This is a genomic window from Shewanella sp. SP2S2-6 (assembly GCF_031931965.1).
Lineage (GTDB): Bacteria > Pseudomonadota > Gammaproteobacteria > Enterobacterales > Shewanellaceae > Shewanella > Shewanella baltica.
Map to the genome: position 1 here is coordinate 1 of NZ_JAUOEQ010000024.1, position 57,671 is coordinate 57,671.

Annotated in this window: 52 protein-coding genes, 3 tRNA genes and 1 pseudogene (1 of these 56 running past the window's edge); 21 read left to right on the plus strand and 35 right to left on the minus strand. The window is 45.5% G+C overall.

What is annotated here, in order from left to right; genetic code table 11:
* A partial coding sequence (locus tag Q4Q57_RS15400) for an SMP-30/gluconolactonase/LRE family protein (RefSeq protein WP_311891294.1) occupies window positions 1-842 on the plus strand: 842 nt, incomplete at its 5' end.
* Window positions 843-2,148: 1,306 nt separating this feature from the next.
* Here Q4Q57_RS15400 and Q4Q57_RS15405 read toward each other — a convergent pair.
* Both Q4Q57_RS15405 and Q4Q57_RS15410 read right to left on the minus strand, forming a co-directional pair.
* The gene (locus Q4Q57_RS15405) at window positions 2,149-2,334 is read right to left on the minus strand and encodes a hypothetical protein (RefSeq protein WP_311891295.1); all 186 of its coding nucleotides are present in this window, start codon (window positions 2,332-2,334) and stop codon (window positions 2,149-2,151) included.
* A 12-nt stretch (window positions 2,335-2,346) separates the two neighbouring features.
* The gene (locus Q4Q57_RS15410; protein ID WP_311891296.1) at window positions 2,347-2,553 is read right to left on the minus strand and encodes a hypothetical protein; all 207 of its coding nucleotides are present in this window, start codon (window positions 2,551-2,553) and stop codon (window positions 2,347-2,349) included.
* 438 nt (window positions 2,554-2,991) lie between these two features.
* Here Q4Q57_RS15410 and Q4Q57_RS15415 point away from each other — a divergent pair, with 438 nt between their 5' ends.
* Both Q4Q57_RS15415 and Q4Q57_RS15420 read left to right on the plus strand, forming a co-directional pair.
* On the plus strand, window positions 2,992-3,252 hold the full coding sequence (locus tag Q4Q57_RS15415; protein WP_311891297.1) for a hypothetical protein: 261 nt from the start codon (window positions 2,992-2,994) through the stop codon (window positions 3,250-3,252).
* Entirely contained in the window at window positions 3,249-3,812 is a 564-nt protein-coding gene (locus Q4Q57_RS15420) for a hypothetical protein (RefSeq protein ID WP_311891298.1), read from the plus strand. The genes Q4Q57_RS15415 and Q4Q57_RS15420 overlap by 4 nt, the downstream gene beginning before the upstream one ends.
* Before the next feature lie 208 nt (window positions 3,813-4,020).
* Here the strand turns inward: Q4Q57_RS15420 and Q4Q57_RS15425 are convergent.
* Together Q4Q57_RS15425 and punC are read right to left on the minus strand one after the other, a co-directional pair.
* Window positions 4,021-4,111 (minus strand) — tRNA-Ser (locus Q4Q57_RS15425).
* Between the two features lie 80 nt (window positions 4,112-4,191).
* The gene (gene punC / locus Q4Q57_RS15430) at window positions 4,192-5,463 is read right to left on the minus strand and encodes a purine nucleoside transporter PunC (RefSeq protein ID WP_311891299.1); all 1,272 of its coding nucleotides are present in this window, start codon (window positions 5,461-5,463) and stop codon (window positions 4,192-4,194) included.
* A gap of 115 nt (window positions 5,464-5,578) precedes the next feature.
* Here punC and punR point away from each other — a divergent pair, with 115 nt between their 5' ends.
* From punR to Q4Q57_RS15460, 6 genes are all read left to right on the plus strand, one after another.
* A complete protein-coding gene (punR, locus tag Q4Q57_RS15435) occupies window positions 5,579-6,481 on the plus strand; it encodes a DNA-binding transcriptional activator PunR (RefSeq protein ID WP_011846842.1) in 903 nt (300 codons plus the stop codon).
* Between the two features lie 422 nt (window positions 6,482-6,903).
* Complete coding sequence (locus tag Q4Q57_RS15440; protein WP_006081638.1) at window positions 6,904-7,563, plus strand: Bax inhibitor-1/YccA family protein; 660 nt, start codon at window positions 6,904-6,906, stop codon at window positions 7,561-7,563.
* Between the two features lie 69 nt (window positions 7,564-7,632).
* Complete coding sequence (gene tusD, locus Q4Q57_RS15445; protein ID WP_063882976.1) at window positions 7,633-8,022, plus strand: sulfurtransferase complex subunit TusD; 390 nt, start codon at window positions 7,633-7,635, stop codon at window positions 8,020-8,022.
* A 14-nt stretch (window positions 8,023-8,036) separates the two neighbouring features.
* Complete coding sequence (gene tusC / locus Q4Q57_RS15450) at window positions 8,037-8,393, plus strand: sulfurtransferase complex subunit TusC (RefSeq protein WP_063882974.1); 357 nt, start codon at window positions 8,037-8,039, stop codon at window positions 8,391-8,393.
* On the plus strand, window positions 8,393-8,674 hold the full coding sequence (gene tusB / locus Q4Q57_RS15455) for a sulfurtransferase complex subunit TusB (protein WP_006081641.1): 282 nt from the start codon (window positions 8,393-8,395) through the stop codon (window positions 8,672-8,674). Before tusC ends, tusB begins: the two co-directional genes overlap by 1 nt.
* On the plus strand, window positions 8,668-9,006 hold the full coding sequence (locus tag Q4Q57_RS15460) for a TusE/DsrC/DsvC family sulfur relay protein (protein ID WP_006081642.1): 339 nt from the start codon (window positions 8,668-8,670) through the stop codon (window positions 9,004-9,006). Before tusB ends, Q4Q57_RS15460 begins: the two co-directional genes overlap by 7 nt.
* Window positions 9,007-9,150: 144 nt before the next feature.
* Here Q4Q57_RS15460 and Q4Q57_RS15465 read toward each other — a convergent pair whose 3' ends face one another.
* From Q4Q57_RS15465 to lrp, 7 genes are all read right to left on the minus strand, one after another.
* Window positions 9,151-9,273 (minus strand): hypothetical protein, encoded by a 123-nt coding sequence (locus Q4Q57_RS15465; protein WP_006081643.1) that lies wholly within the window; start codon window positions 9,271-9,273, stop codon window positions 9,151-9,153.
* A gap of 19 nt (window positions 9,274-9,292) precedes the next feature.
* Window positions 9,293-10,579 carry a serine--tRNA ligase gene (gene serS, locus Q4Q57_RS15470; protein ID WP_311891300.1) on the minus strand — a complete coding sequence of 429 codons (1,287 nt, stop codon included), beginning with the start codon at window positions 10,577-10,579 and terminating at the stop codon, window positions 9,293-9,295.
* 18 nt (window positions 10,580-10,597) lie between these two features.
* Entirely contained in the window at window positions 10,598-10,972 is a 375-nt protein-coding gene (gene crcB / locus Q4Q57_RS15475) for a fluoride efflux transporter CrcB (RefSeq protein ID WP_006081645.1), read from the minus strand.
* A complete protein-coding gene (locus Q4Q57_RS15480) occupies window positions 10,965-12,296 on the minus strand; it encodes a replication-associated recombination protein A (protein WP_071939861.1) in 1,332 nt (443 codons plus the stop codon). Before Q4Q57_RS15480 ends, crcB begins: the two co-directional genes overlap by 8 nt.
* A gap of 8 nt (window positions 12,297-12,304) precedes the next feature.
* Window positions 12,305-12,931: an outer membrane lipoprotein chaperone LolA gene (gene lolA / locus Q4Q57_RS15485; protein ID WP_011846837.1), complete on the minus strand. Its 627-nt coding sequence runs from the start codon at window positions 12,929-12,931 to the stop codon at window positions 12,305-12,307.
* 56 nt (window positions 12,932-12,987) lie between these two features.
* Window positions 12,988-15,741 carry a DNA translocase FtsK 4TM domain-containing protein gene (locus Q4Q57_RS15490; protein WP_311891301.1) on the minus strand — a complete coding sequence of 918 codons (2,754 nt, stop codon included), beginning with the start codon at window positions 15,739-15,741 and terminating at the stop codon, window positions 12,988-12,990.
* Window positions 15,742-16,085: 344 nt separating this feature from the next.
* Entirely contained in the window at window positions 16,086-16,592 is a 507-nt protein-coding gene (gene lrp / locus Q4Q57_RS15495; RefSeq protein WP_006081649.1) for a leucine-responsive transcriptional regulator Lrp, read from the minus strand.
* 179 nt (window positions 16,593-16,771) lie between these two features.
* Here lrp and ald point away from each other — a divergent pair, with 179 nt between their 5' ends.
* Entirely contained in the window at window positions 16,772-17,887 is a 1,116-nt protein-coding gene (ald, locus tag Q4Q57_RS15500; RefSeq protein ID WP_006087493.1) for an alanine dehydrogenase, read from the plus strand.
* A gap of 340 nt (window positions 17,888-18,227) precedes the next feature.
* Window positions 18,228-19,181, plus strand: coding sequence for a thioredoxin-disulfide reductase (gene trxB / locus Q4Q57_RS15505; RefSeq protein ID WP_311891302.1), 954 nt, complete (start codon window positions 18,228-18,230; stop codon window positions 19,179-19,181).
* Between the two features lie 263 nt (window positions 19,182-19,444).
* Here the strand turns inward: trxB and rplT are convergent, their stop codons facing one another.
* The 4 genes from rplT to thrS form a co-directional block, all read right to left on the minus strand.
* A complete protein-coding gene (gene rplT / locus Q4Q57_RS15510) occupies window positions 19,445-19,801 on the minus strand; it encodes a 50S ribosomal protein L20 (protein WP_006081652.1) in 357 nt (118 codons plus the stop codon).
* A 16-nt stretch (window positions 19,802-19,817) separates the two neighbouring features.
* Window positions 19,818-20,012, minus strand: a complete 195-nt coding sequence (gene rpmI / locus Q4Q57_RS15515) for a 50S ribosomal protein L35 (RefSeq protein WP_106650517.1) — start codon at window positions 20,010-20,012, stop codon at window positions 19,818-19,820.
* An 84-nt stretch (window positions 20,013-20,096) separates the two neighbouring features.
* On the minus strand, window positions 20,097-20,639 hold the full coding sequence (gene infC, locus Q4Q57_RS15520) for a translation initiation factor IF-3 (protein ID WP_012089240.1): 543 nt from the start codon (window positions 20,637-20,639) through the stop codon (window positions 20,097-20,099).
* Between the two features lie 3 nt (window positions 20,640-20,642).
* Window positions 20,643-22,571, minus strand: a complete 1,929-nt coding sequence (gene thrS, locus Q4Q57_RS15525) for a threonine--tRNA ligase (RefSeq protein ID WP_011846833.1) — start codon at window positions 22,569-22,571, stop codon at window positions 20,643-20,645.
* 291 nt (window positions 22,572-22,862) lie between these two features.
* On the opposite strand from thrS, the gene Q4Q57_RS15530 reads away from it, so the two are divergent.
* On the plus strand, window positions 22,863-23,096 hold the full coding sequence (locus Q4Q57_RS15530) for a hypothetical protein (RefSeq protein WP_259574949.1): 234 nt from the start codon (window positions 22,863-22,865) through the stop codon (window positions 23,094-23,096).
* Window positions 23,097-23,411: 315 nt separating this feature from the next.
* Window positions 23,412-23,612 (plus strand): CPXCG motif-containing cysteine-rich protein, encoded by a 201-nt coding sequence (locus Q4Q57_RS15535; protein ID WP_006081657.1) that lies wholly within the window; start codon window positions 23,412-23,414, stop codon window positions 23,610-23,612.
* 33 nt (window positions 23,613-23,645) lie between these two features.
* Here Q4Q57_RS15535 and Q4Q57_RS15540 read toward each other — a convergent pair whose 3' ends face one another.
* Window positions 23,646-24,269: a riboflavin synthase subunit alpha gene (locus Q4Q57_RS15540; RefSeq protein ID WP_226058598.1), complete on the minus strand. Its 624-nt coding sequence runs from the start codon at window positions 24,267-24,269 to the stop codon at window positions 23,646-23,648.
* Window positions 24,270-24,302: 33 nt separating this feature from the next.
* Here Q4Q57_RS15540 and Q4Q57_RS15545 point away from each other — a divergent pair, with 33 nt between their 5' ends.
* From Q4Q57_RS15545 to Q4Q57_RS15560, 4 genes are all read left to right on the plus strand, one after another.
* Window positions 24,303-25,682 carry an MATE family efflux transporter gene (locus Q4Q57_RS15545; protein WP_311891303.1) on the plus strand — a complete coding sequence of 460 codons (1,380 nt, stop codon included), beginning with the start codon at window positions 24,303-24,305 and terminating at the stop codon, window positions 25,680-25,682.
* 254 nt (window positions 25,683-25,936) lie between these two features.
* A tRNA-Val gene (locus Q4Q57_RS15550) sits at window positions 25,937-26,013 on the plus strand.
* Window positions 26,014-26,051: 38 nt separating this feature from the next.
* Window positions 26,052-26,128 (plus strand) — tRNA-Val (locus Q4Q57_RS15555).
* Window positions 26,129-26,322: 194 nt separating this feature from the next.
* Window positions 26,323-27,273 carry a hypothetical protein gene (locus tag Q4Q57_RS15560; RefSeq protein ID WP_311891304.1) on the plus strand — a complete coding sequence of 317 codons (951 nt, stop codon included), beginning with the start codon at window positions 26,323-26,325 and terminating at the stop codon, window positions 27,271-27,273.
* 100 nt (window positions 27,274-27,373) lie between these two features.
* Here the strand turns inward: Q4Q57_RS15560 and Q4Q57_RS15565 are convergent, their stop codons facing one another.
* The 8 genes and pseudogenes from Q4Q57_RS15565 to Q4Q57_RS15600 form a co-directional block, all read right to left on the minus strand.
* On the minus strand, window positions 27,374-28,162 hold the full coding sequence (locus Q4Q57_RS15565; RefSeq protein WP_311891305.1) for a CLCA_X family protein: 789 nt from the start codon (window positions 28,160-28,162) through the stop codon (window positions 27,374-27,376).
* 279 nt (window positions 28,163-28,441) lie between these two features.
* Window positions 28,442-29,482 carry a diguanylate cyclase gene (locus tag Q4Q57_RS15570; RefSeq protein ID WP_311891306.1) on the minus strand — a complete coding sequence of 347 codons (1,041 nt, stop codon included), beginning with the start codon at window positions 29,480-29,482 and terminating at the stop codon, window positions 28,442-28,444.
* A gap of 187 nt (window positions 29,483-29,669) precedes the next feature.
* Window positions 29,670-31,589, minus strand: a complete 1,920-nt coding sequence (locus tag Q4Q57_RS15575; protein ID WP_311891307.1) for an ATP-binding protein — start codon at window positions 31,587-31,589, stop codon at window positions 29,670-29,672.
* Window positions 31,579-31,890 (minus strand): hypothetical protein, encoded by a 312-nt coding sequence (locus Q4Q57_RS15580; RefSeq protein WP_259581086.1) that lies wholly within the window; start codon window positions 31,888-31,890, stop codon window positions 31,579-31,581. Before Q4Q57_RS15580 ends, Q4Q57_RS15575 begins: the two co-directional genes overlap by 11 nt.
* Window positions 31,880-33,088: an EAL domain-containing response regulator gene (locus Q4Q57_RS15585; RefSeq protein ID WP_311891308.1), complete on the minus strand. Its 1,209-nt coding sequence runs from the start codon at window positions 33,086-33,088 to the stop codon at window positions 31,880-31,882. The genes Q4Q57_RS15580 and Q4Q57_RS15585 overlap by 11 nt, the downstream gene beginning before the upstream one ends.
* A pseudogene (locus tag Q4Q57_RS15590) lies at window positions 33,085-34,052 on the minus strand (helix-turn-helix transcriptional regulator). The gene Q4Q57_RS15585 and the pseudogene Q4Q57_RS15590 overlap by 4 nt, the downstream one beginning before the upstream one ends.
* A 541-nt stretch (window positions 34,053-34,593) precedes the next feature.
* Entirely contained in the window at window positions 34,594-35,661 is a 1,068-nt protein-coding gene (locus Q4Q57_RS15595; protein WP_311891309.1) for an AraC family transcriptional regulator ligand-binding domain-containing protein, read from the minus strand.
* Window positions 35,662-36,624, minus strand: coding sequence for a diguanylate cyclase domain-containing protein (locus Q4Q57_RS15600; protein WP_311891310.1), 963 nt, complete (start codon window positions 36,622-36,624; stop codon window positions 35,662-35,664).
* 573 nt (window positions 36,625-37,197) lie between these two features.
* Here Q4Q57_RS15600 and Q4Q57_RS15605 point away from each other — a divergent pair.
* Window positions 37,198-39,951 carry a TonB-dependent receptor gene (locus Q4Q57_RS15605; protein ID WP_311891311.1) on the plus strand — a complete coding sequence of 918 codons (2,754 nt, stop codon included), beginning with the start codon at window positions 37,198-37,200 and terminating at the stop codon, window positions 39,949-39,951.
* Window positions 39,952-40,090: 139 nt separating this feature from the next.
* Window positions 40,091-42,160: a phytase gene (locus Q4Q57_RS15610; RefSeq protein WP_311891312.1), complete on the plus strand. Its 2,070-nt coding sequence runs from the start codon at window positions 40,091-40,093 to the stop codon at window positions 42,158-42,160.
* 289 nt (window positions 42,161-42,449) lie between these two features.
* On the opposite strand, the gene Q4Q57_RS15615 is transcribed toward Q4Q57_RS15610, so the two are convergent.
* Window positions 42,450-43,046: a VF530 family DNA-binding protein gene (locus tag Q4Q57_RS15615; protein ID WP_311891313.1), complete on the minus strand. Its 597-nt coding sequence runs from the start codon at window positions 43,044-43,046 to the stop codon at window positions 42,450-42,452.
* Window positions 43,047-43,580: 534 nt separating this feature from the next.
* Here Q4Q57_RS15615 and Q4Q57_RS15620 point away from each other — a divergent pair.
* A complete protein-coding gene (locus Q4Q57_RS15620) occupies window positions 43,581-45,191 on the plus strand; it encodes an ABC-F family ATPase (protein WP_311891314.1) in 1,611 nt (536 codons plus the stop codon).
* Window positions 45,192-45,309: 118 nt separating this feature from the next.
* On the opposite strand, the gene Q4Q57_RS15625 is transcribed toward Q4Q57_RS15620, so the two are convergent.
* From Q4Q57_RS15625 to Q4Q57_RS15635, 3 genes are all read right to left on the minus strand, one after another.
* The gene (locus Q4Q57_RS15625) at window positions 45,310-46,206 is read right to left on the minus strand and encodes a nuclease-related domain-containing protein (RefSeq protein WP_011846814.1); all 897 of its coding nucleotides are present in this window, start codon (window positions 46,204-46,206) and stop codon (window positions 45,310-45,312) included.
* 67 nt (window positions 46,207-46,273) lie between these two features.
* Window positions 46,274-47,335, minus strand: a complete 1,062-nt coding sequence (locus Q4Q57_RS15630) for an HNH endonuclease (protein ID WP_311891315.1) — start codon at window positions 47,333-47,335, stop codon at window positions 46,274-46,276.
* Window positions 47,325-48,005 carry a class I SAM-dependent methyltransferase gene (locus Q4Q57_RS15635; protein WP_259581056.1) on the minus strand — a complete coding sequence of 227 codons (681 nt, stop codon included), beginning with the start codon at window positions 48,003-48,005 and terminating at the stop codon, window positions 47,325-47,327. Before Q4Q57_RS15635 ends, Q4Q57_RS15630 begins: the two co-directional genes overlap by 11 nt.
* A gap of 388 nt (window positions 48,006-48,393) precedes the next feature.
* Here Q4Q57_RS15635 and Q4Q57_RS15640 point away from each other — a divergent pair, with 388 nt between their 5' ends.
* Complete coding sequence (locus tag Q4Q57_RS15640) at window positions 48,394-50,028, plus strand: diguanylate cyclase (RefSeq protein ID WP_311891316.1); 1,635 nt, start codon at window positions 48,394-48,396, stop codon at window positions 50,026-50,028.
* A gap of 106 nt (window positions 50,029-50,134) precedes the next feature.
* On the opposite strand, the gene Q4Q57_RS15645 is transcribed toward Q4Q57_RS15640, so the two are convergent.
* The 7 genes in view from Q4Q57_RS15645 to Q4Q57_RS15675 are tightly spaced (at most 17 nt apart) and all read right to left on the minus strand, a layout consistent with a single transcriptional unit that may run on beyond the window.
* A complete protein-coding gene (locus Q4Q57_RS15645) occupies window positions 50,135-51,184 on the minus strand; it encodes a chemotaxis response regulator protein-glutamate methylesterase (RefSeq protein ID WP_311891317.1) in 1,050 nt (349 codons plus the stop codon).
* A 3-nt stretch (window positions 51,185-51,187) separates the two neighbouring features.
* Window positions 51,188-51,808 carry a chemoreceptor glutamine deamidase CheD gene (cheD, locus tag Q4Q57_RS15650; protein ID WP_311891318.1) on the minus strand — a complete coding sequence of 207 codons (621 nt, stop codon included), beginning with the start codon at window positions 51,806-51,808 and terminating at the stop codon, window positions 51,188-51,190.
* On the minus strand, window positions 51,795-52,640 hold the full coding sequence (locus Q4Q57_RS15655) for a CheR family methyltransferase (protein ID WP_311891319.1): 846 nt from the start codon (window positions 52,638-52,640) through the stop codon (window positions 51,795-51,797). The genes cheD and Q4Q57_RS15655 overlap by 14 nt, the downstream gene beginning before the upstream one ends.
* Window positions 52,641-54,635 carry a methyl-accepting chemotaxis protein gene (locus Q4Q57_RS15660; protein WP_311891320.1) on the minus strand — a complete coding sequence of 665 codons (1,995 nt, stop codon included), beginning with the start codon at window positions 54,633-54,635 and terminating at the stop codon, window positions 52,641-52,643. It lies immediately after the preceding gene.
* A 5-nt stretch (window positions 54,636-54,640) separates the two neighbouring features.
* Window positions 54,641-55,153: a chemotaxis protein CheW gene (locus Q4Q57_RS15665; RefSeq protein ID WP_006081686.1), complete on the minus strand. Its 513-nt coding sequence runs from the start codon at window positions 55,151-55,153 to the stop codon at window positions 54,641-54,643.
* Window positions 55,154-55,163: 10 nt separating this feature from the next.
* A complete protein-coding gene (locus Q4Q57_RS15670) occupies window positions 55,164-57,362 on the minus strand; it encodes a chemotaxis protein CheA (protein WP_311891321.1) in 2,199 nt (732 codons plus the stop codon).
* Between the two features lie 17 nt (window positions 57,363-57,379).
* On the minus strand, window positions 57,380-57,671 hold the 3' portion of the coding sequence (locus Q4Q57_RS15675) for a response regulator (protein ID WP_106650549.1). It continues 74 nt past the right edge of the window; only the last 292 of its 366 coding nucleotides appear in the window; its start codon lies beyond the right edge, outside the window; it ends in the stop codon at window positions 57,380-57,382.

Genomic DNA, 57,671 nt, shown 5'->3' on the forward strand with positions numbered 1-57,671 from the left:
AGGAGTGCTTTGGGATGATAAAACCCAATCCATTTGGTGGACTGATATTGAAGCTGCTGAGATATTCAATTACGACTCAAAGTCTTCGAACCATTGCCATGCCATACCGAGTAGGTTCATTTGGTCTGACGCAAAATGCAGAGCAACTGATTGTCGCGTTTGATCGTGGTATAGCTTTATACCATTTAAAAACTAGAGAAGTACAATGGCTTGCTACGCCAGAATCACACCTAACGAATAATAGATTTAACGACGGCCGAGTCGACAGGCAAGGGCGCTTCTGGGCCGGCACTATGGTCGAAAATGGCCCTTATCCAAGCAGTGATGCGGCACTTTACTGCGTAGCTCATCAAGGCCAATGCTTAAAAGTGTGCGAGAACATCAGCATTTCAAATGGACTCTGCTGGAGTCCAGATGGACTGACTATGTACCATGCCGACTCACCAACACATGAAATATTTCAATATGATTTTGAACCAAACACGGCATCAGTCAGCAATAAGCGTTCATTTGTCACAACAGAGAAAATGATTTTCCCTGATGGTTCTGGAGTCGATGCCGCTGGATATATTTGGAACGCCCAATGGGGTGGCGGCAAAGTGGTGCGTTATCGTCCCAACGGCCAAGTTGATCTTACTCTGACATTACCCGTCACCAATCCAACCAGTATTGCCATCGGTGGGCCAAACATGGACTGGCTCATCATCACCAGCGCAAAGCATTCCTTAAGTGCTGAACAATTATCAAATGAGTCCCAGGCAGGCGATGTATTTATTTATCAGTTAGTCGGCATATACGGACTGCAAAGTCATTTAGCCGAAATTTCCAAGATATTTACTTGAACGCCATCTTAGACAAGCAAATGCCAAATTGACGTTGGCAATATTGATACCAGTCAAAAAGAACGCGTTGCTACGTGAATAATAGAGGGCTTTGCCAGCCAACACTCTAAAGAATTCACGTAGCGACGCGTCACACAAGCCACTAAACTTCATTTTTCAAAACTTAAGTTGAGTAATTCCAGTTATTTAGGTGGTATTGATAACTTCAAGCAATGGATTGTTATACTTAGAACAAACCTTTACAGAGATTGATGGGAGAGGGCGGATAAGGGAGATAGTAGTAACGTAGTCATGACTCGATTTTATTTGAACTATGCAATTAAGACTTAGTCCAATTTTAGCAACTAATGAGGGAAGGCGTACCAAGATATAGCTCATCAATGTTTTATTGAGTATGAGATTTTTGGGGTCTAAAGAGTATAAAGTGGGCCATGCGCTGAGATTTACTAGCTTCGCAATTCGCAACAAGTTAGGGCAGTGTACCCTCGACATACACAGTTTTTGTTGTCCATCATGATTCAATCAGATGAATACAGTTTGTTATTATGTGCATAAGCTATTATTCAAGAAAAATACAGTTTTACGCTAATGCCGATAACGTCATTTATCGGCATTCTTGGAGACTCAGATAACACTATTAACCGTTCAATGAACTTATTATTTACTGACACATTTATACACAGGAACTCAGTTGCTCAGTTCATTTCTAAAGATTCCATGTATCAATCAGTGGATTTATAGCCGGTAAGACAAATGTATCACTTAGCCAGAGTTTAGGTCGCTTTAACATCCGCTTCGATAGAGTCATATCATATCTTCGAACTTGAAGGCATTCTGCATAAGTAAATCTGCTTTAAAGCTGTTACTGCGCGTTTTAAATGATTTCTTTCGCATATGGTTACACAAAATCTTTAAGCATTCACGTAGAGACGCGAAAATCCAATAGCTCAGTGACATCTTCGATATCAGACTTTAGATGAAAATTTCATTCTAATCGAATAAGAAACCGTCCGTAATTTTTATCTGAATATCCATTTGCTAATCCTAGCTAGTCAAACAGCAAAAAATATCAGTAGGTTAGCTTGCGGCCTAGATTCATGTTCATCATAAACGTAAATCTCAGTCTGCCGCGAAATCTCATTCTGAGTGGCCACGAACACACACACACGGGTGAAATATAATAAACATTAACCATATTTAACATAATATACATTGTGCGCAGCTTTGTGTGGAAGGGATTTGGGGGCCGATAAGTGTCGTTATCGGCATTAGCGTGTCATTTCTCCTCGGCATTCCTTGCTATGCCTTAGCGATGTCTAAATGGTTCTTCTGGCGTGACTCTTCGCAGTTCGCCTTGGCAATGTGGGCACTGGATAAATATCGAGTCAAAATCATCATACCACCAAGGCTTATTGCAGTTGTTACATTGCAGTTCGGACTTATCTTGGCGTTCAACCATACTGTAGCCGCCGTCATAAGGGATTATTTGCATGATGCTGTGTCCTTAAGTTGTTCTAGTGTGTCGTCCAATTCGCCCAGTTAATTGCAGTTGAGCGTCTTTAGGCGCTAAGCCTTTCAGTAAAAACTCGTTGATGGCCTGTATGTCGTTACGTAGCTGGATATTGTGTGGATTGGCCATCGTTCTTGGTGCCGATGTGATTAACGACGTTAAGCCAACGCGTTTCAGTTCAAGGCCGCCAAAGTTGTTCACTACGTTGGATCTTCGACTTGTAGCTTAATTTGGACAGTAAATGGTTCGCACAAGTTTTCCGTCTTTGGATGGTGTATCTGGTTTTACGGGCACTTTTAAATATTGGTCTTGTTCACTATACAGCACTGCAATGCGCCCTTACCTGCCGATTCGACCGTCGCTAAATCTATAACTCTTAATAAATGCTATAGACAACTTTCGTTGTTTCAAAATAGCGACAAATACGAAATTGGCGTTTTTGGTAGGCTTGGTATATCTGGTAATTGACATCAGACGGATGAGTGAGAATAATACGCGGCAGGTTGCAGAGAAGCCTGTCCGCAAAAGATGATATTACTCTGATAAATTAACAGCGTTGCGAATCGATTTCATATCGAACCCACAGCAATAAAATAAGTTTGGCTTAGCGGAATGCCAATAAACTTAGGAGAATTGTTTGTGAAACATGCAACAGCTAACACTTTAAAGCCCGCCAGTATCAATGTTGAACCTTCTGACATTGTGCCCTTGGCAGTCACCGAAACACCCTTCCACGGGAAATCTCACTCAAGCTCTCAGTCAACAGAGTCCTTAGGTACGCTAGCCATCCCTATTTGGTATTTTTTAGCTTATCTCGTGAGTTTATTGAGCATCAGTATTTGGCCTTTCATTCACGTGCCGCGAGCAAATCGAGTCAGTCATGGAGGTAATGCAAAATGAAGTTAGCCAATATGAAAGACTCAAGTGCCATCGCATTAAATGAAACTAAAATTCGCGCTAAAAAGCTGTTCAAAGCTTGTCATCAGGATGAGCCGTCAGCCAAGCAAAGAGTCACAACCTTAATAGCGAAGTTGGGTATCTTACACTCAGATCTCCAGTTAAAGCATTGCCAACAAGTGATTGCTCGTGAGCTAGGCTTTATCGATTTTTATCATTGCCAGCGAGTCCTGTCGGGTCAAGCCATACTCGGGGATGATTGGGGAAACTTATTCCACACTAAGCAATGCGAGACGCTACTTAATCATTGGTTTACTGGCTATTTAGCCGCGCGTGATTTTAATACGCAAGCTGAGAGTACATTGTTACTCCCCTACAAGAAGCAGTTTTTTGTGGTGGAGCGGCAGGATTACTGCAATGCGCTGAATTTGTCGATAACTTCGCAACAGGTGGATAACGCCAGCGAACCGACTATCCTGCGAGATCTGGTGAGCAGCTATGCTAATGCAGATTGGCATTCCTTTGCTCTTGCCATGGTCCAACACAAACTCCCCAAAGTGTAATGATGGCTGAGATTGTCAGTGCATCTTGAATGAGGCATCTTGAATGAGCGAATCTAGAGTTAAATGGTAAAGACTAGCAAGGTCATCAGTGCTGACGGCCTTGTTGGTGAAATAGGGTGGAGGCGCTGCGTTTCGAATCAGAAACTCAAGGCTAGAATCGCTAAAATGCAAAAAGCCGCTAATTGCTTAGCGGCTTTTTGACTTAATATGGCGGAGGAGCAGGGATTTGAACCCTGGGTGGGCTATAAACCCACGCCGGTTTTCAAGACCGGTGCATTAAACCACTCTGCCACCCCTCCGAACGAGGCGCATAATATAAGTAAGTCTGTTGACTGTAAAGCACTAACTCTCAATTATGCGCCAATTGTTGCTATTACACTCAATCCGCTGGATTTTGCTTCACATCGGACATTATGCCTACCCGTGCGGGATCTGGCTTAGTGAAATGTTTGGCAAAGTCGCCCCACTCTTGTTGACTCTTAAGTATATAGCCGGCCACCACTAAGATAGCGCAACATAGGATACCCCAGCCGATCGCTACTTCACCAAGACTTGCCCACATAGCGACTAAGCTAGATGCACCAAAGGCAATGCTGATCTGCAAGAAGTTCTGTAATCCTGCAGCCTTAGCGGCATTTTGACTAAACTGCTGTAGCGCGCTGTTAACGACTATTGGGTAAATGGCACCATTGGCCGCAGCTAAAATAGAGAAAGAAATAAGCAGTGGGAAAATCGTGCTCGCGGGATAAATCAGCGTGAACATGATGATCGAAATAACGCAGGTTGCGAAAATCGACAACAAGATATTCAGCGTTTGATGCCCGCCAATGCGTTTTATCAGCAACTTACTCGCATAACCACCGACAATAAACATAATGGTTTGCGGGATAAAGCTAAGGCCGATTTCAGTTGGCAGATAACCGTGCATCTCCATAACAATCGGCCATACGGTTAGATAAGCAAAGAAAGCACCTGAACAGGCGCCAAAGATCACGACGTTGCCTAAATAGCGGGTGTTTTTCAAAATTTGCCCATAAGATACCGCAGCATGTTCACTGTGCGTATGCTGACGCTTGCCTGGCACAAAATACAAGGTCATTAATATCAGTAGAAAAGCGATAACACACAAAGAGATAAAGATTGCACGCCAGCCTAATTCGTTCAGAATGTAAGCGCCAAGGATCGGTGCTAATGCAGGCGATAATGCAACCAGTGGCATAATGTTGCTGAAAATACCTTGGGCTTTATCGGCATCATATTGTTCAACCACAATCGCTTGCCAAATAACCCCTGCACTACAGGCGCCAATCGCTTGGAAGAAGCGCGCGGTATTGAGCATGAATATAGAATCACTGTTGGCAATAAACACGCTGGCAATGGCAAACACCACTAAACCAAAAATCAGTGCCCAACGTTTGCCGATTTTATTGACTAAGGGGCCATAAAGTAGCTGACCTAAGGCAAGACCCGCCAGGAAACAGGTCAGCGACATCGCCACCTGTGATGGGGTACTGTTAAGTGAGCCTTCAATTGCTTTGAAAGCAGGCAAATACATGTCAGTGGCAATAAAGCCGAGCATGCTCAACATGGCTAAATAGAATAGAAACATAAAGAACTTTATGTTTACAAAGGTGTTACTAGACGTTTTCATAAAATAATCGGGTCGGATTGACTAAAGCGTGCAGTCTAATGACTTGTTAAATCTATTGGAAACGTTTATTTTTGACTTGTGCTATCAATTATTTTCATCGGAATGGACGTCAGCTATGCTCTCAGAACAAGCGCTAGAACTCATTGATATTGTGGCTCGTGTAGGAAGTTTCACCGCAGCGGCGAATCGGCTGCATAAAGTGCCCTCTGCCGTGAGCTACGCGGTCAAGCAAATAGAAGAAGAACTCGGCGTCATTCTTTTCGAACGTCATCATCGCAGCGTAACCTTAACGCCTGCGGGTGAGCATTTTGTAAAGCAAGCTAGAACCTTGCTTACGCAGATGGACGAGATGAAGCGTGGCACGCAGCGCGTAGCAAACGGTTGGCAACCGACCTTGTCTATCGCGCTGGATAATATCGTCCGTGCCGATAGGATCAGCGTATTGATTGCTGACTTCTATCGTCATTTCCATGATATTGAATTGATTATTCGCATTGAGGTCTTTAACGGAGTTTGGGAAGCGCTCGCCACGGGCCGCAGTGACATTGCAATTGGTGCAACAACCGCAATTCCGGTCGGCGGCGTGTACCAATATAAAGACATGGGCGATATTGAGTGGGCTTTTTTAGTCAGCAAAAATCATCCATTGGCCAATATTGACCGTCCGCTAAGCGACGATGAGCTGCGCCCTTTCCCCTCTATTTGCCTAGAAGACACCTCTCGGGAAATTCCAAAACGTATGACTTGGCTGCTCGAAAATCAACGTCGCCTCGTTGTACCCGATTGGATCCGCGCCATTAACTGTTTCCGCGAAGGTTTAGGCGTTGGTTATATGCCAGTGCACTTAGCAAGTGTGTTTATTAAAGCGGGTGCGCTGGTTGAGAAACAGCTAGAAAATCCTAAGCAGACCAGCCCTTGCTGTCTCGCGTGGAATGCCGACAAGATGTCGCCTGCGCTCGCCTGGGTGCTGGAATATCTGGGCGATACTGAAAAATTGCATAAAGAGTGGCTGGCTTAAGCTTGGTTTAAACTCAATATGCTGATCTAGTCATTATACTTGGCATTGAAATTAGCATTGGACTTGTCTTTGAAATCGGCATTGAAATTAACATTGAACTTGAAATTTGCTGTAAGTGCACCTAAGTTCAGCAGGCCTATTTATCAAGCCAATTAAGTTTTAATCAAGCATTCATGTGCTTAGTGGATAAAGATACGGATGCAGCCATCTCAATCCTAAACGCTTAGCACTTAAGATTGATATGTGAGATGAGGCAAAATTTTTAAGATTAACAATTTGTTATTCATGGTTCTATGACTTTCACCCGTATCTCAGGTACGGTATCATGAATGCAGTTAAGTTCGTTTTAGGATTTTACGGGAACTTAGTGTGCTGTAAAAAATCAAAATGATCAGTTCGGAAATGTGTCAACGGAGATCAACATGACCCAAGAAACCTTATATTCGACAAGTGCGTCAACACTGGAAGTGAACAAACTTCTTAAAAACACTTATATGCTGTTGTCTATGACATTGGCCTTCTCTGCCCTGTGCGCTGGCTTGGCAATGGCATTAAATATCAGTCCATTACTCTCCATTGGCTTATCCATTGGTGGCCTAGTGCTATTGTTTGTAACCTTACGTAAAGCCGAATCTGCAGCGGGTATCTTCTGGGTATTTGCCTTTACTGGTATGGAAGGCGCGTCACTGGGCTACATGTTAAATCACTATGCAGGCATGGCAAACGGTCCACAGCTGATCATGCAAGCACTGGGGTTAACGTCAGTGATTTTCGTTGCCTTATCAGCCTATGCGGTGACCACGAAGAAAGATTTCTCTTTCCTACGTGGGTTCTTGTTCGCTGGCTTGATTGTGGTGATTGCCGCTGCCGTAATTAACATCTTTATGGGTAACAGCATTGCCTTTATGGCGATTAACGCCGGTATTGCATTATTGATGACAGGTTTTATCCTGTTTGATACTAGCCGTATTGTGAACGGTGGCGAGACGAACTACATTCGCGCAACTATCTCATTATACTTAGATTTCTTAAACCTCTTCATCGCGCTGTTGCACCTAATGGGCATAGGCAACGATGACTAATCCTAGTTAGCGATTTTTAGCTTAACTTGCGTTAGAATGGCCCTACTTTTAGGGCCATTTTTATTTTAAATGAGCAAATTTATTATCCAAGTGAACGGGCCCGCTTATGGCACGTCGGCGAGTGTTAGCGCCTTACGCTTTTCCCAAGCTGCACTTTTGGCTGGGCATCAGATTATCTGTGTGTTTTTTTATCAAGACGGCGTGTATAACTCCACAGATTTAAGCTTACCCGCCTCCGATGAAAACGATGTGATCAGTGACTGGAAACAGCTCGCGCAATCCCATCAGCTCCCGTTAGTCAATTGCGTTTCAGCAGCGCTGCGCCGTGGGATTGTGAGCAAGCAAGATGCCAGCGAGAATGGCCTAAGCCACTGGAATGTGGGCGAGTCATTTATCATGGGCGGTTTAGGCGAGCTTGTCACCGGCATTGAATCGGCCGATCGTTTGATCAGTTTTTAACTCTTAGGGTGACTATGAAAAAATTGTGTATCCTATTTCGCTGTTCGCCACACGGTACTGTTCGTGGCCGCGAAGGTTTAGATCTCGCCCTGCTGAGCGCCAGCTTTGAGCAAGAAGTGAGTTTAGTGTTTGTCGATGAAGGTGTGCTGCATTTGATTAAAGATCAACAGCCTGAGCTTATCGGCGCTAAAGATTACATCTCTACCTTTAAAGCACTGCCGCTGTACGATATCGAGTCGGTATTTGTCTGTAAGCAATCCTTAGCCGACTACGGCTTAAGCCATGGCTTACTGTCAGTTCCTGTTACTGTGGTCAACGATGAGGCCATCGCTGCCCATTTAAAACAGGTGGATGAGGTCTTAGTATTCTGATGATTTTACATCATATTCAAACATCTCCCAGCCGAGATAGTGCGTTGAAACTCTGCTTACGTTACGCCTGCAAGGAAGATGCGATTCTACTATCGAGCGATGGCGTGAACGCGTTACTGCTGCGTCAATGGGCAATGGCATTATCGCCCTTCAAGCTCATGGTCTTAAAAGACGATGTCGTCGCTCGAGGCCTATCTGAGCGTTTAAAGAACGTGACGCTTATCGATTACAATGAGTTTGTGGCTCAATCATTACTCCATGACAAGGTGATAACGTGGTAAATCCATTGCAATTTAATGGCGCAGAAATCGCCCGTGACCATCAAGGTTATTTAAAAGATCTCAACGATTGGCAACCGGATATGGCTTTACTATTGGCGGCAGAAGAGCAAATCGTGCTTACGCCCGCCCATTGGGAAGTGATTAATTTTGTTCGCGATTTTTATCTTGAATACAAAACGAGCCCTGCTATTCGCGTATTGGTCAAAGCTATTGGCCAAGCTTTAGGGCCAGACAAAGGCAATTCAAAGTACTTATATACCTTGTTCCCTATTGGCCCAGCAAAACAAGCTACCAAAATTGCGGGCCTGCCAAAGCCAGCTAAATGCATTTAATGGTATTGGGTTAAGTCATCACACTTAACTCGATATCGAACATAAGCGTCAAATGTGAGCATTGAACATCAATGTGGCACAAAAAGAAAGGCATGTTCCCTTGGGAAACATGCCTTTCTTTTTACTTGAACAAAGTTAATAGGGTTATTTGACGTTTTCTAACACAACCCAGACGGCTTTGCCTATGGTCGCCAACATCACAGCAAAAAATACAGCAATGACAGCGGTATAGGAAAGCCAACGGAGATAGCGCTGGCCTTTATCCATAGTATTATTTTGCGTTCCATTAGCCTATTTGAGTTAAGCCGCCCATGTAGGGACGCAGCACTTCTGGGATTGTGATACTGCCATCGGCATTTTGATAGTTTTCTAAAATAGCGACTAAGGTACGACCGACAGCTAAACCTGAACCGTTTAAGGTATGCAGTAACGCGGGCTTATTGTCTGCTTTCACGCGGTAACGTGCTTGCATACGACGGGCTTGGAAATCCTTCATGTTTGAACAAGAAGAAATCTCACGATAAGTGTTTTGTGCAGGTAACCAGACTTCGATGTCGTAGGTTTTGCTTGAGCCAAAGCCCATATCACCAGTACATAAAATCACAGTACGGTATGGCAGACCTAAACGTTGCAATACAGTTTCAGCGTGACCTGTTAGCGCTTCGAGCGCCGCCATTGAATCTTCCGGCTTAACGATTTGCACCATTTCTACTTTATCGAATTGATGCTGACGGATCAGACCACGGGTATCTTTGCCGTAGGAACCCGCTTCGCTGCGGAAACATGCGGTATGCGCGGTTAATTTAATCGGCAGCTCGTCTTCATCAACAATGCTATCGCGCACTAAGTTGGTTAATGGCACTTCGGCCGTTGGGATCAAGCTTAAGCCTTGGCCTTCTTCGGTGGCAGGCTTTGTGTGGAACAAGTCTTCACCAAACTTAGGCAGTTGACCTGTGCCCAGTAAGCTTGCCTCGTTAACCAGTAACGGCACATAGGCTTCGGTATAACCGTGCTCTGTGGTGTGCAAGTCCAGCATGAACTGACCAATGGCGCGGTTTAAGCGGGCAACTTGGCCTTTCATCACGATAAAACGTGAGCCAGTGATTTTCACTGCATTTTTAAAATCTAAACCGTTTAGGCTTTCGCCTAAATCGATATGATCTTTAATTGGGAAATCAAACGTGCGTGGCGTGCCCCAGCGGCGAACTTCAACGTTCTCCGTTTCATCGGCACCGATTGGCGCTGATTCGTCTGGTAGGTTGGGCATCGACATGGCAATGGCATTGACTTCTTCAAGCACGGCCGCCAGTTCAATCTTTCTGGCATCCAGCTGTGAACCTAAATCGCCCACTTGCGCCATGATCGCTTCAACATCTTCACCACGGGCTTTAGCTTGGCCAATGGATTTGGAGATGGCATTACGCGACGCTTGTAATTCTTCGGTAGCCACTTGCAGTGACTTACGCTTTTCTTCTAATTGAGTGAGGTGAGCTATGTCTAAAATAAAGCCACGGGTGGCCAGTCGCTCAGCGGTAACTTCTAATTCGTTGCGCAAAAATTTAGGATCTAACATGTGATATATTCTTAATAGTTAAATGCGAGAAAAAACCAGTTGCTGACCTAAGTACACCATGAATAAACATAGACTTAGATTCAACACCACATTCAAAGTCGCCTTCAGCCAATCCCCTTCTTGCAGCAGCAATAAGGTTTCATTAGAGAAAGTCGAAAACGTTGTCAAAGCGCCCAACAGGCCGATACCGATCAGCGCTTTGAGTTCTGGGCTGATATGACTCATTTGCCCCAGTGCGTAAATTACGCCCATTAAAAATGAACCGAGGACATTAACCAACAGTGTACCAAAAGGAAAACTGCTGCCAAATACTTGGATCATGAATATTGAAATAAGATAGCGAAAAACAGCCCCAATTGAACCACCTAGCGCCACAAGTAAGAGATTATTCATATCTTTTGTGCTCGCTGGCTTGATCTAACTGGGCTAATTGCGCCAACTTATCTTTGATTCGCTTCTCGAACCCTCGCTCAGTCGGAAAATAAAACTGCGCTGTTTGCAGGGATTCGGGGAAATAATTTTCACCACTGGCATAGGCATTGGCTTCATCGTGGGCATATCGATACCCTGCTCCCATGCCAATGTCTTTCATTAACTGAGTCGGTGCATTGCGTAAATGGTGCGGCACTTCGACTTGCCCAGTATCGCGAGCTAACTCACGCGCGGCCTTAAATGCGGTATAGACAGCGTTACTCTTAGGCGCGCTGGCAAGATAAACAATGGCTTGCGCTATTGCTCGCTCACCTTCGGCTGGGCCGACACGGTGAAAACAATCCCAAGCATTAAGCGCGATGGTCATCGCCGCAGGATCGGCATTGCCGACATCTTCAGAGGCAATCGCCAGTAAGCGTCTTGCGACATACAGCGGATCGCCGCCGCCTTCTAATATTCGACAAAACCAATACAGCGCCGCATCGGGTGCTGAGCCGCGAATTGATTTGTGGACGGCTGAGATTAAATCGTAAAACTGATCGCCGTTCTTATCGAATCCGGCAACTTGGTGCCCCGCCACTTGGATCAACATCTCAGTGGTAAAGGTGCCGCCATCGGCGAGCATATCGCTCATCAACTCAATAAGATTTAACGCTTTACGGGCATCACCATCACAAAGTTGCGCCAGTGTGGTGAGCACATCGGTTGGCATCACAAATTGGCGTTGGCCTAAGCCGCGCTCGGTATCGCTTAAGGCTTGAGTCACTATATGGGCAATCTCATCATGGCTTAAGCGCTTGATAAGATAAACCCGTGCCCGCGAGAGCAAGGCATTGTTGATTTCAAAGGATGGGTTTTCAGTGGTCGCACCGATAAAAATCACAGTGCCATCTTCAATAAATGGCAGAAAGGCATCCTGCTGGCTTTTATTGAATCGGTGGACTTCATCGACAAACAATAACGTGCGTTGACCACGGGATTCAGCCACGGCTTTCGCTTGCTCAATCGCCGCGCGAATATCTTTGACGCCAGAGGTGACCGCAGAGATGCGTTCAACGTGGGCATTTGAATAATGTGCTATTAATTCGGCTAAGGTCGTTTTACCTGTGCCCGGCGGCCCCCACAACATCATGGAATGGGCGCGTCCCGCTTCCAATGCTTTGCGTAGCGGCTGGCCTTCACCCAGTAAATGGGCTTGACCTATGTACTCGGCGATCGTTCTTGGCCGCATACGTGCGGCCAAGGGACGAAAGTCGGGGGCGAAATTAAAGGATAAACTGCTCACGCTATCGCCTAGTGCGCTGTTTTACGACGTTGATCATCAACATCGACATTGTCAGGCAGCACAAAGCTGAACAGCGCTTTGTCTTTATCAGTAATCGCTTGCTGATTGCTCAAATCAAATTGGCTCAAGTTACCTTTGTCATCGGCAACATTAAAGTTGGCTAACTGGGCATTTTTGAAACACACCTTGACGGACAATATGCCCGAATCAATCGCTTTAGGTTTGATCTCATAGCAGTCTTGTTGCTTGGTCACGGAATACTGTGACCAAGTGGCATCGTCGCGGTGGACTAACAAGGCAATAGGCGAAGCATTAATGGCCTCGGCAAAATCCATGATGACCACTTCTTCGGCGAAGGGATTGTAAATCCATAAATCTTTACCATCGGCGACAATTTGCGATTCATCGGGCTGAGTTAAATGCCAATAAAACTGATTTGGATAGGCCAATGCAAAGATACCAGAACCCGTCTGAATGACCTTTTTATTCACGTCAGTCACGGTTTGTTTGAAATCGGCTTTTAGTGAAGCAGTACCAATTAACTTGTCTCTTAACTGCTGCGCATCATCGGCAAACACAGCCGCGCTAAATAGTAAAGGTGAAGCTAACAACACAGCGCATAATCGTTTTTTCATTTTATTCCTTACCCTGTCAAACCCTTGGGTGTATCAAAGCCACGCCTCAGCGCGGCTTAATAATGTTTTGGTGCCGGCGGCGCTAAGACCTCACGGTTACCGTTGTGGCCTTGAGCCGAAACGATACCTTGGGCTTCCATCTGTTCGATAATGCGCGCTGCACGGTTATAACCGATCTTAAATTTACGCTGTACGCTTGAAATCGAGCCGCGACGAGTTTCGGTCACAAAGGCGACGGCTTCATCGTAGAGTGGATCATATTCTTCATCGGTTTCTGCGGTTTCACCCGGTAGTAAGACTTGCTCACCATCGCTGGCACCATTAAGAATTTCATCGATATATTGCGGTTTACCACGGGCGCACCAATCGGCAACAACGCGGTGAACTTCATGATCGTCAACAAAGGCGCCATGGACACGGTTTGGCACCGCAGTACCCGGTGGTAGGAATAACATATCCCCCATCCCGAGTAAGGTTTCAGCGCCCTGTTGATCTAAAATGGTGCGCGAATCGATACGCGATGACACTTGGAACGCCATACGTGTCGGAATGTTGGCTTTAATCAAGCCGGTAATCACATCCACTGACGGTCTTTGGGTTGCCAGGATCAAATGTATGCCTGCGGCACGGGCCTTTTGCGCGATACGGGCAATTAACTCTTCAACTTTCTTACCGACAATCATCATCATGTCAGCAAATTCGTCGACCACGACAACAATCGATGGCAGCTTATCTAATGCAGGCGCTTCAGGCTCCATGCTGTCGGATGACTTCCACATAGGATCTAAAATCACTTCGCCATTAGCTTTCGCTTCGGCAATTTTGGCGTTATAGCCCTTGATGTTACGCACGCCCATCATAGACATTAGCTTGTAGCGACGTTCCATCTCGCCCACACACCAACGCAGTGCATTGGCGGCTTCTTTCATATCGGTGACGACTTCACAGAGCAAATGCGGGATGCCTTCATAGACAGACAATTCCAACATCTTGGGATCGATCATGATAAAGCGCACATCTTCTGGGCCAGACTTATACAGTAAGCTGGTGATCATCACGTTTACGCCCACAGACTTACCAGAACCTGTGGTACCCGCAACTAATAAATGCGGCATTTTACCCAGGTCAACCACGACTGGGTCGCCGGCAATATCTTGACCTAACACCATAGTTAAGTTGGATTTACTGTCGGTAAAGGCGGCGCAATCTAACACATCGCGCATAAACACGGTTTCACGGAATTTATTCGGCAGTTCGAGTCCGACATAAGCCTTGCCTGGGATAACTTCAACCACGCGCACACTTTCAGCCAGCAGTGAACGGGCTAAATCCTTCGACAGATTAGAGATTTTTGACGCTTTAACGCCAGGCGCTAATTCTAATTCGAAGCGCGTGATCACAGGCCCTGGATATACCCCCACCACATTGGCGATAATGTTGAAATCGGCTAACTTCACTTCAACGAGACGAGCGACTTGATCTAACTCTTCTGGGCTGATCGGGTTTTTCTTACGATCTGGCACATCAAGCAAATTGATACTGGGTAACGGGTCCATTGGTTTTTTTGGCGCGGATTTATCTTCTTGTCCCGGTAACACCACAATGCCATCCACAATCTTCGCTTTTTGATCTTGCTTCTTACGCTGGGCTTGATTCACGGCGCCCGTTGAGGCTTTTGTATCAAAATCAATGACGTCATCATCGGTAAAACCTAAGCTTTCATCGTCATCTTCCGCCAAGGTTTGGCTGTTAAACACAGGCTCATTGTCGTCGTGATCGAATGAATGCGAATTGAAATCGGCTCTTTCTTGCTCATCATTTCTTGCATTTTGAGGTTCAGCTAACCAAGGTGGCGCTTCAAAATTGCCATGGGCGGCAAAATCATCATGATCGATTTGAGGTTCAACCCTTTGTGCATTTTTGCTTTTACTGCCATTCAAACTCAAAATTTTTGCGAGTGCCGATAGCTTGGTTTTTTGCGGCGCAGCTTCTTCAGTATTAATACTTTCGGTAATAAACCCTTCATCTGCGGCAGTAGACAAGGTTGGGGTTATTTCGGCTCTGCGACCAATATGACGTTCACGCACCTTTGGCGTTGCAACGACTGGCGGCTTCTCAAGCACGTATTGTGATTCACGGCGCTGTTTAAATTTATCGACCACAGACATAAAACCACGGGTATCTTCGGTTTCACGCTCACGCTTCATCGCTTGCGGTAATAATTTAAGTTTCTTATAAATCCAAATAGAGACTAAGCCGATTTTCTCGACCACGGTCAGCCAGCTGATCCCCGTCAACAGGGTAAAGCCAGAACCTAAGAAGCACAGCAGCAATAAGGTGGTGCCGAGTTTATTAAAATACGGCAGCATGGCTTGGCCGATCACATCGCCCGCCACTCCGCCTGCCGAAAACTCGTAGATGTTGTTAGCGTTCATACTCGCCAACGCAGAAAACCCAAGGATGATCAGCAAAAAACCAATCAATCTCAGGGCCACTGAAAAGTAATCAACTTCGAGCAAATGATGGGCGCGTTTGAACAGCAGCCAGCCGGTCGACGCGACAATGATTGGCATGATGTAAGCCGTGACGCCGAAGAAATATAACAGAATATCGGCTATCCAAGCCCCTACTGCTCCGGTCCAGTTTTTAATATCGCCTTGAAAATGCGACTGACTCCAACCAGGATCAGACGGACTAAAACTCGTCAATGCGAGTAAAATATAAGTGGCGAGGACACAACAAATGATGAGTCCGCCTTCCAGCAGACGTTGCAGGCCAGTGAGCGTGCGTACACTATTTCCTTGAGACAAACGACGTAATCCATAAAAAGTGAAAACAGGTGACCTAACGATACCAGAATCCCACTAAATGTGGAGCACATTAGCCTGTTTTTCTGTGCAGAATTGGCCATGATTGGCAAAAATTAACCTATTGGGGTGTTTAAGTGTGCTTTTGGAGAGGAATGAGTTATTACACAAACACTTCCGTTAACAACTCTGCTTAAAAATGCCACAAAAATAAGCCCCTAAGTTGGCGAACTTAAGGGCTCTAACAAGGTTAGTCGTCGTAGGTGTTAAACGGGATAGTTGTGCTGACTTGACCAATAAATAAGGGGCCTAAGCCCCTTATTGTAAAACCAAACAATCAGGGTAATTTAGATATCTGAGAGTAGATGATTTATCGCTACGCGACTGGTGTGTTTAACCTCTTCCATCACGACATAAGTCCGCGTGTCGGAAACAGAAGGTAATTTCAACAAGGTTTCACCTAACAAGCGACGATAAGCCGACATATCTGAAACACGAGTTTTCAGTAAGTAGTCAAAATCGCCTGAAACCAGATGACACTCTTGAATGTCGTCGAGTAACTGCACTGCACGGTTAAACTTATCAAACACTTCGGGAGTATCACGGCTTAAGGTGATTTCCACGAATACCAGTAGGGATGCACCCAGGAAATGAGGATTGACCAATGCGGTATAGCCATTGATATAACCTTGCTTTTCGAGTCGTTTCACTCTTTCTAAACACGGAGTTGGACTAAGTCCGACTCTTTTTGATAATTCCACATTAGAAATGCGGCCATCAAGTTGTAATTCATTAAGAATGTTGCGATCGATGCGATCCAAGTCTTTTACAGGACTCTTTTTATTATATGCCATTTATTTAACCTTGCTTTATCACTAAAACAACATTTTATTCTACGTATGCCGAAAGTTCAGCAGCATAAACTGCGTCGCCGATACTATACTAGATATCCCTGAATTAATCACGTTCAGGTCACGATAAAATAACAATTATGCCCATTAAAAGTGGGTTTTCAGGCAATTGAGGCTCAAAGATGATTATTGGTGTTCCCAAGGAAATTAAAAACCACGAATATCGTGTCGGTATGGTTCCTTCTAGTGTTCGCGAGTTAGCGATCAAAGGTCACGAAGTTTTTGTAGAAACAAATGCTGGCACAGGTATTGGTTTTTCAGATCAAGATTATATTGATGCTGGCGCCACAATTTTAGCGACTGCTGCTGAAGTTTTCGCTAAAGCGCAGATGATTGTAAAAGTAAAAGAGCCTCAAGCAGTTGAACGCGCTATGTTGCGTCACGATCAGATTTTATTTACTTATCTGCATCTTGCGCCAGATTTACCGCAAACTGAAGATTTAATTAAAAGTGGTGCCGTATGTATCGCTTACGAAACTGTGACTGACGACCGTGGTGGCCTGCCCTTACTAGCCCCAATGTCAGAAGTTGCTGGCCGTATGTCCATCCAAGCTGGCGCTATGGCATTAGAGAAATCTTCTGGTGGTCGCGGTATGTTACTGGGCGGCGTTCCAGGTGTTGAACCTGCTAAAGTCGTGATCATTGGCGGCGGTATGGTCGGTACTAACGCTGCACAAATGGCGGTTGGCATGGGTGCAGATGTGGTTGTACTTGACCGTAGCATTGATGCACTGCGTCGCTTAAATGTGCAATTCGGCTCTGCCGTAAAAGCCATTTACTCTACTGCTGATGCGATTGAACGTCATGTTATTGAAGCCGATCTTGTGATCGGTGGCGTACTGATCCCAGGTGCTGCGGCACCTAAATTGGTTACCCGTAGCATGATTTCACGTATGAAGCCGGGCAGTGCTATCGTTGACGTCGCAATTGATCAAGGCGGCTGTGTTGAAACTTCACACGCAACCACTCACCAAGATCCGACTTATATCGTTGACGATGTTGTGCATTACTGTGTGGCGAACATGCCAGGTGCGGTTGCTCGCACTTCCACTTTCGCACTTAACAATGCAACGCTACCGTATATTCTTAAGTTAGCGAACTTAGGCTATAAAGAAGCGCTGTTGCAAGACAAGCACTTACTCAATGGCTTAAACGTGATGCACGGTAAAGTAGTCTGTAAAGAAGTGGCTCACGCCCTGAACTTAGCGTTCACCTCTCCAGTTTCATTACTGGCATAAGCGTTTAATTAGCTTAAGCTTTCGATGTAACATTGCGTTTGCTTTACCTAGCAAATGATCCAAATCGGCCTCGACTCTGTTGAGGCCGATTTTTTATTGGCCAGAATCAAAGCCCAAGCATGCAAATCGATAATCACCCGTATCTAAACTTGTCTCGTGCTTTTGCTAGTGATGCCCTCTCAAGCTGTTTATTTCGCCGCAGTAAAGTAAAACTGACACTCTGAATACCAAAGCGCACTGACTCGATTAGCACAATCTAAAAGAATCGCCCTCCAACACTTTACCCCCACAGGTAAATTCCCTACAATCCTTGCAATTTGCTAAAGGCACGGAGATAAAAATGAGCCAGGTCAGACATTGTAACTTATTGATTTTGGGTTCAGGCCCAGCAGGATATACCGCAGCCGTTTATGCTGCGCGTGCTAATTTAAAACCTGTGATGATCACAGGTATGCAGCAAGGTGGTCAATTAACCACTACGACTGAAGTTGAAAACTGGCCAGGTGACGCGGATGACTTAACCGGTCCAGCGCTGATGGAACGTATGCAGAAGCATGCAGAAAAGTTCGATACTGAAATCTTGTTCGATCACATCAACGAAGTGACCTTAACCGAGCGCCCTTTCCGTTTGAAAGGCGATAACGGTGAGTACACCTGTGATGCGCTGATCATCGCAACTGGCGCTTCTGCCCGTTACTTAGGATTAGAATCAGAAGAAGCATTCAAGGGCCGTGGCGTATCAGCCTGTGCGACCTGTGATGGTTTCTTCTATCGCAATCAAAAAGTCGCTGTGATCGGTGGCGGTAACACTGCCGTTGAAGAAGCATTGTACTTAAGCAATATTGCCGCTGAAGTGCATCTGATCCACCGTCGTGACACCTTCCGCTCAGAAAAAATTCTGATCGACCGTCTGATGGACAAAGTTGCCAATGGCAACATCATTCTTCACTTAGATCAAACCATGGATGAAGTGGTTGGTGATGCTATGGGGGTGAACGGCCTGAAGATGAAGAGCACTAAAGATGGCTCGATCACTGACTTAGCCGTTGCTGGTGTGTTCGTCGCCATTGGTCACAGCCCTAATACAGGTATTTTTGAAGGCCAGTTGGAAATGAACCACGGTTATTTAAAAGTACAGAGCGGTTTGCAAGGTCACGCCACGCAAACCAGTATCGAAGGTGTTTATGCTTGTGGTGATGTGATGGACCAACATTATCGTCAAGCGATTACTTCTGCGGGCACAGGATGTATGGCCGCACTCGATGCAGAGCGTTATTTAGACGCTAAGAAGTAACTAGACTCAATTTTTCAACGAATAGCAGGCTTAGCCTGCTATTTTTTAGCCCAAAATTCTTAAGCGATTACAAAAAATTTTGTGAGTTTTCCAATCAGTACTGTTCACGCGTGCAGGTGTTTCTCCTTCACGATGCTTAATCTTGTACCAGTCAAATGAGCGCTTATAAGTGTTTAAGTAAATAATATCATTGGGTTAAGTCAAAAATCACGCACAAAAAAAGGGACCAAATGGTCCCTTCTCTACAGCAACAAACTAATTTCTTAGTTTAACGCTTCTTTTGCTTTTTCAACTAAAGTTGCAAATACAACTTTATCGAATACAGCGATGTCAGCCAAAATCTTACGATCGATTTCGATAGACGCCTTTTTCAGACCGTTGATGAAACGGCTGTAAGACAGACCATTTTGACGAGCAGCAGCATTAATACGTGCAATCCAAAGTTGACGGAATTGACGTTTTTTCTGACGACGGTCACGGTAAGCATATTGACCAGCTTTAGTTACTGCTTGAACAGCAACACGGTAAGTACGGCTACGAGCGCCATAATAACCTTTAGCCAGTTTTAAAACTTTCTTGTGACGAGCACGAGCGGTTACACCACGCTTAACTCTTGGCATTTTCTAATCTCCTAAATTAAGCGTAAGGTAATTGACGCGCGATTGCTGGAACGTCAGCTTTTGCAACTAAACATTTAGCACGTAAATGACGTTTACGTTTAGTGCTTTTTTTCGTCAAAATGTGACGTAAGTGTGCTTGCTTGCGCTTGAAACCATTAGCGGTTTTCTTAAAACGCTTCGCTACACCCTTGTCTGTTTTCATTTTAGGCATTTCTAAAACTCCGCATTGGGATGTTTAATAAAAAGCAAGGCGAGCAAAGGCCATAGACCTTCGCTACTTTAAGTTTTGCCCTACTTATTTCTTTTTAGGCGCTAGCACCATAATTGCTTGTCGGCCTTCCATTTTCGGGAAAGATTCAACAACCGCATACTCGTCCAAATCAGCCTTGATACGGTTCAATAGATCCATACCTAGGTTTTGGTGTGCCATTTCGCGACCTCGGAAACGCAGCGTAATCTTCGCTTTGTCCCCGTCTTCCAGAAAACGTATCAGGTTGCGTAGTTTTACCTGATAGTCGTTTTCGTCAGTTCCAGGACGGAATTTAATTTCCTTAACCTGAACCTGCTTTTGCTTCTTCTTTTGTTCCTTGGCTGACTTAGCCTTATCAAAAAGGAACTTACCGTAGTCCATAATGCGACATACTGGAGGTTCAGCATTTGGGCTGATTTCTACTAGGTCTACACCTGCTTCATCTGCCAAATTCTGAGCATCTCTGATGCTTACCACACCAATAGCTTCACCATCAATGCCTGTTAAACGTACTTCTGGTACGCCTGTGATTTCTTCATTGATTCTATTAGGGGCTGGCTGACGCCCTGCTGTTTTTTTGATCTTTATGACCTATTCCTCCAACAATTTGAGACTACGGAGCGAAATCTGTTGATGGATTTTAGTGGCGAAATCTTCAAGTCGCATCTTACCTAAATCGATACCATCACGGGTACGCACCGCTACTTCCTTATTTTCCATTTCTTGATCGCCAACGACCAACAAATAAGGGACACGCCTTAAGGTGTGCTCGCGTATTTTAAAGCCTATTTTCTCATTCCTCAAGTCAAAAGACGCTCGAATACCTTGTTCTTTGAAGAATTTTACGACTTCTTCAACATAATCAGCCTGTTTATCGGTGATATTCATCACGACAACTTGCATTGGGGCTAACCAAGTTGGGAAACGTCCTGCATATTCTTCTATCAAGATACCCAAGAATCGTTCCAAAGAGCCTAAAATAGCGCGATGGATCATCACAGGGGTCTGACGGCTGTTATCTTCGGCAACATAAGTTGCACCAAGACGGCTTGGCAACGCATAATCGAGCTGCACAGTACCACATTGCCACGCTCGGTCCAAACAATCGTGTAAAGTAAATTCGATTTTTGGTCCGTAGAACGCGCCTTCACCTGGCAAAATAGTGAATTCAATATTATTGTCACGCAGAGCTTGCTTAAGCGCTTCTTCCGCTCTGTCCCACATCGCATCGTCACCGATACGTTTTTCTGGGCGAGTCGACAGTTTCACCACGATATTTTCAAAGCCGAAGGTGGCGTATGTATCGTAAACCATCTGGATACAAGCACTCACTTCCTCTTGAACTTGACTGTCAGTACAGAAAATATGGGCGTCGTCTTGGGTAAAGCCACGTACGCGCATTAATCCGTGTAACGAACCAGAAGGTTCATTACGGTGACAGCAACCAAACTCAGCCATACGTAATGGCAGGTCGCGGTAAGATTTCAACCCTTGGTTGAAGATCTGCACGTGGCCTGGGCAGTTCATTGGCTTGATAGCATATTCGCGGTTTTCACTGCTGGTCGTGAACATGGCTTCTGAGTATTTATCCCAGTGACCAGAACGTTCCCACAACACGCGGTCCATCATTAATGGGCCTTTCACTTCTTGGTAAGTGTATTGGTTTAACTTACGGCGAATGAATCTTTCTAATTCGAGGAAGATGCTCCAACCGTCGTTGTGCCAGAACACCATACCCGGTGCTTCTTCTTGCATGTGATACAAGTCGAGCTGCTTACCGATTTTACGGTGATCACGCTTAGCCGCTTCTTCAAGACGGGTTAAGTGTGTGCTCAAGGCTTTTTTGTCAGCCCAAGCAGTACCATAGATACGTTGCAACATCTTGTTTTCTGAGTTGCCACGCCAGTAAGCGCCAGCAATGCTCATTAATTTGAAATGTTGGCAGAAACGCATGTTAGGTACGTGCGGTCCACGACACATGTCTGTGTATTCTTCGTGATGATACAGCGCAGGCGTCGCGTCTTTGCTGATGTTTTCATCCAGAATGGCAATCTTATAATCTTCGCCGCGCGCAGCGAATGTATCGCGCGCTTCTTGCCAGCTAACCACACGTTTTACAACGTCATAGTTAGTTTTTGCCAGTTGAAGCATGCGCTTTTCTAAGGCGTCGATGTCATCTTGAGTCAACTTGTGCTCAAGGTCGATATCATAGTAGAAGCCGTTATCGATAACTGGACCAATCGCCATCTTGGTTTCTGGCCACATTTGCTTAATCGCGTGACCTAATAAATGTGCGCAAGAATGGCGAAGAATTTCAACACCTTCTTCGTCTTTGGCGGTAATGATTGATAGCTCTGCATCGGTTTCAATGAGATCGCAAGCATCTTTTAATTCGCCATTAACACGGCCAGCGATACAAGCTTTCGCTAAACCTGGGCCAATATCGGCGGCAACATCGAGGGTCGATACAGCATGAGCAAACTCGCGTTTGCTACCATCGGGAAGTGTAATTACAGGCATGAAATGTCCTTTCCAGTGGTGACCCACACGTAGGGCCACTTGGTTTTAGTTAGTGTAAGAGAAATGCTCGCTAGGTTAAGACAGTACAGGAGTCTTAGCCGCCTTGCGTAGCAGGGCGTTTATTCTAAGGGATTGTAGCTAAAAGGCGCAAGCATATTGGCCAGAATTGGGATTGAAAGCAAAAAGCAAATTCATGATTTTGCAGTGTCTTGGTAACTTAGCGGTCATCTAACTCCCCTATTCTGGCGCCAGTTTATTAGCCATCACTGAAAACATGACAAGGGAGTTGATATGTTGAACTGCATTCTACTGGCTGTGGCACTCACGAACACAGCCGCCGCTTTACCTGAGCCGCAGCATATAAGTGCAAACGAACCTCAGATCGATACTCAAGTATTACTCGTTGATATTAAAAGTGAGCTTGAGCTACAGATGCAGCGTTTAACGCTGGATATTACCCAAAATGCCCGCGATGGCGTGTTACACAGTAGCGAAATGGAAGGGTTAGTCACGGTTAAGGACTAAATGCTAAAAGTGTTGTTGATCAATTAAGCAAAGTATTTAACCAGAAGGTCTATCATGCTGCCTTTTGAGACCGACTTCGTCTAAGTCAGCGCACTGCACTCTGCTGTATACTCAAATAGGAAGCACTTAAATAGAGGCACTCGAATAGGACGCACATAAACACAGCACTCAGGTTTGCAAAACCAACGTACTGAACAATAGGTGCGATGTACAAACTAAGTGCGAGATGTGCTGATTGAACTGAGCGATTCGCTCTATTCTATTGGGGCTCTGCTCTATTGTGGCTTTCTTCTATTAGCTATAAGGAGTTGCACCATGAGAGTCATGAACAAAATTATTGCTTGTCCCCACTGCGGGCACCATCAAGATATCAGTATCGATGCCAGCTGCGGAGATCAAGATTATTACGATGATTGCCGAATTTGTTGTAATCCCATTCACTTACGCTTACATATCGACGAATTGAGACGTACCGTTGAGCTGTATATCGACTCAGACGACGAGCAAATTTATTAAACGAGATTGCACTAAAGGCTGCATGTCACGAGACTAACGTGCTTGTTCGTTAAAACGCCTGGCCAGCACGCGCTCGACTGTGTCGACGATAACTTGCGTTTGGCTATCGATCTCAATATTGAGTTCATCACCCACTTTATACTGACTTAAATTGGTCAGCTTTAGGGTTTCAGGAATTAAGTGCAACTTAAAGCCGGAGTCACTCACCTCGCCTACCGTTAAGCTGCAGCCGTTAACGCCAGCAAAACCTTTATAAAAAATGTAATCCATCCATTTAGGCTCAATGCCCAGTGTCAGATCATAATGCTGTTCTGTATGGCTAATATCGACGACTTTAGCCTTGGTATGAATATGGCCAGAGAGAATGTGCCCACCAATTTCACTACCGAAAGTTAACGAACGCTCAACATTAACGCTTTGACCTATCGACAAATTAGCCAGATTCGTCAGTCGCAAGGTCTCTTCCACTACGTCGAAAAATACCCTATCATCAACCACCTGAGTCACAGTAAGACATACCCCGTTATTTGCCACACTTGCACCAATCGCAAGTCCCTCATGCAAATCAGGTTCAAATGCTACCTCAAGGGTATTTAGGCCATCTTTCTTATGTATTGCGACCACCTCGCAGGTGGCTTGTACTATACCTGTAAACATTTTTTGCTCGCTTAATCGTTAAAGGCTGTATTTATGAATCATTCAGGCTATCAAGCCAAACGTTTAATCCAATTGGCGCTGCCGGTGCTAATAGCTCAGGTCACTCAGACCATGATGGGCTTTATTGATACCGTTATGGCGGGTCGTGTTAGTGCGGTCGATATGGCCGCTGTTGCGGTCGGCACTAGTCTTTGGTTACCCGCTATTCTGTTCGTCCAAGGTTTGCTGATGGCTTTTACACCTTTATTTGCCCACTACAATGGAGCGAATAATCAAAAAGCCATCCAACCTTTGGCCTTTCAAGGGGCCTATCTTGCCATCATTGGCGGGATTGGCGTGATGATTTTCCTCGCATCAGCGCCCTTTGTACTTGGCCATATGGATTTAGAACCCGAATTATACCGCTTAACCATTGGATATCTCGACGGTATTTTATGGGGCGCGCCCGCATTTGTGCTTTACCAAGTACTACGAGGCTGCAGTGAAGGGATTTCTTATACGTTACCTACAATGGTCATTGGCTTTGTCGGCTTAGCGGTGAACATACCCGCCAACTACATCTTTATTTACGGACACTTTGGCGTACCTCCGATGGGTGGTGCAGGCTGCGGTATTGCTACTGCCTTGGTTTTTTGGGCCATGCTGATTGCCATGACTATTTATATGCAAGTACATAAGAAATTTGCAGCCTTAGCTCCTTTCAGTAAATTTCATCGTCCTGACTTTGAAACGATGAAAAAAATGACCAAACTCGGTATGCCGATAGCAATGGCGCTGTTTTTTGAAGTGAGTTTATTTGCCATTATTGCGTTGTTACTCGCCCCATTAGGTGCAACTGTGGTGGCAAGTCACCAGATAGCACTGAACTTTTCTGCGATTGTATTTATGCTGCCGTTGTCTATTGGTATCGCAGTATCGATTCGAATTGGCTATTACTTGGGGCGCGATCGTGCTGATATTTCTGCAGTGGTCGCCAAAGTGGGTTTATGGTTAGCGCTATCCCTTGCATTATCAACTGCAGTCTTGACCGTCATATTTAGATTCCAAATTGCAGAGCTTTATAATGGTGATCCTGAAGTGGTCGCTTTAGCCGGCAGCTTGATGTTAATGGCGGCACTGTATCAATTATCGGATTCAGTCCAAGTGGTAGCCGCCGGAGCCCTACGTGGTTATAAAGATACCCGCAGTGCCTTTTATATCACGCTGTTTTCCTATTGGGGCATAGGTATGTCACTCGGCTATACCTTGGCTTATACGGATCATATCGTTCCTGCCATGGGCGCACACGGTTTTTGGACCGGATTGATTGCAGGTCTCACCTCGGCGGCGCTGCTATTTTTCATTCGACTGCGTTACATCCAAAAACATGGTGTGCATTTAAGCCTGATTGAAGGCGACAGTGTGCATCACTAATCGGATAGGCAAGATTTAAAGCAACGGCGAGCATTAAGCTCGCCGTTTTGTTTATGTCTTAGTGGTTTGACGTGCTCAGTAAGTCTAACTTGCCGTTATATCAACAACTTTGTTGAAACACTGGGCAAGTTGCACAGCAATTCACCATTTGACGATAATTTTGATTTTTTTGCTTGCCAGCCCTGCACTATGCCCCTAATATAGCGCTCGTTCGAAGGCGCAATGCTTTTGAATAGCAAGTTAATATTTACGATGCACCCGTAGCTCAGTTGGTTAGAGCACTACCTTGACATGGTAGGGGTCGGTGGTTCGAGTCCACTCGGGTGTACCACTCTATTCACAGAGTCTAAAAAGTGAAATTCAAACAGTGCACCCGTAGCTCAGTTGGTTAGAGCACTACCTTGACATGGTAGGGGTCGGTGGTTCGAGTCCACTCGGGTGTACCATTTCTTGCTTTATCTCCATTTGTCCTAATTCCTATATAATTACTACAAGTTGTCTCTCTTCATCTTTAAAATTTCTTTTTAAATTTAAAAATGTTGTTAATGCCGATTTGTGTTGGCGGATTAAGCCTTTGGGCTCAGGGAGATATCCATTACAATGAAGTTCATTTTGAGTCCGTGAAACAGATATTCAGCCTATGCCTAAGTCTCATACCCACATGCACCAACATTTGCAGATGCCACATTCGCGGGTCGATCTTCACACGTTGGCGCATCAACTTGCCTTCGAGCAAGTGACCATTATTGGCAATGCTTCTGGCAATTGGCAGCCAGCTTCTACTGGCACGACATTTATCTTCAACGGCACTCAATGGAATGAGAAAAGTAACCCAAATAATCAGATAGTGAATATCGCTAATGGCGGTTTTGCAGAATCAAAATATGCTTTTGTGGTACAAGGTCACCCGCAAAGTGATTTGCTTACCCAAGCTTTGACACAAGTTGCGATTGAATTAACGCCTCAGCTTGGCTGCTGGCCTTCATCTGGCTTAACCACAATCGTGTTGATGCAGCAGTTGTCTCAGCATGTGCAAGTGCAGCGTATGTCGCTGTTTCCGAGTTTAGCAAGGCCTAATGATTTACCACTTGAAGACCACTTACCTTGTATGGTGCATAACTGGCTAGGCGAGCGGCGGATTGCGCAGACGTTCGCGCCCGCACTCGACTGGCGGGAGTTCACTCTGCCACCGGTTTATCTAGCAAATTTTCCTGCAACAGACAAAGCGCGTGGATCCCAAGCTTCGCTGGTGATTAACTCGGGCAACCCCTTTGATTTACTTGCGTGTTTACAAGAATCAAACCCATCGGCAGATATTCCACATTCCGCAAACAACATACAACTCGATTGGCTGATTGCGCTGGCTCATACGCCTATCGACGTTTGGCTGAAATATGCAGATTTTAAACAAGTCATCAATTCCGAAGCATTATTTTTTAATCACATGCCAGAATCAAAACCCAGCTATTGGTATTTAATGGATACTCAGGCGTCCCAATATCTGGATGCCATCCGCCACAGTTTGGCCTATTGCTGGCAAACACTTTCGACTAAGCAAAACGGCACGACTCACACCATCACTTATCGTTAATTCGTTAATTCAGTTTCTAATTTGACGACTCGCCAACTAAGCTTGTACTCGCATCACACTGCCATTTGCCGTGTTTTTGACGTACTTTCAAAAGCTTAAATCAGCCGAGCGGATGTTTACTCAATGCCATTCCTAACGGCTCGAAGTAATTGATCAAAGCTTGGAATATCACTTTTCTGTGGGCTTCATCGGGATAAGCCCCCTCCTTCGCCATTGCTGAAAAGCGTGTCCCTGACACTAAATACGGATTCGAAATATCATCATAGGATTCAATACAGGCTTCAAATGCCCGCGCCATTATTTCAGTTGGCCGTGCGAAGTACTGCATTCCATGTTTTTTATCTAAGGCAATCGCTCGGCGCACATAATCATGGGGCTCATCGCCATCACCACTCAAAAACGTCACCTTGAAGATCTCCGATAACCGTGCATTCAGTGGATGTTCTATGATGGGCAGATCCGATAACCAAAGATCGCTCGCGCATTGAAAGCGCTTAGACGAAGATTTGAAGGACTTAGCGGCAATATAGTGGTCAAACGCGTGCCAAAATTCGTGGGCTAAAGCGCCAGCGCCGGCATTTTTTGCCAAGGCCAATTCCCGAGTCGCGGGCGCATAATGGGCCTGTACGCCCTTTTGACCGCCATGGCCAAAGGCCAGACTCACGGTTTCCCGCAGCCCTAACGTCAAAGGTGGCAGCTTTAAGATAAAGGCCAGATCGGCGAGTGAATCAAACACCAGAACCGCAGCAAGGCGCGATTCATCCCGCGTAACCCAGCGGCCAACGCGCACATGGCTAAACCCAAAGGTTTGTTTAACATCAAGAAATGTCACCTGCTCACCAAATCGATAATCGGGTCCATGGCGGGTATATTGCTGATTGATTAACACGGTTTCCCTTGAAGGCTAAAGCAATGTGGACTGATATGGCGGCTATTTTAGGTGAAAAACCAAAGGAACAAAACGCCGTTTTGAGTGCAAAACTAAGTTAAGCGAATGCGTGATAGTGTGATGAGTACTGTTCCCGCTAAGCGTGTTTCTTTTTTTGGATTAGCGCTGGTTTTTGTCAACTTTGAGTTTTATTCTTGGATTAGCGACACGCTGGGCTAGCGGCTCAGTCTTAGTTACACACGGATGACTGGCGCCATGCACAAATAATATACAATTTACTCAGCTAGGCTGGTTACCCGTTAACGTCACATCGTCCCATATCACCACGCGATTTCGCCCGAGGGTTTTAGCTTGATAGAGCGCTTTATCCGCCTCGGCCACCAGCTTTTCAGCATCCGAGCGACACTGACTTCCGGTTCCCACGGGCAATGCAACCTGCTCCACATCTGCAATATCAGTACTGTTATCAATGCTATGGCGAATAATCACAGGGGTTAAGGCGCTGACCCCTGCTGAAAACTGATATTGAAAATCAGCCACGATTGCAGAAATGTCTTCATTGGCAAGGGATGACATCATCCGCGTCACGGTTTTCTGGGCCGCATCAACTGTGGTCTCTGGCAGTAATAGAGCAAACTCTTCACCGCCTAAGCGGCCAAAAATATCGTAGGGACGGGTTCGGGCGCTGATGAATTGGGTAAAATGCTGCAATATCTTGTCACCGACTTGATGACCATAGCGATCATTGACGAGTTTAAAGTTATCGATATCCATCATCACTAGGCATAATGGCAACTGTAAGCGACTCAAGCGTTTGATTTCGTGCTCTAACTGCTGAAAAAAGTGCCGCCGATTGGCAATCCCCGTTAACTCATCGGTGAGCGCGAGGCGATTTAATTCAGTCTGCGCATTCCTAAGGGCAAATTCGACCTGTTTTAACTGGGTGATATCCGTGCAAACAATCACCATATCGCCATTGTGATAAACCTGTTCAGAGAGTTGTAACCAGCAGCCATCCACCAGATCCACTTCAAAACGTCTAAAAGCCGATTTACGTTGATGCGCATGAATAAGCTCGAGCCATTCCTCTATGGTTTCATGCTCAATTTTCGGTCCCTGTTTATGGGTAAAGGCAAAGCGCATCATGTCGTCAAAATGCTTGCCGACCATGTCTTGATCAACAAAACCAAACATTTTCGCAAAGGTATTATTATAAAAGATAAAATGATTATGTTTGTCTAACACTGCTAGACCATTCTCGCTCAGCCGCAAAGCTTCCGTTAAAAATGGGTAAACCAATTCAAGGGGTTTCTTATCCATCGGCCTTCCTAGCAGTGACACATTTAAAAAATAACTTAGATATGTTTAGCGTAGCAGTGTTCTAAGCAGTTCACCGCGCTTATACCTTGGATAACACATTAACTGCAAAGATATTTGCAGTATTTCAGTACCAATTAGATGAAGCCAGTAAATCGTATTTAAATATAACATTCAATATGTTGATGATTTAGTCTTTTATCGCTAATTTGCTGAGAAAGACTTCGGCACTAAAAGGTTTCTGCATGAAATGCACCTCAGGAAATGACGCTAATTCGGGAATATCATCGCAGTCATTCGCGGAGAGCAAAAAGAAACGACACTGATGTTCAATAGGGCTATTACTCTCCAGGCTTTGTAATACTTGCTGCATCAGCCTGACCAATTGTAAACCGTTCATTCCTTGTAAACGGTAATCCACAATGACAATGTGTGGCAAATGGTTAACCAACATCTTCAGTGCTTGCTCTGTATTATCAGTACTGAAGGTTTGAAAATGATAGTGCTCCAGCATGGCGCGACAAATTTCAAGATTAAACAGATTGTCATCTATGATCAGCACCTTTTGTTGATCATATTGAAGTGTTAATCGTTCTTTCACAGCGCTGAGCTGACAGGGGAAATGCAGTAACACTGTGGTGCCTTTGCCCTTTTGACTGCGTAGCCTAAAGCGACCGCCAATTTGCTCAAGCAATCGATTGCACGTATAGAGGCCGAGTCCCATACCCGATGTCGCAGCAATGTGTGAGTTAGCGGCGTGCATAAAAGGATCGACTAAAGCGCGCTGCGCCTCCTTTGACATACCATCACCAAAATCGCGGATCAGTACCCTAAGCATAGGACGCTGAATTTCAACATTTGTTTTAAGGTGTAGGTCAATATAACAATGCACTTCGCTACCTGTGCTGTATTTAAACGCATTATTGATAATGTTGGTCATGAGCTGGAATAACTTAGTCCCATCAAGCTCAATAAACGTAGGTAAAGACTTATTTACTTTAATGTGCAAACGTTTGCCAGAGGTTGCACTAAACGCATGATAATAGTCCTGAATATTACCCACATACTCATGTAAATTTACCGAATGTAAGTTCAGTGTTAATTGCCCTGCTTCTGCCTTGCTGTAATTTAAGGTATTTTCAGCAACCGAATAGAGTAAGTTGGCAGACCAAGCCATTTTATCGATGATTTTGTCCAGTTCCTCCGGTTGTGACAGGGCTTTTTTTAACATGCGACTATAGCCAAGAATGGCATTGATTGGGGTACGAATTTCATGATTAATGCTCGAAAGCACGGCTAGTTTAGCGCGGTTATCGAGCTTGATTTGCTCCACAATACGCTGATTCTTAGACTTAAAGTACAAAAGGAAGGACAGCACTATCCCAAGGCCTGCAATCAGTAAGATGATCACGATAAGCTCGATAACTTCCTTTTGCGGCACTTGATATTGTACCTGTAAATTTACCCGGGTTTGATACTCGGGAATGGCTAAGGTTTGGCTATCAGAGTAATTGAATAATGAAAATAGGCCACTGGCTAACTTATGATGACAGGATGAGCTTTGCAAAAACGACTGCTCAAATGACTGTTCAAATTGATAGGTAATACAAACGCCCTGCTCTTGCTCAATTCGCGCGAGTATCCGCGGATGAGAAATGGCATAGACGAGATAAGGCATATTAGGCTCATCAATCTCCACCACTGCCAAAGTGTAATCGGCAAGGCTCGCCTTAAGTTCTCCTTTAAGATTCTTGACTAACTCAATCTGTTTAAGCTCAGTAGCCATCGTTTTATCTGAGATATAGGCCAGTTCAAGACTGGGGGTCAGCGTAAAAGCGACGGCAGATTTGATTTTAAGTAAATCCTTGGCAAAAATCTCAAACTCCTGTGACGTCACCTCGCTCGATGCGTGAAAAAAAGATTTCAGCGCATCCAACATGATCTTATGTTGTAAGAACATATCCCGCGAGGAAGTAAAAACCGCCTGCGCTTTTTTATCGTAAATAGCGTCAAACTCATACAGCGAGTGGGACAAGGTTAGCCACAGCACTAATATTGTGACCCATAAGCCACTGAACATATTGATGCAAGCACTGTATTTAACGCTCATTGGCGTAATCCATTACGGCATTAAGTAAATCGTTTAGCTGATGTTTGAACTGTTCACGCTCGCAAGAATTAGCCATAGGCACGGTATTCTTAAGCTGCAAATAGCGAGCAATCCCCACGAATTGATGTGTTAGGGCCTCGATACTGTCATTGGACTTACATTTTTCTAGCTCGAGTCGCATACGCTGCAACTCTGCGATAAGTGTTGATCGCAGTCGCGATTGCTGTTCTTGGCTGTATTGCTCAAAAAATGTCGATAAGGCCAGTGTTAACTCATTATTAATTGTTGACTTAGTATCCATGGGTTAGGCATTCCCTATTGTATTGCGCTATCCAATCAATAAGATAACGACCTTCAATTGGCGGGCTATATAAATAGCCTTGGGCAACATCGCAGCCTAGTTCAGAAAGAATCGTTTCTATTGCACTTGTCTCAACGCCTTCAGCAACCACCTTTACGTGCATCTTCTGCGCAAGTGCTATGGTGGACTCCACAATGAGATAATGTTGGTGATTAATATCCATATCGGAGACAAAACTTTTATCAATTTTAATTTCTTTAAAGGGAATCGCATCGAGGCGATCATAAGTGGAATAACTTTTACCGAAATCATCGAGGGAAATATCGATATTGTTGATGATCAGCCGTGCAATTGAGTTAAGCACTCTATCTTGATTGATGATCTCTTGTGATTCAGTGAGCTCTAAAATCAAATGGATGTGTTTATGCTCACGGCCACATTCGATGATGAATTCAATCAGTTCATCGCAAGTCAAATCATCCGCGGTAATGTTAATCGACAGCGCAAACGCCGTCAGTAAAGGTTGACGCGACCAACATTGCAACGCCTGGGAAATGACCATCCGCGAGAACAGGCTATTCAGCCCCTGTTGATTAACCAGTGGCAAAAAAACGTCGGGATAAATATAGCCATTGGATCGATCGCAAAGCCGCGATAGCACTTCAAAACCCATGATTTCCTTGGTCCTGAGGTTAATCTTAGGTTGATAGCACAGAATTAATTGTTCATCTTTAAGCAATTGCCGCACATTGATATTGGCCGCCCTGTTTTGCACGACCAACTGATGTTGATGTGAATGATGTCTATCCGAAGAAACGTCTAACAAAGGCGTTAAAATATCATTCACATTGATAGGCTTAGCAAATACCCCCAATAAGTTGAGTCTGAGGCCTGTGATGATATTGTCCACCAGCTCTAGAGTCCGCTTATCCGAGGAGCTGATAACCGCGATCGGTATAGCGGCAAAACGGGGCTCAGAGGCCAACATATTGATCACTGCGATCCCATCTCCTTGGTCCATCTTGAGATCTATGATGATTAAATCAAGCACCACTTCGATGCCGATGAGCAGTTCAATACCTTGATTACCGTTACAGGCTTCAAAAATCTGCACATTATCCTCAGCTAAATACTTATGGATATCGGCTTTCATGGTTTCTCGAATAAAGCGCTGATCATCTATGATGAGAATATTCATATCGTAGTCTCTAACTGCATGAAAAAAATGGGATCGATCGTTTGGGATTTTGATGAAGGTATGACGGAAAGCTTGAGCAGATTGCGATTCGCCATCACCTCTGTGCGACTGCAGAAAAACGAATAGTTTTTTATCGGTTTCGAGCGACCTTCTATCGTTCTCACTTTGAAAATGGGTAACTTAAATTGCGTTAGCTTTCGTTTTAATGACTCATCACAGATATTAAAACTTAAAAACTTGAGTGAGCGACTCGTCGCCAATTCATTGAGATAAACAGACATCATGTAGTTTTCAATATAGGGAGTCACACCAAAGGAGGAGAACACCATCAAGGTGTCTGGTAAGGCTTGGCTGTTATGATTAATCACTTCGAATAAGTCCACCTCATCATTCATAAATTCGAGAGCAATTTTGCCCTGAGTGCGACAAAAAAGACTATGTCCGACAATCTGCTCACCCAAGCTAAACGCAACGACTAGAGAAAGACCGTGGAAAAAAGGTTGAGATAACTTACGGCTCACAAAGGATAAACGCGGATTACTTTCATAAACCAAACTGAGTTGCAGCAAAGCCATGAAGTTATGATGGTGGCTCTCGATAAATTCGACTCGATAAGGCGTGTTGCGGTAGTACGGATGATCACTGCGTTCTATGTTGGACTCAAAAAGGTTAATCAAGGCTAAGCCTTCGTTGATAAACTTTTTATCCTCCCGATAAATATCAAAGAGTTCAGAACCAAATATTTCAACAATTTCAGACTGTTTTGCAAGGGATGGGATGTTAACCCCTCGCTCCCAACGGCTAATCGTGATGGAGTTAAGGTATCGAACAGACAGCTTTTCTGCCTAAGCAAACCACATAAATCTTCTTGGGAAAGGCTATTTTCAGTGCGGGTGTGTTTTAAGAAATTGGAGAATGTCTGTGCACTGGTTTTGTTTTGATAGGAGATAGGTGTACAAATCATATCGCGTTCCATCTGTTTTTTTTACTTTATCTAGCAGCTCCATATATGTCGTATGGTCGATGTCATCTATTGGCTCTGGATGCCTATATGTATAAGTAATCCAAATGCGCTTAAGTCCTTCGATGAAATAAAGTCCAGTGATTTTTTCGTCACTCACCACTCAGTTGCTCCATTTCAGCTTAATGTTCACCACGATTTTGCAATAGGAAAGTGAGTATAAATGGCATTGTTTATCTGAGACCATGGCACAGTCAAAATAGCAACAATAAAAAAGTGTCTAGTCATTCATTCGGTAAAATCATTGCCATAATCACTCATCACTCACTCAATGAAATAACAGTTCAGCAAGCTTACCCCTTATAAGCCTTATGCAATAATCATTAAGGGTGAAATTGATTAGTTATGCGCTAAACATTCAAACCTAACACTATAACGCCGATAATTTTCTCACCCAACATCGTTTTTTAGGCATAGTTATTCATGCTTTGAATAAGCAAAGATCAAAATTACGTTTGGGAATACAAGCAGGATAGCGTTTTGTTTAAGCCAGCCAGCTGCGAAAATAGGTGGGCAATTGGCCTGTCCAGCGTTTAAAAGAACGCCTGAAATTACTGGCGTCACTGAATGACAGTGAGTTTGCAATCGTGTGGGCGTCTTGCGAAGGTGTGGCTAAATAATAAAGCGCTTTGATTAAACGGGTTTCATCGGCGAGTTGGCCAAAGCTTAAATCCATCTCGGCCAAGCGACGCTTTAAGGTCGCTGGGCTCATCATTAGTTTTTCTGCCATTTCTGGCAAACTTAAGTTATCCCGCATCAGCGACAAACGAATGCCCGCCGCCAGTCCGAGTCTATATTCACTGGCAAACAGTGTGTAGCGCGGCGATTGAAAGTGACTTTGGCGCGAAATGACAGCATGAGTCACAGCATGGCGTGTAGCTTGTGATTCAACGCTGCTGGCGATCTGCTGCGCATATAACAGCGGTTGCTGCATAAAGGCTTTTGCCATCGAGACTCGACACAGCGGCGCATCGAAACTAATGTCTGTGCCGAAGTACTTATAATATTGGGCGATATTCTGTGGCGTCTCGTAGGGAAAGCTCATACTGCCACGCCAACCCTGCCCCATCAATTGTTTACAACTGGCGACCAATGACGACAGGCTTAACTCAATAAAGAACTGTCTATGCCGCTGAGTGCCTAAATCGAGACTCAGTAAAAAATGCCATTCTTTGTCACCCTGCCAACGCCAGCACTGTAACCAAGGCTGAGTGAGCCAATGAAATTGATACCAAAATAACCCAAGTTCATTGAGATCCCGCGCGCATAACATCCCCGCAGTTAGCGCGCCACTTTGGGATGGCAGCCATAATTGCCCAAGTAAAAAGCTTAAGTCGCCACTTGGCCACAGTGATAAACCATTATCCACCAGTCTGAGTAATTGTTTCGGGCTAATGCTATGGCCAGGTTTGCGGATATCTGCACTGAAAATCCCCGTACCACGCAGTAATTTGTCGCAATCCAGTCCCCTTTGCTTAAATAAGCCCACAAGGCTCGCCACCAGCAGTTGGCTGTCGATACACTTATCTTGCCAAGTGGCTAGGGCTCTCATTTATCGCGGCTCATGAAACGCGCTGACTGTCGTGGTTTGCGGGTTTGATGGCTGACGGTTTAACTTTTGCTGTGACATTTTTTCATTGAGTAATTTGAGTAATGCCTGCGCTTCATCCTTAAGCGGTCGTTTTGTTGGTTCACTGCTCAGTTTATCCACAACCATCTTGGGAGATGGCAAAGCCCACACCACTGAAACCTCGCAGCCCAGTGCTGTAATGCCATACTGTAACTGCTCCGCCATGGTACTGACCCAAGGTGCGATTGCACCATTGAGCAAAATGATAAAACGATCGCCAGCATAACGGCAGACCAAATCTTGACTTCTTAGCTGGGTACTTAACCACTGGGCGACATCGGATAACAGTTTATCGCCCTCTTTTGCACCTTGAAGTTGGTTATATTGATGAAAATAATCGATATCAAGCATGATCAGCCCAAAGGGTTGCTGCTGCGCCAGTTGCTTTAGCAAGTGGTGCTCGAAGGCTTTCGCATCGTTCAATAAGGTTAGGCCATCGGTCAGATGGTGTTGGCGATAGAATTGCTCGCGGGTTTGTAATTGACGGTTGACGACGGCTTGCTCGTCACGCCACAGCCAAAGCCCGCAAGTTAGAATGAGTAGACCAATCGGCGTTGGCATCTTTTCAAACCAGTTATACACGGGCAGCGTTTTAACGATAAAAATTTCATCGAGTAAATCTAAATAACAACCTAAACAATAACTTGCCAGACCTACCACCAGTAAGTTGGTTACGCGCCCCGATGGACGAGCCGAAACAATCACCATCAACCAACACATGCCCAGCACAAACAAGGCTCCTTCGGTGGCGATATCGAGCCAATCAACTTGAGGAATGGCTTTCGCAGGCGTGTTCTGCCACAGCAGTAGCGGCACGATAAAGATGATCAACAGACTTAAGCCATACACACAGGCCAGTCGCAGCGATTTCACGGGATAATGCAAGAGCTCACCTTTTGATTTTGTTGTGCAGAATGGAGTGGGAATTCACCCTATTGGCACCGCAAGCTAACCCAGTTTTATGACAAAAAGGTGACGTACGGTTTAGCGTGATTGCGGCAAATTAGCTCAACCACTTTGGGATTTTACGGCTATTTGTCGGCTATTATACTGGCAACGCTTGCTCACCTTTACGGACTCTCACACTAAATACTCATGCAAGTAATTGGTTTAAAATATTTAAATCAGTAATAGAACATTTAAATACACAAGCCCTTCCCTAGTGTTTTTGCTGCTAAGCCCACTGTGATAAGCGTCTTTTTAGCTCACGCTCTCGCAAAAAGTCGCTATTAAGCGGCGTTTGAGGGCAAGTTTGCCCCATTTACAAAATCCCGTCACAAATCTGACATTAACCTGCCCTAACGTTGCCGCTATTGAATGTTTCCAGTGACTAAAAACACAGATTCAAATCCGTGACGCCATGTTGCAACTCATGTAGCGATGCAGCGATGTAGCGACCGAGGATAACTGGCCGTCACGGATATCACTCGCGTACCAACAAAATAATAGGAAGTTAATATGCAATTTCGTACGCCGTTATCGGCCATCACCCTTGCCATTGTGGCCGCCGGATTCAGCGCTAATGTCCTCGCCGTGGGTAAACTCGAAGGTCAGGTTCGTGACAAAAATAGCCAGCAACCCTTAGCTGGCGCGAGTGTCACTATCAAAGAGCTTAATCTGAGCCAACAGGCTGGCCGTGATGGTCGCTACTTCTTTGTCGGCATTAATGACGGCAATTACACTCTGGTGGTCAATTACCTCGGCGCTATGCCGATGGAGCACAAGGTCCAGATTGCCGATAAGCAAACGACCCAGCAGGATGTCAGCCTAAGCAGCAAAGATGTTGAGCACATTATGGTGGTCGGACAGCAAGGCGCCTTGAGCAAATCCATGAACCGTCAACGCGGTGCGGATAACGTGCTCAATGTGGTGAGCGCGGATGTACTGGGGAATTTCCCCGACAGCAACATCAGCGAATCACTGCAGCGAGTACCGGGACTTTCTATTGAACGTGACCAAGGCGAAGGCCGTTTTGTACGGGTACGCGGAATGGCGCCGGATTATAACTCAGTGTCGATGAACGGCACGCGTCTGCCATCCCCTGAAAGTGATCGCCGCGCCGTGGCGCTCGACGTTGTACCATCAGATTTATTGCAATCGGTTGAAGTCAGCAAGACCTTAACCCCAGATATGGATGCCGATGCGTTGGGCGGCGCGATTGAAGTCAAAAGCCTATCAGCATTCGATCGAGACGATACCTACGTTAACCTGAGCGCAGAAGCCAGCCAAGATTCTCTAACTGATAACACCAATCCCAAATTGGCCGCCAGTTACAGCGATGTCATTGGCGAAAAGTTAGGTATCGCCATCGGCGCTAGCTGGTACAACCGCGACTTTGGCTCAGATAACGTCGAAACGGGTGGCAACTGGGATTTCACCGATGGCACAGGTTACGGCAATGCGGCGCTCGAGTCAGTCGATCATCGTGACTATGAAATCAATCGTGAGCGTTTAGGCATAGGGGTGAACTTTGATTATCGCCCAAGCGATGACACAGATTTATACCTGCGCACGCTTTACAGTGAGTTTGACGACACCGAAACCCGCAACAGCGCCAAGACGAAGTGGAAATCGCCGCTACAAGCAGGCGAACTCAGCCAAGGCAAAACCACGCGCTCACTTAAATCCCGTAGCGAAAACCAAAACATCACTTCCTATGTCCTTGGCGGAGAAACCCGTTTTGAGCGCTGGACCCTCGATTATCAAGCAAGCCACAGTACGGCAAGTGCCGACAAGCCACGGGATATTGCCGGCGCGGACTTTGTCGCCAAAATCGATGACACAGGTTTTAGCGATACCCAACGACCGCACATAATCGCGCCCGAAAGCTATTATCAAACCGATAATTTTGAGCTGGACGAAATCGAGTTAGCCGAGTCGAAAGCCAAAGACACCATTAACAGCGCCCAATTTGACCTCAGCCGCCAACTGAGTCTAGGTGGCTATCCTGCCGAAGTGAAAACGGGGCTAAAACTCAGCCGCCGCGATAAAACCAATCGTGAAGAAGTGTGGATTTACAGTGACTTTGCCGACCAAGGCGTTAGCGATGATGCCCTGTTACTGAGCCAATACTCAGGTGATGAAGTCGATTACAGTCTCGGCCGCTTTGGCGCGGGCATTAACGCTTCACCCGTGTGGGATCTGGTGGACAGCTTAGACGCGGATGCCAATCGCGATGACATCGAGTCGACCATCAATGACTTTGATATTACTGAAGATGTCAACGCCGCCTATCTTATGGGTCACTTAGATATCGGTAAACTGCGGATACTCACAGGGCTAAGGTTCGAGCAAAACCAATGGGATTCTAAGGGCCATGGTTTCGATGGTGTTAGCGGCGATTTTATCGATATCAACAACACCAGCGATGAAGATCATTGGTTGCCCGCTTTGCATCTCACCTACCGTTATTCTGACAATACAGTGCTACGCGGCGCGTGGACCAACACCTTAGTGCGCCCGACCTTTGGTCAACTCGCGCCAGGTTATTTGCGCGAAGAAGATGACGGCGATATCGATTTAACTTTCGGTAATCCCCATCTTAAGTCGCTCGAATCCATGAACTTCGATCTGAGCCTAGAGCACTACTTTGGCAATATTGGGCTCGTGTCGGCGGGATTGTTTTACAAGGACATTGATAACTTTATCTACAAAGCAGACTTAGCTGGACGAGATGATTATGTCGATGCCCATAGTGCAGTGACTTACATTAACGGCGACAGTGCCCACATTTCTGGGATTGAGCTCAGTTATGTGCAGGAATTCTACTTTCTGCCCGAGCCCTTTAACGGACTCGTGCTCAATTCTAACCTAACCTACACAGATTCCGCCGCCGGCATCAGCTGGTTAGATGACGGCGCAGAGCACAGCCGCGATATTCCGATGCCAAGTCAGTCGGATATCACCGCGAACCTGTCCTTAGGTTATGAGAGCACTTACGCCAGTGTGTGGTTATCTGCCGCCTATAAATCGGAATACTTGCAAGAAGTATCTGAACTTGATGATGTACGTCTCGATCTCTATGAAGACGCTCACTTGCAATGGGATTTTGTCGCAAAGGCACACATTACCACCAGCCTTACACTGTATTTTAAAGGTGTGAATCTCACCGATGAGCCCTATTACAGCTACGCAGGTCACAGCGACTATAACGCCCAGTACGAAGCCTATGGCCGCACTTTCCAATTAGGCCTGCAATACACTAACTATTAACGCGCTCATCGGCACTTAGGGTAGTAACAAGCTTGTGAGTAGACTTTTTTAGCTAAAAATGGGCTGCGAAGTTTGCTGAGAAGTGTCGATGATAAATTTATTAAAAATCTGATAAAACAGAATACTAGCGAAGCAGAATATGAAAAAAACTCTACTATCTTACGCCGTATTACTTGGCCTTATCGCCAGTCACACGCCCTTAACTGCCATGGCAAACACCATCAGCGCCGCTGTTCAAACCATAGCTGGCCATAAGGGCAGCCAAGCACAGCCACTCATCTTTAATCAAGACAAACAGAGCGATAACACTCTGTCTCACTGGCTCTTTGCCAGCGAACAGCAAGGACTGATGTTACAAACCGTTTCGATGACACAAACGCAGCAAGGCATGCAAACGACTGCACAAGCGCCCTTGCCTGCTGCGAGTTTACTGGTGCAAGGTGACTTTGAATTACTCGCCTTTAGCGATCCCTATGCCTTAACGCTCGATCGCAAAGCCGACCGCGTGCGACCTATTATGCTGAAAGAAATCAATGGCAAACCGACAACCAATGTCTTGCCCTTGCTGCCTATGGGTCATTTCGAGATCAATTGGATTTGTATTCAGCCTCGCACTCAGGATGGCAATATCTACGCTTGGTTTGGCGGTGAAAGTGGCAACAGTGAACAATGGTTACTGGGTAATGCCGAGCATTTCTTACCTAAGCTGATGCGCAGCCAATCGATTCCTGATAATAGCACGGATTGCGCTATCGATGGCGACATGCTTTATGTCAGTGAGCCCGAAGCGGGTGTATGGCAGTTTGATGCTAGCCCCTTCGCTGATACCAGTGCTAAGCTCATCTTCCCCGCGATCGATAATCAAATCAACGGCTTAAACTTGTTGAACGGTCAATTGCTGCTCAGTGATAAAAACGGCAAGGTGATGGACGACAAAGGCACTGAAATTCTGAGTTTTAGCGCGCCATCCTCAAAAAACATGGATAAAACTGAAGCCAAAGCGGTAACCAAGGCCCAACGCTTAAGCCTCGCCATAAATGCGAGCGCATCAGCCCAAGCACAAAGTGCGACGTTTGCTATCTATGATGATAAAAACGATCGTTATCTTTTTACTGAGCAAGCCTTGCCACAATTGTTGCCACAAAAGTTACTCGCCACATCGTTGCCGAGCGCCCAAAACGTGGGCGATGAACAAGCTAAACTAGAAATGATAGTAGAAATCCCCGCTTGGGTTGAGAGCACGCCATCCGATAGACCGGGCGATACCATGGACGATCCCGCCATTTGGGTACATCCCACTGACCCCGAAAAAAGTCTGGTGCTTGGCACCAACAAACGTTGGGGTTTATTGAGTTTTAATATGCATGGCGAGCAAGTTCAAGCGTTGCCATCTGGCAGGATCAACAACGTCGATTTGCGCCAACAGGTACAACTGGGCGGAAAAATGCGCGATATCGCGATCGCAACCCAACGCGAACACGACAGCCTCGCCTTTTATGAAATCGACGCCGCAGGCAAGATTACTGAATACCCGAATCAGCCGACTAACATGACGGATATTTACGGCATGTGTTTGTATCAAGACGAGCAAACCTTATACGTGTTCGCTAACGAGAAATCTGGCCGCATCGCCCAGTACCGTGTTGATTGGCAACAAAATGGGCCCAGTATCAAACTCGTGCGAGATATTCATACTCCAAGCCAAGTTGAAGGTTGTGTGGTCGATGAAGCGCAACATGCGCTGTTTATCGGTGAAGAAGACAAAGGCATTTGGCGCTTTAATGCCAAAGCAGATGCCAGTACAGAGGGCAAATTGATCATTAAGGCCGAAGGCGATTTAGTCGCCGATGTTGAAGGAATTTCTCTGTATCAAGGTGCGACCCTTAAAGGGAAAAAACAAGATTTTCTGGTGGTCTCAAGCCAAGGTAATAACAGTTATTTGCTTTATCAAGCAAGCGCGCCTTATACCCAAGTGGGGCGTTTCCGCATTGGGGTGAACTTAAACGGCATGGAGAATGGCCGCGAAACCAGCATAGACGGCGCTTCAGAAACCGATGGGCTGGCTGTCACGCATTTGCCCGTCGGCCATGGTGTTTGGCAACAGGGAATGCTGGTGGTACAGGATGGTCACAACCACTTACCCGATGCCAACCAAGCGTTTAAATGGTTACCTTGGAGCAGCATAGCCAAACAACTCGACATGCAATAGGGCCAATTTGCTGCTTGAAATGCCACTGCGAATAATGCGTTATGCAGGTAACGATTTGCACTTAGCGCAACGCGAACGAAAATTGAAGGGGTTAACTATTTATGCAGGAAATATGCAAATTCAAAATAATAACCCCCGATAATTTGCTAACTAGCATTCAATAAATTGAATTATTAATCAAAAAAAGAGGTTAGCCGAGAACTACGGCTACCCTCTTTCGTTTTCACCCGCCTAAATCGTCTATCACACAGTTAAAACAATAACTTCATTCAGGGCGACTAACATCGGATTAACTGCGCTTAGTACCCCAAGGATCGTTATCATCCGTCGATGGGCTTGGTCCTGAACGCTCAGTCATTCTTGAATCATTTCTTGAATCATGTCTGGGTTCGCTGCGACGCTGTGAGCTGCTATTGGAAGAACCATAGCCAGAACCCGTTCCCCGTCCACCCGCAGTTTTTTTGCCAGCGCCTTTACCCGCGTCATTACCAAAGCGCTTGCCAGAATTTGGACGGCGGTTACCCGCTTCGTACTCGGCGCTGGCTTTGGCTTGCATTTCAGCGATAGAGGCTAATGTTAGCTCCATCGGTTTACGCGGGACAATACCCGAGGCAAAACCACGTTCACGTGGCTTAAGATCAAACTGCTCACCGACGGCTTTAGGCATACGCTTGAATCGGTATAGGTAGAAGTTTTCCACTTTCTCCCGCGCCCATTCGGTCTTTTTGAGGAAAATGATACAGGCCTCAATGGTCGGGTTAGTATTAAAGCAGCCTAGCTTTAATGCCGCGTATAAAATTTTCCAACCATAAAAATCGACTAACTCAGTGATCATTGTCTCGAGTTTAAGGCCGTGTAATGGGTTGTTTTGCTGTTCTTCTATCATGGGAATTCCAAATCCAGCCCAATTGGCTGATTTTAAGGTATTAGTTTACGGTATTGAGTGGTTAAACGAGTGACTTAATTCGCTACAAAACTCGCGACACTTAGATCTTACAGTCCTAAAGCCTTCAAACTGAGCCATTAAATTTTAGCCGTAAAATCTGCTGCTCGACAAAACTGCGGGAATAATAACGGTAAATACGCTAAACGCCTTCTTTTATTTGCGCTAGCAAGGTTTGGCGTCGGCTTTAGTACAAAGAAATAATACCGCAAGCTGGCAGTTTAGCTCGGCATATCTGCGATATCATGCAAACGCTATAAACTCACGCCTTCACCGATCCGCAAATAAACGCAACTGAAACGGCTCGATTTATGGCTGCGCATCACATACTTGCTCGCATATTTAGCCCTTAGTCTGTATACTCCGCGACCTTATTATCCCCACTTTACTATTTTGGCTTAGAGTGGGTGAAGCGCATGTTTCATTTTGAGGCTTGTTTGTCACAATCCCCGTTAGCAAATACCTAGGAAAGCTCCTTTGATCTCTACCGCGAACATCACGATGCAGTTTGGCCCTGAGCCATTGTTTGAAAACATTTCAGCGAAATTTGGCAATGGTCACCGCTATGGTTTGATCGGCGCGAATGGCTGTGGCAAATCGACCTTTATGAAGATCCTCAGCGGAGCTTTAGCGCCAACCTCTGGCAATGTGTCCATCACGCCCGGCTTAAAAGTCGGTACCCTAAGCCAAGATCAGTTCGCGTTTGAACAATACAGTGTGATCGATGCGGTGATCATGGGGGATGTTGCCCTGTGGAAAGTCAAACAGGAACGCGATGCAATTTACGCCAATCCGAATATGACTGAAGAAGATGGCATGCGTGTTGGCGATCTTGAAAGTGAATTTGCCGAAATGGATGGCTACAGCGCCGAAAGCCGCGCCGGTGAAATCTTGCTCGAAGCGGGTATTGAAGAATCTTTCCATTACGGCCTAATGCAACAAGTGGCACCGGGCTGGAAACTACGAGTCCTGTTGGCACAAGCGCTATTTGCCAACCCTGATATTCTGCTGCTCGACGAACCAACCAACAACTTGGACATTCATACCATTAGCTGGTTAGAAGCCGAGTTGAACAAACGTAAATGCACCATGATCATTATTTCCCATGATAGGCACTTCTTAAATGCCGTCTGTACCCACATGGCGGATATCGATTATGGCGAATTGCGCATTTACCCAGGTAACTACGAATACTTCCTCGCACAATCGGCATTACTGCGCGAACAATTATTGTCGGGTAACGCCAAGAAAAGTGCTGAAATCGAAGAGCTACAAGACTTCGTTAACCGCTTCGGTGCCAACGCATCTAAGGCAAAACAAGCCAGCTCGCGCGCGAAGAAAATGGACAAAATCAAGCTTGATGAAGTGAAATCATCAAGCCGTATCCACCCTTCTATTCGTTTCGATGCTGGCAAGAAAATGCATCGCCAAGCACTGATCCTTGAAGATTTGGCCCACGGGTTTGATGGTGAGCTGCTATTCGAAGGTGGCGACTTAATCCTCGAAGCCGGTGCAAAATTAGCGATTATCGGCGAAAACGGCGTGGGTAAAACCACTTTCCTACGCTGCTTAGTCAATGATCTAGAACACAATAAAGGCGTGATCAAGTGGTCAGAAAACGCATCAATCGGCTACTGCCCGCAAGACAGCAGTGACGAATTTAATAATGACTACACGCTAATGGATTGGATGTCACAATGGCGCCAACCTAAGCACAACGATCTGATGGTACGCGCCATGTTAGGCCGTCTGCTGTTCACCGAAGACGATGCCAACAAGAAAGCCCGTAACTGTTCAGGCGGAGAGAAAAACCGCTTGTTATTCGGCAAGTTAATGATGCAAGACATCAACGTGCTGATCATGGACGAACCGACCAACCACATGGACATGGAAGCCATCGAAGCGCTAAACAATGCGTTGAAAGATTTTGAAGGCACTCTGATATTCGTTAGTCATGACCGTGAGTTTGTATCGTCACTCGCTACACGTATCATTGATATTAAAGATAAAAAAATAATTAACTTCCAAGGTACCTTCGATGAGTACCTTTCAAGCCAAGCTGAAATGGAAGCGAGAAAAAGCGCATAGTATTATTCGGCTAACTTACGCCGATTAACCCAGCGTTATCGTATTAGAAAGTCGTCATTGGTTATCCAGTGACGACTTTTTTATTGGGCTAAATAATGATTTAAAAATCTGAAGAGAGTTATGGCTTGCCCTGCAAACAACGTTGCATAATTTGATAAGCAATGGCATTCACTTGCTCTTGAGTGAATATAGCGGCATTCATCTTAGGAAGTGTAATAGCGACTTGCTTATGATTAATGATAGGAAACGGTGGTTTAGTTTGTGACTTCACCATCCACCCGGGAAATACGAGTACAGGCATTACCGGAATAGATTGGCCTACAGCCTTTGTGAGCCATTCACTCACCCACTTAGCTTGACGTTGAGCTTGTTCAATCGGTGCCGTTTCTGTCCAAGATGGAAACACCAATTTCCCATCACGGTAAAACAACTCATGTGCCTTATGTTGCCCACCATTTGACTCATTCTTCTTATCACTGTACCACTTATGCCGCCCCTTAGTTTCAATGGCAAACACACCATTAATCCCCACGACTAAGTGATCAATGTTAAAACCATCGGCTTGAATATCATGGAAAACTTGATAACCCAATCCCTGCAAACGCATTAGTTCGGCTGCGGTCGCTAATTCGGCCGTATGCCCCAAACGTAACTTAGTCAATCGAGTCATACTACGATAGGTTTTGACCACAAAATAAATTGGGCCGAGTACAATGAATCCAATAAATGCCAAAGGAAATGTACCTTTGTCGAGGTATCCCCTTAATCCTTCAAATGCAAACGGAATGGTGACAACGATGACCGACATGAGCATTGCGCTCAAAATATCAAATTGCAGCTCTTGGATCTGTTTTTGAATGCCAAAACCAGGCAATCTGTTCAACTTTTCCCTATCAATAGGAAGCTTTACCGTTCTGTCTCTATGTCGTATAACAAAAAACATAGGGACTAAAATCGCTCCCATACCCAACAAAATAAGTGAAACTGAAAAAATCCCTTTTAGTAACTCTGTCATACCTTTCCTTTAAAAATTAGATAATTAAGATTCTGAGACTGAATAAACGCTACTTACTTCTTTGTTTCTAAATTGCTGTGCTCGATAAATCATTATCTATCGCGTTAAAAGGCACTAAGGTTTTTTTATCGAGCCAGAGTGGTGAGCGATTTTGCCCTGCAAGCTGATAGGCCCAAGTGGTGATGGCTTCGGAACGATCACTTTCACAGACGAAATATCGGCTGAGTTCAGAATGTAACGCTTGGCCATGCTGGATAATGTTTTGCTCATACCAGTTATCTTTATGGTGCTGAGCGGCAAGATGATCGCGTTTATTGTTATTGCAACTGCTATGAGCGAGGACAAAATTATGCCCTAAATCATTAGGATATCGTGCCCAAGGAATAAAGTGATCCACTTCGCCAGTTTCTTTTAATGACTTATGGCAATAGAAGCATTGGCCTTTTTGGATATCAAGCAGCACAGGTCTAGCGTGAGTGATCGTCTGTCGGTCACTGCCAAATAGAAACTCGCTTAAATTGCCTTTACTGCCAATAACGACCTGATTTGCGGGAAACTCGGCGACTTTCTGCACCCATTGTGTGCGAGCTAATGACACCACTAAATCATGAAATCGCCTGAAGCAGAATGCGATACCCGGATTCAACTCGATATAATTTTTCGTTTTATCATGGGGATAAAAAAAACAATCTGCGTTTCGGGACAAAATTTGTAAGCGCCATAACGGGCCCTCTTTAACGGTGCCGCGCGTTTTACTCAATAGAGCAGGATAACTAAGATGCGCTTTTAACTGGGATAAACTGTTAACGCCTTGATTACGTAGCTCAATCAAACTGTTGATTAAGGCTGATTGCTTTCCATTATTTTGAAGTAGAACAAAATGCGCATTAACAGCACCAAAAGGTAAGGAGTGTTGCCAATAGAGTTCAATAAACTTTTCAACCAGTTCATCAATACTGATCGCGGTTTTCTGTTCAGGATCGGCATTGAGTATTAATGGCCGTTCGATGCAGATATCGGCGATCGCATGCAGTAAGGCAAATTTATATGTTGCAACGAAATCCCCTTCAACCAACAGACGTTGTAAATAGCTAATAAATTCAACTTGTCTTCTCGCATCAATCGGCATGATGACGCCCCTGAATAATGGCGTTTGCTTCGGGAACAGTAACGTTTGGGACGGCTTTTGGTGTAAATACGAGTGTCTGCCAATGCACTTGCGTGCGACCGAGTTTGTCAGTCTCATCTTGGCTCGAATCTTTGAGTGCTAGCTGGCAATCTGCAGCCAGTGCGAGCAATTCATCTGCACTGACTGGGTGCATAACGCGGGCATCGGGGCTTAGACCATGGCGCAAACTGATGACTAAAAGTCCCGTTGAATTGAGTAAACGTGAGAGTGTTGCTAGTGCTAGTGGGCGCTCAGAGGGAGATAAATGCATCCACACAGCGCTGAGTAAAATCAGATCGAACTGTTGTGCTAGGCTAACCACTTTTTGTAGCTGAGGTAAAACATCCTCAATCCAACGAACGGGTAGATCCCGCGTTAACACCTGCCCCATTTTCGCTAAAGCAACCGCAGGTTCGATTGCAAAAATTTGCGTCTCTTTGCTCTGTGCTTTTTTGGCTAAATAATGCACATCCCGCCCTGAGCCCGCTCCCACATCCAATATCGATAGTTTGTCTCTCGCGAGGATCGGCAAAAGATGATGTAACCAACTTGAATGCACTTCTTCAAAGGTTTTAGACAAATACTGCGCCGAGAGTGTTACGGCATGGCCATTATAAAACGCTATGCTCACTGACAAAGATCCTTTTGCAACAAGTGATTGTTTTTAATGACGCTAACTTATCACAATCACTTTTGATACAAAATACACATCATCATTATCCTGCTGTTTTGCATAAAATATTTTGCGTTTTGCTGTTTTATATCACAACCCGAGTATTGGCGATTGAAAAAGGAAGTCTATTTAGGCGGTTGGCATCTGTGCATTTCCCCGTCGTTTTTTTCGCAGTGGTTTACACTCTATTAGTCAGTGAGAAAATACGTGTAATTGATTGAATCTGTAACATCCTTCTGTTGAGAACAGTGTCAATTTCAGTATCGGTATAAACAGGTTTTATCGTCCCGAGGTAGCGACCACACGGAGAAACCTAGGGCTCAATCATTTAGGATATCTATTGCCTATGAGTTTTGAAGATTCGTTAGAGCAACTTAAACGACAGTTTTTACATGCACTGCCGGATAAAAAGAAACAAATCATTACCTTGTGGATTTCGTTGCGGAAGAATTGGAATGCACACATGCTGTCGGCTGTGTATCGCGAGGTGCATAACTTAAAAGGGTCGAGCGAGACCTTTGGGTTGTCGGATACCAAACACATAGTCGATAAACTCGAGTTGCAGCTTAAGGGCTTGCTCAATGCCCCCGCCCCCGAACTGCCTACCATTAAAAGCTTAGATACCCTCTTCCATCAATTATTACAAAACAATAGGCGCGGTCAACCGTCGGCTCCAGTAGTGGAGGCGCAAATGCAGCAAAGCCCCTATAAACCATCAAAGGCGCGCCATGAACACCATATTGCCATCATAGAAGACGATAATAACGTGGGAGTTATGATCACTAAACAGCTGCGGGAATTCGGTTTTAGTGTGCAGCACTTTTTGGATTTCACGAGTTTTCTGGTGGTGCAAAATGAAACGCCCTTCGATCTGATTCTATTAGATTTAATTCTACCCGATTGGACTGAAGAAGCTTTGTTCGAAGCTGCTACTGAGTTTGAGAAAAACAATACTCGAGTGTTTGTTTTATCGTCGCGGGGGGATTTTGACATGCGGCTATTGGCCATTCGCGCCAATGTCAGCGAATATTTTGTCAAACCCGCTGAAACCACCTTATTGGTGCGCAAAATTCATCAATCTCTCAAGATGTCAGAGAAACAGCCTTTGAAGGTATTACTGGTGGATGACCAACAATCTATGGTGGATTATTTTTCAAGCCTGTTACGCAGTCACGGTTTAATGGTGAAAGGCTTGTCGAGTGCCGAGCAAGTGTTACCCGCCCTTGAGCAATTTGAGCCTGATTTGTTTATCTTCGATTTGTACATGCCCGAAGTGAACGGGCTTGAGCTGGCAAAGATGATCCGCCAACTGGATAAATACACCTCTAGCCCCATCCTAGTGTTGAGTTCTGACGATACCATGCAGAATAAAGTCAGCATCATACAAGCAGGGTCAGATGACTTAATTTCGAAGCAAACTGCGCCAAGCTTATTTGTTGCGCAGGTGATATCTCGCGCCCAACGTGGCCATGATATTCGCAGTTCGGCAAGCCGCGACAGCTTAACGGGATTGTTAAACCATACCCAGATTCTGGTTGCCGCGAGACGTTGCTATAACGTGGCTAAACGAATTAACTCTCAAGTGTGTATTGCTATGTTCGATTTAGATCACTTTAAGAAGATTAACGACACCTATGGCCATGCTGGTGGTGACAAGGTGTTGCTGGCCTTTGCCCATCTGTTACAACAATCCTTACGGCAAACGGACTTTACCGGTCGCTACGGTGGCGAGGAATTTATGCTAGTGCTGCCAGATATGCAAAAGCCACTGGCCATTGCTAAGTTAAATGCGATCCGCGAGAGCTTTAGCCATATTGTATTTGTCGAAGATGGCGTCGAGTTTAAAGTGACGCTCAGCGGCGGCTTAGTGTTCTCGGACGAATGTGAAGAGTTTCAAGATTGCTTATTACTGGCGGATAAACACTTGTACGAAGCGAAACGATTAGGCCGAAATCAATTAGTGGTTTCACCAAGTGAGTAGAATTGACTCAATTAACCCAGCCACAGTATCAGTCAAGCCGTCATGTCTTATTATATGGCTCACCGCCAGATTGATGGTTAATGTTGAAGACCATTCAATGTCGCCATCACAGTGAGCTTAAGTGGTTGATAAGTTTGTTCGGCATCTGCGATAACTCCACCACATAATCCACCGCACGGCATTTTATCGCCTCTCGTGGCATACCAAATACCACACAACTTTGTTCATCTTGGGCAAAAGTGGTGACACCTTTTTGATGCAGTGCCACCATGCCTTCGGCGCCATCTTTGCCCATGCCGGTTAATATCATAGCGCTGATATTGGGCGCTGCGCATTGGGCCAGAGCATTAAACATCACATCGACCGACGGTCTGTGGCCACTGACCTTTTCATCTTGGGTTAATTTCACTTTATAACTGCCGCCCACTTTAATGATTTCAAGGTGATGATCGCCAGGGGCAACATAGGCATAACTGGGCAACAGTCGCTCACCGTGCTCGGCTTCTTTGACTGTGATCCGCGACAATCGATTTAAGCGTTCGGCAAAAGTGCGGGTAAAACCCGCAGGCATATGTTGGGTGATCACTATCGGTGGCATAGCCGCAGGTAAATGCTGTAATACATACAAAATGGCTTCGGTGCCGCCTGTGGAAGCACCTATTGCAACTAAATGCTGTGTCAGGGTTGTATTGGCTAATACCGGCCGCTTACTCGACACTGGCCGTACTGGCTCAACAAATTTCTGCGGCTTGATGATGTTGGCTTTCGCGGCAGATTTGATCTTATCTAAAATCAAATCCTGATAATCATGGATACCTTGGGGAGAATCTAATTTGGGTTTAGGGATAAAATCCACCGCGCCTAAGGCCAAGGCATTAAAGGTCGCATCAGCGCCCTGCTCGGTTAACGAAGAAATCATCACTACCGCTGTGGGTCTGGCTTTCATCAAGCGGTCCAGAAAGGTTAAGCCATCCACTTTGGGCATTTCGATATCTAAGGTAATCACATCGGGGCGAAATTGATTCACCATATCCTTGGCCTCATAGGCATCGGCAGCTTGCCCAACCAGAGACAACTCAGGATCAGCCTCAATCATTTTACCGAGCAGGCTGCGCATCAGCGCGGAATCGTCAACAACGAGCACTTTGATCGTCATAACTTAATCACCAAATAGTTCAACGTCGCCGCCCGTGGGGAGATTACGAACCCGTAAGCGGTACTCGCTTTCTCGATCAAGGATCGTGCTGTTGTGCAAACTTTTAATTTTGCGAACTTTCACTTTGCCCGTATGGGGAAAAAAATACACTTTGCGCGGATACACATCGAGTAAATCGGCCGCAATGATAGGGATATTTTCAAGATTGAGGTATTCAATCACAAACTCCGCATTACGCTCACCAATATTGTGTACAGTGAAACTACGTAACATGTTGCCGCCCCCAAACACCTTAGCTTCGAGTGAATTACGCTGCGCGCCAAGCTTGAGCAAGTCGTTGATTAATAACTCCATCGCATACACACCGTAACGGGCTGAGTCGGCAAGCACCCCTGTGCAATTGCTGTTATCGCTTGGCAATAAGAAATGATTCATTCCGCCAATTTTGAGCTTAGGATCATACAAACACACGGACACACAGGAGCCTAACACTGTCACTATCATGGTATCTTCACGGGTGGCAAAATACTCGCCTGGCAAGATTTTCACCGCATCGCAACCAAAATGGTGGTCATGATAGCGATTAGGCTCTGAAATGGCATATTCGATATTAGGTTTTAGCACTCATGAGCCCCTTCACTGGCCGATAGGTTGTTTGGCCTACGGCAGTGATAATTTGTGGGAACATGTTGAAATTTTCAGAATGCCCCGCAATATAAAGCCCATCCTTGCTGAGGGAGTTCATCATGTGTTTTAAAATGACTTCCTGTGTTTCTTTATCGAAATAAATCATTACATTACGGCAAAAAATCACATCAATTGGTGTTTTTAACGACCAAAATGAATCGAGTAAATTGATGCGAATAAATTTGATCATTTGTTTTAATTCAGGCACCACACGCACATTCCCTAACTGTGCTCCGCGTCCGCGGTGAAAAAACCGTTTCTTACGGATATCGCTGACAGTATCGATCCTGTCTAAGGGATAAATGCCCATTTCAGCCTTTTTAAGCACGCCGCTGTCGATATCGGAGGCAATGATCTCGATAGGCGTTTTAAAACTGTTGAAATGTTCAGCGACGACAATGGCTATTGAGTAAGGTTCTTCCCCTGTGCTACTGGCAGCACACCAGATCCTGCGCGTATCAGGGTTATCGATTAAATACTGTTTTAACACCTCAAAGTGATGCGGTTCCCTGAAAAAAGCCGTTTGATTAGTGGTTAACGCATTAATAAATTCTTGATGCTCGTTTTCATGACTTAACAGGTGCTCAAAATAAGCCGAAAATCCGGCTAATTTCAATGTCCTGATCCGCCGCACTAAACGGCTATACACCATAGCATCCTTGCTATCGGCGAGCTTGATCCCCGCTAAGCGATATAGCGTCGTCCTTGCGGTATTAAAATGCACCGAGGTATAGGCAAACTCTCGATCCAATGGTTTATTTTCGCTCAATTAAAATTCTTCCCATTCATCTTGATCTTGCTTTATGGGCTTCATCGCATTGGTTTTAGGTTTATCTGTAGCCCTTGCTCTTGCAACAGGTTGTAGCTGCTTAAGGGGTTTCACCGCTTTCGCTTTAGGCGCTGCTAATCGCGCGTTACTGTGCCTTGGGGCTTCATCCTCATCGTCTACGCGAAAGCTGGCAACACTGTCCGACAGTTGTTGTGCTTGGGATTGCATACTTTCAGCTGCAGCGGCCGCTTCTTCAACCAAGGCGGCGTTTTGCTGGGTCATTTCATCCATTTGCACCACAGCTTTACTGATCTCATCGATACCTATGGCCTGCTCATTAGAGGCTGAAGCTATCTCCGCCATGATGTCGTTCACCCGTTTAATGGCGATGACGATTTCCTTCATGGTATCACCGGACTTACCGACGAGGCTGTTGCCGCTCTCGATTTTGGACACGGAATCTGAGATCAATGCCTTGATATCTTTAGCGGCATTGGCCGAACGTTGGGCTAAGCTGCGCACTTCTGATGCGACCACAGCAAAGCCGCGCCCTTGTTCTCCCGCCCGCGCGGCTTCAACGGCGGCATTAAGCGCTAAGATATTGGTTTGGAATGCAATACCATCGATAACACCAATGATGTCGGCAATCTTACGCGCCGATTCATTAATCGATGCCATGGTCTGTACCACTTGCTGGATAAGTTCACCACCGTCCACCGCGACTTCCGAAGCTTTGGAGGCTAAGGCATTGGCTTGACTGGCGTTATCTGCATTGAGTTTCACTGTACCTGTGAGCTCCTCCATGCTGGCCGAGGTTTGCTCTAGGCTCGAAGCTTGCTCTTCGGTGCGGCTGGATAAATCGGCGTTGCCTTGGGCTATTTCTGCCGAGGCGGTATTGATGGTATCCGCCGCTCGCTGGATATCTTGGATCATGAAGGATAGCTTTTCAGCCGTTTGATTTGAGTAATTTTTCAAATCATTAAAGGTGCCTTCATAGTCGTTATAAATGCGGGTGGTGAGATCGCCATCCGCGAGCGCCATTAGCACGCGCGCCACATCTTGTAGCCCACGGTCCGAGGTTTCAATTAGCGAATTTAAGTTGTTCGCCAGCATCAGGAAGAAGCCCTGTTTGCCGTCTGTGTCCGCCCTTTGGGAGAAATCTCCCGCTGCTGCTGCGGTCACAATGCGGGAAATTTCTTGCTCAGTTTGCACTTCAATAGTGCGGTCGAGCCATTCAACCACAGTCCCTAAACGCTCGCCTTCTTTTGACACTATGGGGCTAGCGGTTAAACGGAAATGGCAGCTAGCGACCTTAATCAGCGATTCATATTTGCGGTCTAATTTATCGAGTAAACTCGCCTGGTGGGCAGGATTGCGGTGGAAGATATCCATCGAACTACCGATGATTTTATCCACGGAAAAGTGCGGTAAGGCTTGACGGATCTCACTTTCAGAATGGCGTAGCATAGTTTCGACCGAGCGATTCATATAAATGATCGTACGGTTAGCATCGGCTATCATAACGTTGGTACTGGTATTATTGAGCGCTTCAAGAATGCGTTGAGTTGCGCGCTCGGCTTCGATACTTTCGGTGCGATCTATCCACTCAACACCTGTGCCTAAGTGTTTATTTTCAGCCGTGATAATTGGCGTCAGAATCAACCTAAAGGTACGCTTGCCAATGGTGATTTGTGCAGTATGGGACTGAGTTAAGCGCTCTAATAGATTGCGTTGATGCGCTGGATTTTTGTGGAAAATATCAATATTACTGCCGAGCAGTTTAGCGACCGAAAATTGGGGTAACTCTTTACGAATATCGTCCTCGGCCTCTTGCAGCAAACGGACAACGGCTTTATTCGCATAGATGATATTGCGCTGACTGTCAGCAATCATGAAGCTATTGCCACTATTATCGAGTAGCTGAAAATAGCGCTGACGCTCTTCATCCCTTTGTTCACGCGCTTCATCATTGCCAAAAAATTTGAAGATACTCATTATTGTTACTCCTGATCAGTCAGACTATTTGCATCAATTAGACCCAGCTCATCACTGCTGATCAGAGCCTGAATATTTACTAAAATGATCATCTTATCCTCGACTGTGGCTAAGCCTTTGAGGTAGCGGCTATCGAACGCCACTCCAAATTCTGGGGCGGGTAAGATTTCCTCCGCTGATAGCTTAATCACATCGGAGACGGCATCGACCACTATGCCGACAATACGCTCGAATACGTTGAGCATAATGACGATAGTGAATTCGTTATATGTGACTGCTCCAACAGCAAATTTCATCCGTAAATCCACTATAGGCACTATGTCACCGCGTAGATTAATCACGCCTTTTATAAAGTTAGGGGCGTTGGCGATTTTAGTGACTGACTCATAGCCGCGGATTTCTTTCACAGACATAATGTCGAGGGCATAGTGCTCTTCACCGAGCATAAAACTCAAAAACTCCACCTCGTCATGGGCGTTGTATTCCACTTTGGCGGTCATAGTTGATCGACTCTCCATGGCTATTTCCTTAATTTTTAATGTGCAATGCGAGCGATTCGACATCGAGGATCAACGCGACGCTACCATCGCCCATAATGGTGGCGCCGGAAACACCGGGGATCCTACGATAATGTTTTTCAAGACTTTTAATCACCACTTGCTGCTGGCCAACTAAGGCATCAACGCACAGGCCAAAGCGCTTGTGGTTACTTTCCAGCAATACCACTATGCCTTCTTCTGGGCTCTTGGCATTGGGTTCAATTTCCATCAGTTGATAAAGATTAAGTAGAGGTAAGTACTCTTCACGTACTTTTAAGAGCCGTTCTTTAGCGAGAAATTTAAGTTGTTCCGTTTGTGGCTGAATGGATTCAATGATGTGCACTAAAGGCAAAATATAGATCTGATTGCCAACAGACACACTCATACCATCTACAATGGCGAGCGTGAGTGGCAATTGAATTTCAAAGGTTGAACCTTGGCCCTCAACCGACTCAATATCAATGCGTCCACCTAAGGCTTCGATATTGCGACGCACCACATCCATACCGACACCGCGGCCAGATACATCAGTGACTTCAAGCGCGGTTGAAAATCCTGCCGCAAAAATCAATTGCCAAACTTGCTTGTCGCTAATGTTATCAGTCACTTGCAAACCATTTTCCCGCGCTTTTTGAATAATGCGTTCTCGGTTTAACCCCGCGCCATTATCATGCACAGCGATAACAATATTGCCGCCCCTTTGGCTGGCTTTTAGGGATAATACGCCTGCTTCTGATTTACCCGCTGCGAGCCGTTTTTCAGGTTTTTCGATACCGTGATCTAAACTGTTGCGTACTAAATGGGTCAACGGATCGACAAGCTTTTCAATCATGCCCTTATCAATTTCTGTGTTGCCACCTTCAATAACGAGATTGACATGTTTACCCAGTTGCTCAGACAGATCCCTCACTAAACGATTGAATCGGTTAAACACAAAAGATACCGGCAGCATACGCACCGACATCACGGCCTCTTGCATCTCACGGGTATTACGTTCCAATTCATTGAGTGCAGTCTTAAGGCGCTCGCCTAAGTCGCCTGTCATTTCATTGCCAATTAGCGTTAGCATGGACTGAGTGATCACCAGCTCGCCCGCTAAATTGACCAGGGTATCTATTTTGGAGGTTTCGACCCTTAAAGTAGCATCCTGGGCCGACGCGGCAGGTTTCTTAGTCGCAGCTTTCACCTCTTGAGGCGTATTTTGGGGAATAGCGGATGAACTGAATGCCGTATTTGGACTTGTTGCATTTGAAGAAGGTGCTGCAGGCGAGCTAGGGTTGACAGAAGCACTGGTGGGAACACTGACAGCAGAGGACGCTTTAGAGTTAGTCGCGCTCTTTTTATCCTTATCTTTAAATATGCCGCGTTTAGTTTGGCTACTATCTGCGATGACTTTAGCTTGATTGGCTCGTGGGGTGACGGGTTCAGCAACCTGAGTTGCCACAGGCTTTGAACTCAGTAACTCGATTTCATTGGCGAAGGATTCGGGGGTTAATGCCTCAAAAAAACCAAAGCCTAATTCATCATCGTCAGCTATGACACCAAGTGGGTCTGCCGCTTTCTCTGCATTGCTGACATCATTTATGACACTTTGTGCGCTGATTTCTTCGGCTTGAAAAGCCTCATCAAAAAAGCCAAAGTCTTCACCTTCAATAGCGATATCGCGAGCCATTTCATCTTCGAAAAATCCAAAATCCTGTGACTCCTCTGTTTCCACGGGCACGGCTTTAACGTTTGGCGTGATTGAAGGATTCACAGTATCAGTGCCATTGCGTACTGCAACCGAGGAGCTAAAAGCTTCGCCATTTAACGCTGCGACTAATTGGCTTTTGCTGTACTCGACTTCTTGCCAATCAATAGGATCTTCTTCGCGATACAGACTCAATATATGGGATAAAGTATCAACGGTACTCAGCAGTAAATCGATGGTGGATGAGGTGAGCTGGAAGTTACCCTTGCGCGTTTTATCCAGCAGGTTTTCCATAACATGAGTGACACTGGTGAGTGCGGTAAAGCCAAAAATACCGCTGCCGCCTTTAATCGAGTGGGCGGCACGGAAAATAGTGTTCAGTTCTTCAGGATCGGGAGAAGCCAGGTCCAATGCCAATAGCAATTGTTCCATATTTTCAAGATGTTCATGACTTTCTTCAAAAAAGACCTGATGGAATTCGGCCATATTGATGGACATAGCGCACCCCGTTGCAGTTAACCCAGCACTTTAGCCGTAATAGCCAACAGCTTTTGAGGATCAAAGGGTTTTACCATCCACCCAGTTGCACCTGCCGCTTTTCCTTGCGCCTTCATGTCATCGCCCGCTTCCGTCGTGAGCATAATGATCGGAGTGCGCATAAATGCCGACATAGCACGTAAGGATTTAATTAAGGTCAGCCCATCCATTCGCGGCATATTCTGGTCAGTCAGAATAAAATCAAATCTTTGCCCGTTACAGATATCGAGGGCTTCACGACCATCCTTGGCCAGTACCACTTGGTAGCTA

Excerpts from the sequence above, each read along its gene's own strand:
- Q4Q57_RS15610 (WP_311891312.1), top strand. The coding sequence starts at position 40,091 with ATGAAAAAAACTCTACTATCTTACGCCGTATTACTTGGCCTTATCGCC.
- Q4Q57_RS15540 (WP_226058598.1), bottom strand. The coding sequence starts at position 24,269 with ATGTTTACAGGTATAGTACAAGCCACCTGCGAGGTGGTCGCAATACAT.
- Q4Q57_RS15595 (WP_311891309.1), bottom strand. The coding sequence starts at position 35,661 with ATGAGAGCCCTAGCCACTTGGCAAGATAAGTGTATCGACAGCCAACTG.
- lrp (WP_006081649.1), bottom strand. The coding sequence starts at position 16,592 with ATGGCATATAATAAAAAGAGTCCTGTAAAAGACTTGGATCGCATCGAT.
- Q4Q57_RS15530 (WP_259574949.1), top strand. The coding sequence starts at position 22,863 with ATGTTGAACTGCATTCTACTGGCTGTGGCACTCACGAACACAGCCGCC.
- rpmI (WP_106650517.1), bottom strand. The coding sequence starts at position 20,012 with ATGCCTAAAATGAAAACAGACAAGGGTGTAGCGAAGCGTTTTAAGAAA.
- Q4Q57_RS15625 (WP_011846814.1), bottom strand. The coding sequence starts at position 46,206 with ATGACAGAGTTACTAAAAGGGATTTTTTCAGTTTCACTTATTTTGTTG.
- Q4Q57_RS15645 (WP_311891317.1), bottom strand. The coding sequence starts at position 51,184 with ATGACGATCAAAGTGCTCGTTGTTGACGATTCCGCGCTGATGCGCAGC.
- thrS (WP_011846833.1), bottom strand. The coding sequence starts at position 22,571 with ATGCCTGTAATTACACTTCCCGATGGTAGCAAACGCGAGTTTGCTCAT.
- Q4Q57_RS15615 (WP_311891313.1), bottom strand. The coding sequence starts at position 43,046 with ATGATAGAAGAACAGCAAAACAACCCATTACACGGCCTTAAACTCGAG.
- Q4Q57_RS15560 (WP_311891304.1), top strand. The coding sequence starts at position 26,323 with ATGCCTAAGTCTCATACCCACATGCACCAACATTTGCAGATGCCACAT.
- rplT (WP_006081652.1), bottom strand. The coding sequence starts at position 19,801 with ATGCCAAGAGTTAAGCGTGGTGTAACCGCTCGTGCTCGTCACAAGAAA.
- Q4Q57_RS15585 (WP_311891308.1), bottom strand. The coding sequence starts at position 33,088 with ATGAATATTCTCATCATAGATGATCAGCGCTTTATTCGAGAAACCATG.
- Q4Q57_RS15420 (WP_311891298.1), top strand. The coding sequence starts at position 3,249 with ATGAAGTTAGCCAATATGAAAGACTCAAGTGCCATCGCATTAAATGAA.
- tusD (WP_063882976.1), top strand. The coding sequence starts at position 7,633 with ATGAGCAAATTTATTATCCAAGTGAACGGGCCCGCTTATGGCACGTCG.
- Q4Q57_RS15440 (WP_006081638.1), top strand. The coding sequence starts at position 6,904 with ATGACCCAAGAAACCTTATATTCGACAAGTGCGTCAACACTGGAAGTG.
- Q4Q57_RS15640 (WP_311891316.1), top strand. The coding sequence starts at position 48,394 with ATGAGTTTTGAAGATTCGTTAGAGCAACTTAAACGACAGTTTTTACAT.
- Q4Q57_RS15605 (WP_311891311.1), top strand. The coding sequence starts at position 37,198 with ATGCAATTTCGTACGCCGTTATCGGCCATCACCCTTGCCATTGTGGCC.
- Q4Q57_RS15465 (WP_006081643.1), bottom strand. The coding sequence starts at position 9,273 with ATGGATAAAGGCCAGCGCTATCTCCGTTGGCTTTCCTATACCGCTGTC.
- crcB (WP_006081645.1), bottom strand. The coding sequence starts at position 10,972 with ATGAATAATCTCTTACTTGTGGCGCTAGGTGGTTCAATTGGGGCTGTT.
- Q4Q57_RS15670 (WP_311891321.1), bottom strand. The coding sequence starts at position 57,362 with ATGTCCATCAATATGGCCGAATTCCATCAGGTCTTTTTTGAAGAAAGT.
- Q4Q57_RS15545 (WP_311891303.1), top strand. The coding sequence starts at position 24,303 with ATGAATCATTCAGGCTATCAAGCCAAACGTTTAATCCAATTGGCGCTG.
- Q4Q57_RS15535 (WP_006081657.1), top strand. The coding sequence starts at position 23,412 with ATGAGAGTCATGAACAAAATTATTGCTTGTCCCCACTGCGGGCACCAT.
- Q4Q57_RS15575 (WP_311891307.1), bottom strand. The coding sequence starts at position 31,589 with ATGAGCGTTAAATACAGTGCTTGCATCAATATGTTCAGTGGCTTATGG.
- tusB (WP_006081641.1), top strand. The coding sequence starts at position 8,393 with ATGATTTTACATCATATTCAAACATCTCCCAGCCGAGATAGTGCGTTG.
- Q4Q57_RS15580 (WP_259581086.1), bottom strand. The coding sequence starts at position 31,890 with ATGGATACTAAGTCAACAATTAATAATGAGTTAACACTGGCCTTATCG.
- Q4Q57_RS15570 (WP_311891306.1), bottom strand. The coding sequence starts at position 29,482 with ATGGATAAGAAACCCCTTGAATTGGTTTACCCATTTTTAACGGAAGCT.
- punC (WP_311891299.1), bottom strand. The coding sequence starts at position 5,463 with ATGAAAACGTCTAGTAACACCTTTGTAAACATAAAGTTCTTTATGTTT.
- trxB (WP_311891302.1), top strand. The coding sequence starts at position 18,228 with ATGAGCCAGGTCAGACATTGTAACTTATTGATTTTGGGTTCAGGCCCA.
- Q4Q57_RS15665 (WP_006081686.1), bottom strand. The coding sequence starts at position 55,153 with ATGGAGAGTCGATCAACTATGACCGCCAAAGTGGAATACAACGCCCAT.
- lolA (WP_011846837.1), bottom strand. The coding sequence starts at position 12,931 with ATGAAAAAACGATTATGCGCTGTGTTGTTAGCTTCACCTTTACTATTT.
- Q4Q57_RS15660 (WP_311891320.1), bottom strand. The coding sequence starts at position 54,635 with ATGAGTATCTTCAAATTTTTTGGCAATGATGAAGCGCGTGAACAAAGG.
- punR (WP_011846842.1), top strand. The coding sequence starts at position 5,579 with ATGCTCTCAGAACAAGCGCTAGAACTCATTGATATTGTGGCTCGTGTA.
- Q4Q57_RS15405 (WP_311891295.1), bottom strand. The coding sequence starts at position 2,334 with ATGCAAATAATCCCTTATGACGGCGGCTACAGTATGGTTGAACGCCAA.
- ald (WP_006087493.1), top strand. The coding sequence starts at position 16,772 with ATGATTATTGGTGTTCCCAAGGAAATTAAAAACCACGAATATCGTGTC.
- Q4Q57_RS15630 (WP_311891315.1), bottom strand. The coding sequence starts at position 47,335 with ATGCCGATTGATGCGAGAAGACAAGTTGAATTTATTAGCTATTTACAA.
- tusC (WP_063882974.1), top strand. The coding sequence starts at position 8,037 with ATGAAAAAATTGTGTATCCTATTTCGCTGTTCGCCACACGGTACTGTT.
- serS (WP_311891300.1), bottom strand. The coding sequence starts at position 10,579 with ATGTTAGATCCTAAATTTTTGCGCAACGAATTAGAAGTTACCGCTGAG.